Source organism: Serratia sp. S4 (assembly GCF_000347995.1).
In the GTDB taxonomy this organism is placed as follows: domain Bacteria; phylum Pseudomonadota; class Gammaproteobacteria; order Enterobacterales; family Enterobacteriaceae; genus Serratia; species Serratia quinivorans.
This window is the reverse complement of record NZ_KB661120.1, coordinates 3,449,334-3,507,004: the sequence shown is the minus strand read 5'-3', so window position 1 is coordinate 3,507,004 and position 57,671 is coordinate 3,449,334. Positions and strand designations below refer to the sequence as shown.

At 54.0% G+C, this 57,671-nt stretch carries 52 protein-coding genes and 2 tRNA genes (2 of these 54 cut by a window edge); 33 read left to right on the top strand and 21 right to left on the bottom strand.

From position 1 onward, the window contains the following. From SERS4_RS0117120 to SERS4_RS0117115, 3 genes are all read right to left on the bottom strand, one after another. On the bottom strand, positions 1–3,004 hold the 5' portion of the coding sequence (locus SERS4_RS0117120) for an NACHT domain-containing NTPase (protein ID WP_017893420.1). 1,067 nt of this gene lie to the left of the window's left edge; 3,004 of the gene's 4,071 nt are visible here — the first part of the coding sequence; its start codon is at positions 3,002–3,004; its stop codon lies beyond the left edge, outside the window. A 324-nt stretch (positions 3,005–3,328) separates the two neighbouring features. Further along, complete coding sequence (locus tag SERS4_RS27410; protein WP_256378006.1) at positions 3,329–3,463, bottom strand: hypothetical protein; 135 nt, start codon at positions 3,461–3,463, stop codon at positions 3,329–3,331. A 200-nt stretch (positions 3,464–3,663) separates the two neighbouring features. After that, positions 3,664–3,739 (bottom strand) — tRNA-Asn (locus SERS4_RS0117115). A gap of 90 nt (positions 3,740–3,829) precedes the next feature. Between SERS4_RS0117115 and SERS4_RS27060 the strand changes: the two genes are divergently transcribed. The 6 genes from SERS4_RS27060 to SERS4_RS0117085 all read left to right on the top strand — a co-directional run bounded on the left by SERS4_RS27060 (position 3,830) and on the right by SERS4_RS0117085 (position 9,284). Then, the gene (locus SERS4_RS27060) at positions 3,830–4,048 is read left to right on the top strand and encodes a hypothetical protein (RefSeq protein ID WP_156816658.1); all 219 of its coding nucleotides are present in this window, start codon (positions 3,830–3,832) and stop codon (positions 4,046–4,048) included. A gap of 170 nt (positions 4,049–4,218) precedes the next feature. Beyond that, positions 4,219–5,337, top strand: coding sequence for a branched-chain amino acid ABC transporter substrate-binding protein (locus SERS4_RS0117110; protein WP_012145919.1), 1,119 nt, complete (start codon positions 4,219–4,221; stop codon positions 5,335–5,337). A gap of 150 nt (positions 5,338–5,487) precedes the next feature. Then, positions 5,488–6,402 (top strand): branched-chain amino acid ABC transporter permease, encoded by a 915-nt coding sequence (locus SERS4_RS0117100; protein ID WP_017893418.1) that lies wholly within the window; start codon positions 5,488–5,490, stop codon positions 6,400–6,402. A gap of 10 nt (positions 6,403–6,412) precedes the next feature. Continuing rightward, entirely contained in the window at positions 6,413–7,699 is a 1,287-nt protein-coding gene (livM, locus tag SERS4_RS0117095) for a high-affinity branched-chain amino acid ABC transporter permease LivM (RefSeq protein WP_012145917.1), read from the top strand. Next, a complete protein-coding gene (locus tag SERS4_RS0117090) occupies positions 7,696–8,571 on the top strand; it encodes an ABC transporter ATP-binding protein (RefSeq protein WP_012145916.1) in 876 nt (291 codons plus the stop codon). Before livM ends, SERS4_RS0117090 begins: the two co-directional genes overlap by 4 nt. Continuing rightward, entirely contained in the window at positions 8,568–9,284 is a 717-nt protein-coding gene (locus SERS4_RS0117085) for an ABC transporter ATP-binding protein (protein WP_017893417.1), read from the top strand. The genes SERS4_RS0117090 and SERS4_RS0117085 overlap by 4 nt, the downstream gene beginning before the upstream one ends. Here the strand turns inward: SERS4_RS0117085 and SERS4_RS0117080 are convergent. Both SERS4_RS0117080 and SERS4_RS0117075 read right to left on the bottom strand, forming a co-directional pair. Continuing rightward, entirely contained in the window at positions 9,281–9,967 is a 687-nt protein-coding gene (locus SERS4_RS0117080) for an aspartyl/asparaginyl beta-hydroxylase domain-containing protein (protein ID WP_017893416.1), read from the bottom strand. The two genes, SERS4_RS0117085 and SERS4_RS0117080, sit on opposite strands and share 4 nt — an antisense overlap. A gap of 47 nt (positions 9,968–10,014) precedes the next feature. Beyond that, positions 10,015–11,046 carry a LacI family DNA-binding transcriptional regulator gene (locus SERS4_RS0117075; protein ID WP_026142451.1) on the bottom strand — a complete coding sequence of 344 codons (1,032 nt, stop codon included), beginning with the start codon at positions 11,044–11,046 and terminating at the stop codon, positions 10,015–10,017. Positions 11,047–11,367: 321 nt separating this feature from the next. Here SERS4_RS0117075 and SERS4_RS0117070 point away from each other — a divergent pair, with 321 nt between their 5' ends. The 4 genes from SERS4_RS0117070 to SERS4_RS0117055 all read left to right on the top strand — a co-directional run bounded on the left by SERS4_RS0117070 (position 11,368) and on the right by SERS4_RS0117055 (position 16,473). Beyond that, positions 11,368–12,546 (top strand): Gfo/Idh/MocA family protein, encoded by a 1,179-nt coding sequence (locus SERS4_RS0117070; RefSeq protein WP_026142450.1) that lies wholly within the window; start codon positions 11,368–11,370, stop codon positions 12,544–12,546. Positions 12,547–12,567: 21 nt separating this feature from the next. Beyond that, on the top strand, positions 12,568–13,509 hold the full coding sequence (locus tag SERS4_RS0117065) for a sugar phosphate isomerase/epimerase (protein ID WP_017893413.1): 942 nt from the start codon (positions 12,568–12,570) through the stop codon (positions 13,507–13,509). Positions 13,510–13,669: 160 nt separating this feature from the next. Beyond that, positions 13,670–14,860 (top strand): sugar transporter, encoded by a 1,191-nt coding sequence (locus SERS4_RS0117060; RefSeq protein WP_017893412.1) that lies wholly within the window; start codon positions 13,670–13,672, stop codon positions 14,858–14,860. Positions 14,861–15,051: 191 nt separating this feature from the next. Continuing rightward, the gene (locus tag SERS4_RS0117055; RefSeq protein ID WP_017893411.1) at positions 15,052–16,473 is read left to right on the top strand and encodes an MFS transporter; all 1,422 of its coding nucleotides are present in this window, start codon (positions 15,052–15,054) and stop codon (positions 16,471–16,473) included. Positions 16,474–16,530: 57 nt separating this feature from the next. Here the strand turns inward: SERS4_RS0117055 and katG are convergent, their stop codons facing one another. After that, positions 16,531–18,729 (bottom strand): catalase/peroxidase HPI, encoded by a 2,199-nt coding sequence (gene katG / locus SERS4_RS0117050; RefSeq protein ID WP_017893410.1) that lies wholly within the window; start codon positions 18,727–18,729, stop codon positions 16,531–16,533. Positions 18,730–19,343: 614 nt separating this feature from the next. Here katG and SERS4_RS0117045 point away from each other — a divergent pair. The 6 genes from SERS4_RS0117045 to SERS4_RS0117020 all read left to right on the top strand — a co-directional run bounded on the left by SERS4_RS0117045 (position 19,344) and on the right by SERS4_RS0117020 (position 26,369). After that, positions 19,344–20,237, top strand: coding sequence for a LysR family transcriptional regulator (locus tag SERS4_RS0117045; RefSeq protein ID WP_017893409.1), 894 nt, complete (start codon positions 19,344–19,346; stop codon positions 20,235–20,237). 209 nt (positions 20,238–20,446) lie between these two features. Continuing rightward, positions 20,447–21,385, top strand: coding sequence for an ornithine carbamoyltransferase (argF, locus tag SERS4_RS0117040; RefSeq protein WP_017893408.1), 939 nt, complete (start codon positions 20,447–20,449; stop codon positions 21,383–21,385). A 108-nt stretch (positions 21,386–21,493) separates the two neighbouring features. After that, complete coding sequence (locus SERS4_RS0117035) at positions 21,494–22,942, top strand: APC family permease (protein WP_017893407.1); 1,449 nt, start codon at positions 21,494–21,496, stop codon at positions 22,940–22,942. 95 nt (positions 22,943–23,037) lie between these two features. Continuing rightward, positions 23,038–23,889, top strand: a complete 852-nt coding sequence (locus SERS4_RS0117030) for a dimethylarginine dimethylaminohydrolase family protein (protein WP_012145904.1) — start codon at positions 23,038–23,040, stop codon at positions 23,887–23,889. A gap of 72 nt (positions 23,890–23,961) precedes the next feature. Further along, complete coding sequence (gene arcC / locus SERS4_RS0117025) at positions 23,962–24,888, top strand: carbamate kinase (RefSeq protein WP_026142448.1); 927 nt, start codon at positions 23,962–23,964, stop codon at positions 24,886–24,888. A 101-nt stretch (positions 24,889–24,989) separates the two neighbouring features. Then, a complete protein-coding gene (locus tag SERS4_RS0117020; protein WP_017893405.1) occupies positions 24,990–26,369 on the top strand; it encodes a sodium:solute symporter in 1,380 nt (459 codons plus the stop codon). Between the two features lie 8 nt (positions 26,370–26,377). Here SERS4_RS0117020 and SERS4_RS0117015 read toward each other — a convergent pair whose 3' ends face one another. Continuing rightward, a complete protein-coding gene (locus SERS4_RS0117015) occupies positions 26,378–26,938 on the bottom strand; it encodes a TetR/AcrR family transcriptional regulator (protein ID WP_026142447.1) in 561 nt (186 codons plus the stop codon). 184 nt (positions 26,939–27,122) lie between these two features. On the opposite strand from SERS4_RS0117015, the gene SERS4_RS0117010 reads away from it, so the two are divergent. From SERS4_RS0117010 to SERS4_RS0117000, 3 genes are all read left to right on the top strand, one after another. Continuing rightward, positions 27,123–27,905, top strand: a complete 783-nt coding sequence (locus SERS4_RS0117010; RefSeq protein WP_017893403.1) for an SDR family oxidoreductase — start codon at positions 27,123–27,125, stop codon at positions 27,903–27,905. Between the two features lie 57 nt (positions 27,906–27,962). Beyond that, on the top strand, positions 27,963–28,982 hold the full coding sequence (locus tag SERS4_RS0117005) for an NADP-dependent oxidoreductase (protein ID WP_017893402.1): 1,020 nt from the start codon (positions 27,963–27,965) through the stop codon (positions 28,980–28,982). Between the two features lie 95 nt (positions 28,983–29,077). Beyond that, positions 29,078–29,977, top strand: coding sequence for a LysR family transcriptional regulator (locus SERS4_RS0117000; protein ID WP_017893401.1), 900 nt, complete (start codon positions 29,078–29,080; stop codon positions 29,975–29,977). Here SERS4_RS0117000 and SERS4_RS0116995 read toward each other — a convergent pair. From SERS4_RS0116995 to SERS4_RS0116985, 3 genes are all read right to left on the bottom strand, one after another. Beyond that, the gene (locus SERS4_RS0116995; RefSeq protein ID WP_017893400.1) at positions 29,952–30,758 is read right to left on the bottom strand and encodes a substrate-binding domain-containing protein; all 807 of its coding nucleotides are present in this window, start codon (positions 30,756–30,758) and stop codon (positions 29,952–29,954) included. The genes SERS4_RS0117000 and SERS4_RS0116995 overlap by 26 nt on opposite strands. A 15-nt stretch (positions 30,759–30,773) precedes the next feature. Beyond that, positions 30,774–32,069: an MFS transporter gene (locus tag SERS4_RS0116990; RefSeq protein WP_026142446.1), complete on the bottom strand. Its 1,296-nt coding sequence runs from the start codon at positions 32,067–32,069 to the stop codon at positions 30,774–30,776. Between the two features lie 304 nt (positions 32,070–32,373). After that, positions 32,374–33,297, bottom strand: a complete 924-nt coding sequence (locus tag SERS4_RS0116985; RefSeq protein WP_017893398.1) for a LysR family transcriptional regulator — start codon at positions 33,295–33,297, stop codon at positions 32,374–32,376. A 101-nt stretch (positions 33,298–33,398) separates the two neighbouring features. Between SERS4_RS0116985 and SERS4_RS0116980 the strand changes: the two genes are divergently transcribed. Further along, positions 33,399–34,010: an NAD(P)H oxidoreductase gene (locus SERS4_RS0116980; RefSeq protein WP_017893397.1), complete on the top strand. Its 612-nt coding sequence runs from the start codon at positions 33,399–33,401 to the stop codon at positions 34,008–34,010. 68 nt (positions 34,011–34,078) lie between these two features. On the opposite strand, the gene SERS4_RS0116975 is transcribed toward SERS4_RS0116980, so the two are convergent. The 8 genes from SERS4_RS0116975 to dpiA all read right to left on the bottom strand — a co-directional run bounded on the left by SERS4_RS0116975 (position 34,079) and on the right by dpiA (position 42,728). Further along, a complete protein-coding gene (locus SERS4_RS0116975; protein ID WP_026142445.1) occupies positions 34,079–35,110 on the bottom strand; it encodes a methionine synthase in 1,032 nt (343 codons plus the stop codon). Between the two features lie 27 nt (positions 35,111–35,137). Beyond that, entirely contained in the window at positions 35,138–36,115 is a 978-nt protein-coding gene (locus SERS4_RS0116970) for a DUF1852 domain-containing protein (RefSeq protein WP_017893395.1), read from the bottom strand. A 283-nt stretch (positions 36,116–36,398) separates the two neighbouring features. Beyond that, positions 36,399–37,289, bottom strand: a complete 891-nt coding sequence (locus tag SERS4_RS0116965) for an oxidoreductase (RefSeq protein WP_017893394.1) — start codon at positions 37,287–37,289, stop codon at positions 36,399–36,401. Positions 37,290–37,309: 20 nt separating this feature from the next. After that, entirely contained in the window at positions 37,310–37,435 is a 126-nt protein-coding gene (locus tag SERS4_RS27405) for a hypothetical protein (protein ID WP_017893393.1), read from the bottom strand. 303 nt (positions 37,436–37,738) lie between these two features. Further along, a complete protein-coding gene (locus tag SERS4_RS0116955; RefSeq protein ID WP_017893392.1) occupies positions 37,739–38,203 on the bottom strand; it encodes a GNAT family N-acetyltransferase in 465 nt (154 codons plus the stop codon). Between the two features lie 245 nt (positions 38,204–38,448). Continuing rightward, positions 38,449–38,524: transfer RNA gene (locus tag SERS4_RS0116950), tRNA-Asn, on the bottom strand. 113 nt (positions 38,525–38,637) lie between these two features. After that, a complete protein-coding gene (locus tag SERS4_RS0116945; RefSeq protein ID WP_017893391.1) occupies positions 38,638–41,727 on the bottom strand; it encodes a beta-galactosidase in 3,090 nt (1,029 codons plus the stop codon). A 314-nt stretch (positions 41,728–42,041) separates the two neighbouring features. After that, positions 42,042–42,728 carry a two-component response regulator DpiA gene (gene dpiA, locus SERS4_RS0116940; RefSeq protein ID WP_017893390.1) on the bottom strand — a complete coding sequence of 229 codons (687 nt, stop codon included), beginning with the start codon at positions 42,726–42,728 and terminating at the stop codon, positions 42,042–42,044. Positions 42,729–43,067: 339 nt separating this feature from the next. Between dpiA and citC the strand changes: the two genes are divergently transcribed. The 9 genes from citC (at position 43,068) to SERS4_RS0116895 (ending at position 51,942) form a co-directional block, all read left to right on the top strand. Further along, the gene (citC, locus tag SERS4_RS0116935) at positions 43,068–44,141 is read left to right on the top strand and encodes a [citrate (pro-3S)-lyase] ligase (protein ID WP_017893389.1); all 1,074 of its coding nucleotides are present in this window, start codon (positions 43,068–43,070) and stop codon (positions 44,139–44,141) included. After that, on the top strand, positions 44,138–44,446 hold the full coding sequence (gene citD / locus SERS4_RS0116930; RefSeq protein ID WP_017893388.1) for a citrate lyase acyl carrier protein: 309 nt from the start codon (positions 44,138–44,140) through the stop codon (positions 44,444–44,446). Before citC ends, citD begins: the two co-directional genes overlap by 4 nt. Continuing rightward, positions 44,430–45,350 (top strand): citrate (pro-3S)-lyase subunit beta, encoded by a 921-nt coding sequence (citE, locus tag SERS4_RS0116925; RefSeq protein ID WP_017893387.1) that lies wholly within the window; start codon positions 44,430–44,432, stop codon positions 45,348–45,350. The genes citD and citE overlap by 17 nt, the downstream gene beginning before the upstream one ends. Further along, positions 45,350–46,855, top strand: a complete 1,506-nt coding sequence (gene citF, locus SERS4_RS0116920; protein ID WP_017893386.1) for a citrate lyase subunit alpha — start codon at positions 45,350–45,352, stop codon at positions 46,853–46,855. Before citE ends, citF begins: the two co-directional genes overlap by 1 nt. A gap of 4 nt (positions 46,856–46,859) precedes the next feature. Then, complete coding sequence (gene citX, locus SERS4_RS0116915) at positions 46,860–47,408, top strand: citrate lyase holo-[acyl-carrier protein] synthase (RefSeq protein ID WP_017893385.1); 549 nt, start codon at positions 46,860–46,862, stop codon at positions 47,406–47,408. Next, a complete protein-coding gene (gene citG / locus SERS4_RS0116910; protein WP_017893384.1) occupies positions 47,386–48,270 on the top strand; it encodes a triphosphoribosyl-dephospho-CoA synthase CitG in 885 nt (294 codons plus the stop codon). The genes citX and citG overlap by 23 nt, the downstream gene beginning before the upstream one ends. Before the next feature lie 29 nt (positions 48,271–48,299). Continuing rightward, entirely contained in the window at positions 48,300–49,763 is a 1,464-nt protein-coding gene (locus SERS4_RS0116905; protein ID WP_017893383.1) for an anion permease, read from the top strand. A gap of 150 nt (positions 49,764–49,913) precedes the next feature. Then, positions 49,914–51,143 carry a bifunctional glucose-1-phosphatase/inositol phosphatase gene (agp, locus tag SERS4_RS0116900; protein WP_012145882.1) on the top strand — a complete coding sequence of 410 codons (1,230 nt, stop codon included), beginning with the start codon at positions 49,914–49,916 and terminating at the stop codon, positions 51,141–51,143. Between the two features lie 103 nt (positions 51,144–51,246). Further along, positions 51,247–51,942, top strand: a complete 696-nt coding sequence (locus SERS4_RS0116895) for a 4'-phosphopantetheinyl transferase (RefSeq protein ID WP_017893382.1) — start codon at positions 51,247–51,249, stop codon at positions 51,940–51,942. A gap of 34 nt (positions 51,943–51,976) precedes the next feature. On the opposite strand, the gene rarD is transcribed toward SERS4_RS0116895, so the two are convergent. Then, positions 51,977–52,861 carry an EamA family transporter RarD gene (gene rarD, locus SERS4_RS0116890; RefSeq protein ID WP_026142443.1) on the bottom strand — a complete coding sequence of 295 codons (885 nt, stop codon included), beginning with the start codon at positions 52,859–52,861 and terminating at the stop codon, positions 51,977–51,979. A gap of 140 nt (positions 52,862–53,001) precedes the next feature. Here rarD and alkB point away from each other — a divergent pair, with 140 nt between their 5' ends. Next, complete coding sequence (gene alkB, locus SERS4_RS0116885) at positions 53,002–53,649, top strand: DNA oxidative demethylase AlkB (protein WP_017893380.1); 648 nt, start codon at positions 53,002–53,004, stop codon at positions 53,647–53,649. Here alkB and SERS4_RS0116880 read toward each other — a convergent pair. After that, complete coding sequence (locus tag SERS4_RS0116880; RefSeq protein ID WP_017893379.1) at positions 53,632–54,567, bottom strand: LysR family transcriptional regulator; 936 nt, start codon at positions 54,565–54,567, stop codon at positions 53,632–53,634. The two genes, alkB and SERS4_RS0116880, sit on opposite strands and share 18 nt — an antisense overlap. 84 nt (positions 54,568–54,651) lie before the next feature. Between SERS4_RS0116880 and SERS4_RS0116875 the strand changes: the two genes are divergently transcribed. Next, complete coding sequence (locus SERS4_RS0116875; RefSeq protein ID WP_017893378.1) at positions 54,652–55,281, top strand: alanyl-tRNA synthetase; 630 nt, start codon at positions 54,652–54,654, stop codon at positions 55,279–55,281. 17 nt (positions 55,282–55,298) lie between these two features. Here the strand turns inward: SERS4_RS0116875 and SERS4_RS0116870 are convergent, their stop codons facing one another. Then, complete coding sequence (locus tag SERS4_RS0116870) at positions 55,299–55,547, bottom strand: hypothetical protein (protein ID WP_012145876.1); 249 nt, start codon at positions 55,545–55,547, stop codon at positions 55,299–55,301. A gap of 175 nt (positions 55,548–55,722) precedes the next feature. Here SERS4_RS0116870 and SERS4_RS0116865 point away from each other — a divergent pair, with 175 nt between their 5' ends. Together SERS4_RS0116865 and SERS4_RS0116860 are read left to right on the top strand one after the other, a co-directional pair. After that, positions 55,723–57,348 (top strand): TIGR04028 family ABC transporter substrate-binding protein, encoded by a 1,626-nt coding sequence (locus SERS4_RS0116865; protein ID WP_026142441.1) that lies wholly within the window; start codon positions 55,723–55,725, stop codon positions 57,346–57,348. 10 nt (positions 57,349–57,358) lie between these two features. After that, positions 57,359–57,671, top strand: the start of a protein-coding gene (locus SERS4_RS0116860; RefSeq protein WP_017893376.1) for an ABC transporter permease. It continues 632 nt past the right edge of the window; 313 of the gene's 945 nt are visible here — the first part of the coding sequence; it begins with the start codon at positions 57,359–57,361; its stop codon lies beyond the right edge, outside the window.

The following is a 57,671-nucleotide window of genomic DNA, read 5'->3' as shown; positions in this document are numbered from 1 at the left end:
TTGGCTTTTTAAGTTCTGAGGGTTGCGCCATCATCAACTCAGATAACTGCAACAACTCGGCATGACACTCAGGATGCGCTAACAACCACTCTACCAAGTTTTGTAGATGGAGAGCATCATCAGGATTCTCTTTAGCTAGTCTCATAACTAAAGGAATGGCACTGTCGCTTGGAATGCAGGTATCATTTAACAGATAATTAAGAGCACGGATATCTTGCAACTGGTTATGAATACAGAAATTGATAATGTAGTAATAGGTTTTGATGAATAATGCTGTTTTGTTAAGTATCACATCCATTTTCCACGATAATGAATACCCACTTACAATATTATTGTCTTTGACGTAAATTGTTAAGGCCACATCCAAGGCCAATAGCGTTGTTAATAAACCTTCATTCCATTGTGAAACGTCAGGATGCTTTTTAAATAACTCATCGCTTCCTGCTAGTACCGCATACCACCATTCGTAATACTCCCTCTTCAGTAAAACACTATTCACCTCGTCAATTGTGGGCAGATCTGAACGATTTAAAATTGCTAAAAGACCGGATATCGCATCAGTGACGTTTTCGGCACCTAATATGTCTGCACAGCGCTGTGCTGGCGTCAATTTATCATCAACATCGCTGTATTTCGAATAGTAAATATAGGAAATATATTTGAGCCACCCTAAATGTTGGCCCGACACAATTTCTTGACGACATAACTCGAAATTGTGTCTATCTTCAAAACGAACCTCTTCCCGTTTTTTCTTATTTTCTATTCGGCTGAGGTTCTGCTTTACTCGCCAATCGTCAATTTCGCAGATGATGGAAGTGTCAAACACAGTAAGTAACTGCTCATTTGAATGGCAATACGCAGAAAGAAAATCAAACGTCTCTTGGGGGGGCGTGTCACAACGATAAAGAGTTGCAAACGCCAGTCGATAAATAGATTCGATTTTTTCTGAATCACTCTGGGAATGGGATAAATAGTGGATAAAACGAGCCAGCAAAAGCTCATCAGGGACAAGATGGAAGGTGCTTTCAGTAAATTCATGTAAGAACAAGTATCGAGTATCATAGCGTGTAAATGAGAGAATGGCGGCGTCTATAATATCTTCATATTGCCAGCTACGATTATTTATCTCATGAACGATAGATTTCTGCACATTATCATAACTGCGATAGTGGTGATTATGGGAGTAGCTATAGAACGTTTTTAGGCACAACCATATCTGATCCGCACTATGGTTACTATCCTCGCTCAGTACTTGCAATAAGCCAGCTTCGAGAAAATACACAATTTCATATTGATTTTTAGGTGAGGAATACCAATCTTTACTGTGATCGCTATGGTACCGTTCGAGATACTCAAAGATAGCGAGAAGATCAGCTGTCGGTACAATATCATTCAGTCGCCATAATGTGCCTATCGGTAATCGCTCACTGGTTATATTTAATGTATCAACCAGCAGTTGTGCTATATCCTGTGGTACAAAGTAATCTTGATAGAGCAACTGAATAATATGGTTACGCAACCGGATGCTATCGTGATTTTTGTCTTTTAATTCCGTAAAAAAACGTACCGAAAATTTCTGGCCAGACACTCCAAAATGGATTAATGCCGTTATTGCTTCCTCTTTTTCCGCATAGGAGGAATCCTCCGACTTGGCAATATTAATTAAGTCATCACTCAGTGCGACTATCGGTGTTGTTACCGATAAGGATTCCAAAACGATCATGCGCAGAGAAAATGACGAATGAGGATCGCGGACTATCTGTCGCAACAGAGTTTCCATTTCTACTGTCGCGAAGCCATTCAGATATGAATTGAGACCGTGATTTCTAAACCAGGGATCACGTTCTGAAAGTTTTGACAGCGCCACCAGTAGGTTTTGTTTTTCCGCTATCGGTAATGAAGCTGCATCGCCATAGGTGAGAACGCCGTAGGGATCGGCTTCAATGAATACCTGGGCGTATTGCGGTAAAAAGACCGCTAGCCATGCGTGTAAACCTCTGAGTTCTGAAGACGGATACCCCCCAAATCCCAGCATACTTCTTAAACGTCCCATGGGTAGCCCTTTGTCAACGATCCCGGCTAACCATTTTGCCGCTAAATACTCAGCAATTATCCTGTGGCTGTACTCAACAGTCTCAAGCTCATCTCCGGCAGAAAAAACTCGCCTCGATAACGCCGCTCTAATTATTTCATGTGAGAAGAACGAGATGGTTCTGTAACTGGGGTATTCTGGTCGGATATCGTTCGGAAGCAGAGAAACCCCGGAAACATCACTCAATATGCGCAACGCGCAAATTGATCCAGCAGGATACTCTAATTCGTCGCAGGTATAAATTCCTGAAGTTAGCCGCGTATGCTCTTGGCTATGTTCAGTTAAAAGGAAATGTGTCGCAGAGTGGAAAAGTTCAGACCTTGTACGGGGCCAGTTTCCTTCTTTAACGGCTTCAGCCAGCATTAGCAGATTTTGTGGGTTGTAAAGAAATTCGCTGGCGGCATGTTTTTCTGCTTCAGCCAGAAACGCTTCGGGGTGTTCTACACCATTAGCTTGTAGAATCGCAGTCTGCTCTTCTTTTGAGAGCGACTGCAAATGTAAAACAACATAGCCTCCCGTCTGATCAAAATAGGGTAAAAATGCTGACAAGTCTGATTCGCCTAACCAATCCTGAGAGCGACAAGAAATTCTGACATTTTGTGGCGTTTGGGAAAAAAGCCTACGGACGATGTCATCTACAACGTCACTACTGTTACTGGCACTCCTCTTCTCATCTAATGCATCGATGAATAACGTTTTTTGATTATCAATCGGTACGCCACTTAAGAAGTGACGTACTGTCAGATATTTTGCCTCTTGCAATGCCGCAAACTGTTTGAAGAGGTGCGTTTTTCCAGCGCCAGGATCACCAAGCAGAACAATGTTCGGAAAGTGAGAATAATCACTAAATACCACCGTTTGGGTATCTTTATCCTGTTGAGGATAGATTTGCCTGACTTGCCTGTTTAGCATTCTGTAGGCTCCTGAGTATCTATTTTTGTTCTCCCAAATCTGCATGGCAGGTTTTACTCCAATTTACCATAGACTTTCAGCCGATACAGTAAACCATCTAACCCACCATGGTTGCTATGATGTCACGTTTTGGGTTACATGACAGACTCATAGTGAGCAGAACTGGCTGCCAGGACGTCGAGTGCTGTATTATGCTGCCCTGATACAGTAACTACTTACCGAACAAGGAAATATGATGCCGGTGCCCTATTTATCATTCGCAAATCTTAGGAAAGTGGCCTTCACCAATTTGCATCAGACTCCCTTGCCACATTGAAATATCCTTCAACCTACGCAAATCAATATTATTTCTGGACCTAACGGAATTGGTAAGTCAAAAATTCTTGATATTCTGCGTACCATTTCAGCCTGCTTCAGGGCAAAAACAATCTGCTCTTCGGTGAATCGTGACTTTTTCATAGGCACATCCTCCGTTCAGGGGAGTCATTATCATGCCGGAATTCTGTTTCTGAATGGAACAGGATTTTGGGTCAGGGTCAATTTGGCTGCGAGATCAACTGCGAGCTTCCGCTTTTCGCTCATAGCAGCCATCCACAAAAAAACCAAAAAACCAAAAGCAAAAAGCCCGCTCAGGTTTCCCTGAGCGGGCTTCTCTAATTTGGCTCCTCTGACTGGACTCGAACCAGTGACATACGGATTAACAGTCCGCCGTTCTACCGACTGAACTACAGAGGAATCGTTTGAACGGGGCGAATAATAGCGGGGTGGTGCGGCTTTGTCAAAGCACTAAACTGCAAGAAAAGCGCGTTTGCTGATGGAATGAGCATGTTGCGTTGTTTTTCGGCACTCATCCTGTTCAATCACGCTGTTTATCACCACAAAATCCCCGACTTATTGGTTGCACCGGCCATTGCACGCTTCTGGTGCGCAAGGGGAGAGGGCCTTGGCGAACGGCAGAAAAATTTTGCCGCGAATTTGCCACTTGATCCCCCCGCAGCGCCTCCTGACGGCAGCAAACCTCCGCGTTTTGCCTCTGATATGTAGGATGAATGAACAGAAAATATGTATTGGCCGTCACAATGGCTGGATTTTTGCTTAGCTAAATTCGGGTAATGCGACTGCGCTCTCGCGCAAATTATTTTCCCCGTCTACACATAAAGTGACTGCTCCACGCCCCTGGGCGTTTCGCTAAAACAGTGCTGAGGAATACAACAATGTCATCGAAATTGATTAAAAGTCCGCTCGCTGCTCTGCTTATCGGTTGTTTAGGTTCTGCTTTTTATGCTCAGGCGGATATTGTTATTGGCGTCGCCGGGCCGTTCTCCGGGCCGAATGCGACCTATGGCGATCAGTACTGGCGTGGTGCCTCACAGGCGGCAGCGGATATCAACGCCGCCGGTGGGATTAAAGGGGAAAAAATCAAACTGGTGCAGGGGGATGACGCCTGCGAACCCAAACAGGCGGTTTCGGTCGCCAACCGGTTAGTGGATCAGGACAAGGTCGCGGCGGTGGTCGGGCACTTCTGCTCCTCCTCCACCATGCCGGCCTCCGAGGTGTATGACGAAGCCGGAATTATCGCCATCACCCCCGGATCCACCAACCCGCAGATTACCGAACGCGGCATGACCAACATGTTCCGCATGTGTGGCCGTGATGACCAGCAAGGGGTGATCGCCACCAACTACATGCTCAATACCCTGAAAGCCAAACGCATCGCGGTGATCCACGACAAAGACACCTACGGTCAGGGGTTGGCAGATGCCGCCAGGGCCGAGATGAACAAGCGTGGCGTGAAGGAAGTGCTGTATGAAGGGCTGTCACGCGGTGAAAAAGACTTCAACGCGCTGGTGACCAAGATCGCCTCGGTCAAACCTGACGTGGTCTATTTCGGTGGCTGCCATCCAGAGGCTGGGCCATTGGTGCGCCAGATGCGTGAGCAGGGTGTGACCGCCAAGTTCTTCTCCGGTGACTGCATCGTGACCGAAGAGCTGGTGACCGCCGCCGGTGGGCCGCAGTACACCAACGGCGTGCTGATGACCTTCGGCAACGATCCGCGCCAAATTCCTGAGGGCAAGGCGGTGATCGCCAAGTTCCGCGCCAGCGGTTTTGAGCCGGAAGGCTACACCCTCTACTCCTACGCTTCGATTCAGGCGATCGCCGCAGCCTTCAGCGCTACCGGCGGCAAAGACAGCGCTAAGGCCAGCGAATGGCTGAAATCGCATGATGTGGATACCGTGATGGGCAAAAAGGCCTGGGACAAGAAAGGCGACCTGAAGGTATCGGATTACGTGGTCTATCAATGGGACGATAAAGGCAAATATCACCAACTCTAATCAGCCCGAAGGCTCAGGTTTATCCCACCCGCAGGGTGCTGGATTGACATGATTGACAAGCGGATCCGCGTGTTCGGCGGATCCGCGCCGATACTTCCCTTGGGCCGCGTCTGCACTAGCTTGCGGTCCCACCAGGCGAGACTGCTCATTATGGATGTTTTCTTTCTGCAACAGTTGATCAACGGCCTGACGCTCGGCGCGGTTTACGGCCTGATCGCCATCGGCTACACCATGGTTTACGGCATTATCGGCATGATTAACTTCGCCCACGGCGAGGTGTACATGATCTCCGCCTACCTGTGCGCTATCGGGCTGGCGCTGCTGTCGTTCTTCGGCCTGCAATCCTTTCCGCTGCTGATCCTCGGCACGCTGGTGTTTACCATCGTGGTCACCGGGGTGTATGGCTGGGTGATCGAGCGGATCGCCTACAAACCCTTGCGCAACTCCACTCGTCTGGCACCGCTGATCTCCGCTATCGGCATGTCGCTCATTTTGCAAAACTACGCGCAAATCAGCCAGGGGCCGCGCCAGCAAGGGATCCCGACGCTGCTGGACGGCGTGTTCCGCCTCAACTTTGACGGTGGGGTGATCCAAATCACCTACACCAAGGTGTTTATCCTGGTCGCCTCACTGCTGGGCATGGCCATCCTCACTTACATCATTCAGCACACCCGTCTGGGGCGTATCTGCCGCGCCACCCAGCAGGATCGCAAGATGGCGTCCATTCTGGGCATCAATACCGACCGGGTGATCTCCCTGGTGTTCGTGATTGGTGCCGCCATGGCCGGGCTGGCGGGGGTGTTAATCACCATGAACTACGGCACCTTTGATTTCTACGTCGGCTTTATTATCGGCATCAAGGCCTTTACCGCCGCGGTGCTGGGGGGCATTGGTTCGTTACCCGGCGCGATGCTGGGCGGGCTGCTGCTGGGCGTCGCGGAGGCGCAGTTTGCCGGCATGGTGAACTCCGATTACAAAGACGTATTCTCCTTCGGTTTACTGGTGGTGATCCTGATTTTCCGCCCTCAGGGCCTGCTCGGTCGGCCAATGGTCGCTAAGGTTTGAGGGGAAAACTATGTCGCAATCTATGGTTCACCCAGGGCTGAACGTTAAACGCAGCCTGCTGGATGCGGTGTTGGCCGGGCTGATCGCTTTGATCGTCTTCGGGCCGATCGTCGGTATTGTTCTCAACGGATACAGTTTTAACTTTGAACCGCGCCGCCTGGCGTGGATTATCGCCGCGGTAATGGCCGGGCGGCTGTTGCTGAGCCTGTTCCTGCAAACTGCGCCGGGGCGGAAATTGTTGACGCGTTTTGACGGCGGCAATGACGGGGTGTATGTCCGGCCGATAGGGGCCAAAACCAGTCTGCGATGGATCATCCCGTTAATGGCGGTGATCGCGCTGCTGTTCCCGTTTGTCGCCACCAAGTACCTGCTGACGGTGGCGATCCTGGGGCTGATTTACGTGCTGCTCGGGCTGGGGTTGAACATTGTTGTCGGGCTGGCCGGGCTGCTGGATCTCGGTTATGTGGCGTTCTACGCCATTGGCGCTTATGGCCTGGCGCTGGGTTATCAGTATCTCGGGCTGGGGTTCTGGGCGATGTTGCCGCTGGGGGCGCTGATGGCCGCGCTGGCCGGTGCGCTGCTGGGGTTCCCGGTGCTGCGCATGCACGGTGACTATCTGGCGATCGTCACGCTGGGGTTCGGGGAAATTATCCGCCTGGTGCTGAATAACTGGATGTCGCTGACCGGTGGCCCCAACGGCGTCTCGGTGCCTGCGCCGACGATTTTTGGCCTGGAATTTGGCCGACGGGCGAAGGACGGCGGGGTGCCGATCCACGAATTCCTCGGTATCGCCTATAACCCCAACCTGAAATTTATCTTTATCTATGCGGTGCTGTTCCTGGTGGTGCTGCTGGTGCTGTACATCAAGCACCGGCTGACGCGCATGCCGATCGGCCGCGCCTGGGAGGCACTGCGCGAGGATGAAATCGCCTGTCGCTCGCTCGGGCTGAACCACGTTCTGGTGAAGCTGTCGGCCTTTATGATGGGTGCCTCTACCGCCGGGCTGGCCGGGGTGTTTTTTGCCACTTATCAGGGCTTCGTCAACCCCACCTCATTCACCTTCTTTGAGTCGGCGCTGATCCTGGCGATCGTGGTGCTGGGCGGTATGGGCTCGACCATCGGCGTAGTGCTGGCGGCGTTTGTACTCACGGTGGCACCTGAGCTGTTACGTAGTTTTGCCGAGTACCGGGTGCTGCTGTTTGGCGTGTTGATGGTGGCGATGATGATCTGGCGGCCGCGTGGGCTGGTGCGCATCAGTCGTTCCAGTTTTGCTCCGCGCAAGGGGGTAGAGCCATGAGCGACGCTATCTTGCAGGTTGAGCATCTGATGATGCATTTTGGCGGTATCAAGGCGCTGAATGACGTGAATCTGGCGGTAGAGCGCGGTTCCATCACCGCGCTGATCGGCCCCAACGGTGCCGGTAAAACCACGGTATTCAACTGTCTGACCGGTTTTTATCGCGCCACCGGCGGCGCGATCCTGCTTAATACCCACAAGCGGCCGACCGACGTGATCCAGGTGCTGGGGCAGAAATTCCACGCCGGTGACTGGGTTAACCCGAAACGCCTGGGCTCGCGCGTTTACTACAAAATGTTTGGCGGCACCCATCTGGTCAATCGCGCCGGGCTGGCGCGCACCTTCCAGAACATCCGTTTGTTCCGCGAAATGTCGGTGGTGGAGAACCTGCTGGTGGCGCAGCACATGCTGAGCAACCGCAATCTGATCGCCGGCGTGCTCAATACGCCGGGTTACCGCCGGGCCGAAAACCAGGCGCTGGATCGCGCCTTTTACTGGCTGGAAGTGGTGGAGCTGGTGGACTGTGCCAACCGGCTGGCGGGGGAGATGTCCTACGGCCAACAGCGGCGGCTGGAGATCGCCCGGGCAATGTGCACCACGCCGGAAATGATCTGCCTCGACGAACCCGCCGCCGGGCTAAACCCGGTAGAGACGGCGACGCTGAGCCGCATTATCCGTTTTCTGCGTCAGCACCACGGCATCACGGTGCTGTTGATCGAACACGATATGGGCATGGTGATGGAGATCTCCGATCGGGTGATTGTGCTCGATCACGGTGATGTGATCGCCGAAGGCACGCCGAAAGAAATTCAGCACAACGATACGGTGATCGCCGCTTACCTTGGCGCGGACGAAGAGGAACTGGCGGGATGAGCAATGTGATGTTGGAGTTTCGCGATGTAGACGTGTTTTATGGCCCGATCCAGGCGTTGCAGCAGGTCTCGCTACAGGTGAATGAAGGGGAAACGGTGGCGCTGATTGGTGCCAACGGCGCGGGCAAGTCGACGCTGCTGATGTCCATCTTCGGCCAGCCGCGCATCAGCGGCGGGCAGATCCTGTTTCGTGGCGAGGATATCAGCCAGCGTTCCACCCATTACGTTGCCAGCAGCGGCATCGCTCAGGCTCCCGAGGGGCGGCGTATCTTCCCGGACATGAGCGTGGAGGAAAACCTGCTGATGGGCACTATTACCATTGGCAATCGCTATGTGGATGAGGATTTGCAGCGCATGTTCGAACTGTTCCCGCGCCTGAAGGAACGGCGCAACCAGCGGGCGATGACCATGTCCGGCGGCGAACAGCAGATGCTGGCGATTGCCCGGGCGCTGATGAGCAGGCCCAAACTGCTGTTGCTGGACGAACCGAGCCTGGGGCTGGCGCCGATCATCGTCAAACAGATCTTCAGCATTTTACGGGAGCTGACTCGTGGCGGCATGACGTTGTTTCTGGTGGAGCAGAATGCCAACCACGCGCTCAAACTGTCCGATCGCGGCTATGTGATGGTTAACGGCCAGATCCGCCTGACCGGCAGTGGTTCGGAGTTGTTAAACGATCAGGAGGTGAGGAAAGCCTATCTGGGCGGGGCCTAGAACTGGCGCTGGATCCAGCGCACGTTCAGCCGCACCAGTGCAATAATGCCGCTGGACAACATCCGCAGCCCGGTGGGTAAATCGCGGCGGCGGATATCCAGCAGCAACACGGTGCGCACCTGGTCGCTGTCGTTCCACACCTCGTGTTCGAAGGTATCGTCCCACAGCATAAATTCCCCCTCATTGAGCCGGTATTCCTGCCCGTCGACTTTCAATACGGCGGCGGGCAGACCATCGGCACCCTTGGGCATCGACAGCACTAGATAACCGCGCAGAATGCCACGGAACGGGCCACGGTGCGCCGGCACCTGTTTACCGGGGGCCAGGAAAGACAGCGAGGCGGAAAGCACATCCGGAGAGGAAGCGATCAGGCTGGCCAATAAGGGGCAGCGTGCAAGGTTGCGCGTTATCGGCTGGCCGTAGGCCTGCATGATAAACATGCGCCAGTCACGCGCGTCATTGGCGGAGATCGACGCCTGTTCGCTCATGATTTCGTGAAATCGCGGAATATTGTGCAGATCTTGCGCCAGGGTCAGTGCCTCATCACGGATCTGCGGCCACTGGGCGGTAAAACGCTGTGCGTCGGGGAACAGTTGGGCGCTGTCGAGCACCGGCGCACCGCTGATGCGGCGATCGTAAATACGGCGTAATGCCAACACCGACCAATCATAGATAGCTGACATATGACCTCTATTAGCGTGACCCAAGCTCTCGCCGACCGTTGATATTATTATTGTTTAATATGCGACCGCCGGACGATTAATTCACCGTTATATAAACGTTGGCCGCCCGGTTCGAAAGCCTGCGTCAGGCAATGAATGCCATCGGCAATCAACGACTGCATCGGCTGGCGATAAGTGGTCAATTGGTAACTGGGGGAGGCGGCCAGTTCAATGTCATCAAACCCCACCACGGCAATCGGCGCACAGTCAGGCGTGGCGCGGATGGCGTCGATAACCCCCACTGCCAGAATATCGTTCTCACAAAAAATCGCCTCAACCCGTTGTTCCGCCGGGGTGGTCGCCAGGTAGGCCGCGAAGGCTTCCATGCCGCACTGACGTTGATAATGCGGGGCCTGCAGCACCACGCTGACGTCGCGTTGCTTTTCCACCAGCGCGGCGCGGAAACCGTCAAGGCGGCGTAACTGGGTGGATTCGCTCACCGGCCCAGCCAGATAGCCCATGCGCTGATAATTTTGCGTCAGCAACAGTTCGCCAATTTCACGCCCGGCCTGATAGCCGTTAGTGGCCAACACCTGGATATAGGGGCTTTCGCTATAGCGATACAGCACCACCAGTGGAATATGGTGAATATCCTGTGCCAGCGTGATCAGCCGATCGTTGAGCAGGGTACCGAGAAACAGCAGGCCATCCACCTGCATTTGATCGGCCAGCGTCAGCACCGATTCATAGTCGTGTTCCGAGGTGATATTCAGCAGCAAGGCCATATAGCCGCGGCTTTGCAACTGCCGGGTGACTTCGTCCAGCAGCGTGAAAATATGCGGGTTTTTTAGCTCGTCCGCCACCAGCCCGATGATGCGGGTGCTTTTTTTCGACAGGCTGCGCGCCAGCAGATTAGGGCGATAGCCCAATTCTCTGGCCGCGGTCTGAACGCGCAACCTCGCATGGGGCGAGATTGACGCACCGTCGGTAAAGGCGCGCGATACCGTCCATTTGGACACGCCGGCGCGGGCCGCCACATCACTGGCCGTCGCCTTGCGTGCAGTGGGCGCGGGGATCGCGCCGGGTTTTTTCGCCATCATCTTTGCTCGTGATGAAAAAACGGTATGGGTTCAACAGATTAGCACAGCCTTGCCGGATGCGGGAGTTGCTGCCGTCAGCGGCGGGATCCCTGGTGCAGGACAGAGCGCCATATTGATCCTTTGATCGGTAAATTGTGATCCTGAGCGGCAGTTTTATCATGGCGCATTTGACTTATTTTTAACCCTCTCCAATAGTCCATCGCAAGTGGCATTTGTTTTGCGGTCAAGTTGCCACCCAATTTTGCACCCGGGTGCATTTTAAATTTGCACCCGGGTGCAATGCGGCGGAAATATCAGAAACTGTGAGCTTCGGGAGCAACTATGTTGAATGGTGAAAGAAAAACGCCACGGCCTTTGCGTTGGGCGATGGTCGGCGGCGGGCGGTTGGGGCAGGTGGGTTATAAACACCGTTGCGGTGCATTGCGGGATAATACCGCCTTTGCGCTGGTGGCTGGGGCATTTGATATTGTGCCGGAGCGCGGCCGCGAATTCGGCGTCAATCTGGGGGTGGATGCCGATCGCTGCTATGACGATTACCGCACGCTGTTTGCTCAAGAGGCCAGGCGAGAAGACGGCATAGAAGTGGTGTCGGTGGCCACGCCGAATGGCACCCATTACCAAATTACCCGTGCGGCACTGCTGGCCGGGCTGCACGTGATTTGTGAAAAACCGCTGTTTTTCACCAGCCGGGAAGCCTACGAAATCAAGGCACTGGCGGCGGAAAAAAACCGCATTGTCGGCGTGACCTATGGTTTCTCCGGCCATCCGTTGCTGCTGCAGATGCGTGCCATGATTGCCAATGGGCAGATCGGTGAAGTGCGTATGGTAGATCTGCAATATACCCACGGTTTTAATGCCACCGACGAGGTTGACCGTCTCAGCGATGCGCAGAAATGGCGCATTGATCCCCAAATCTCAGGCCCGAGTTTTGTACTGGGCGATATTTCTACCCACACCTATTACCTGTCCCAACTGGTGATGCCGCAGATGCAAATCAGCGAACTGCTTTGCGATCGACAGAGCTTTATTCCTTCGCGTGCGCCGCTGGAAGACAACGCGCTGGTGATGATGCGCTATGCCAACGGTGCCGTGGGGCGCATGTGGGCCTCATCGGTCAATGCCGGTGCCATGAGCAGCCAGCGTATTCGCATCGTCGGCTCGAAGGCCAGCCTGGAATGGACCGACATCAACCCCAGCGAGTTGAGTTACCAGGTGCAGGGGCAACCCAATCAGACGCTATATCGCGGCATGCCCTATCTGGACGAAACCTGCAACGCCTGGGAGCGGCTGGGGGCGCTGCATACCGAGGGGCTGACCGAGTCCTGGGCCAACATCTACCTGAAATTTGCCCTGGCGATTGATGCCTGCAACCGGGGAGATCGGCAGGCGTTGGATCAACTGGTGTATCCGGACATCGACGCCGGGATCGACGGTGTGCGCTGGATTGAAAACTGCGTGCGCTCAGCCGATCAGGGTGCTCGCTGGGTAGCCTTTGAATAAACCTTTTTGCGGAGACATAACATGAAGCTTTCTTTCTGTACCGATAGTCTGGGCCACCTGCCGTTTGAAGCCATGTTGGATCGATTGGGCGAATTGGGGGTGTTTGGTGTGGAAATGACCACCGGCGGCTGGTCTTCGGCACCGCATCTGGATACCGTGGCGTTATTGCAGGACGCCGGTAAGCGCCGACGGTTACTGGCGGCACTGGAAAGCCGTGGCATGAAAATTGCCGCGCTGAACGTTTCCGGTAATCCGCTGGAGCCGGGTGTACTGGGGGAAAAGCATCGCCACGATACCGACAACACGCTGGCGCTGGCCGCCGGCCTGGGGGTGAAGAAAATCGTCATGATGAGCGGATTACCCCCTGCGGCGCCTGGCGACAGCATCCCCAACTGGATCACCTATACCGTCAGTTGGCCGCCAACGCTGAAAAACTGCCTGGATTATCAGTGGAACGAAGTGGCAATCCCCTACTGGCAACGGCTGGTGGAAAAGGCACAGGCGTTTGGCATCGAGAAATTCGCGCTGGAGAACTTTAGCTCGATGCTGGTGTGGAACCCCGACACCTTGTTCAGGCTGCGTGACGCGGTGGGGCCGATGGTCGGGCTGAATCTTGATCCCAGCCACCTGATTTGGATGGGGGCCGATCCGATTGCCGTAGCCCGCCGTTTGGGGGACGCCATCCACCACGTGCACGGCAAGGACGTAAGGCTGGAAAGGGGCATGGTGGCAGTCAACGGGCTGCTGGAAACCCGGCCGGTGGAGCAGGTGGCTGAGCGTGCCTGGAATTATGTGGCGGTCGGCTGCGGGCAGGATCTGCAGTGGTGGAAAGAGTTTTTCTCGGTGGTACGCATGATGGGCTATAACGACTGGGTGTCGCTGGAGATGGAGGATCTGACCATGTCGGTCGATGCCGGCATCAATACCTCGGTCGAGGCGTTAAAGCACTGTATCAGTCAGTAAATGGCATCTGTTGCTGTCCAGGGTCTGCCATTGTGCAGGCCGTGGATGGCAAAAGGCTGGCGAAAAAAACAGGCTAATAAAAATGTGACGCATGTCGCATTTACCCTTCCGATTGGTTAAAATATCGCTACTTCCCGCACCCGTCCGGATCCCGTTTAACATGGAACAAATTCAGGTCTCTCGCTCAACTGCCTGGTTGCGCGTGGTCATTCTTGCCGTTTCGGCCTTTATCTTCAACACCACCGAGTTCATTCCGGTCGGGTTGCTGAGTGATATCGCCCAAAGCTTCTCGATGCAGACCGAGCAGGTGGGGTTGATCATCACTATTTATGCCTGGATCGTCGCCGCCAGTTCGCTGGTGTGTATGCTGCTGACCAGCCGGATTGAGCGGCGCAAACTGCTGATCGGGGTATTTATCCTGTTTATCGCCAGCCATGTGCTGACCGCCGTGGCATGGAACTTCACCACGCTGGTGATTTCCCGTGCCGGTGTGGCGCTGGCCCATGCGGTATTTTGGTCGATCACCGCCTCGCTGGCGATCCGGGTCGCCCCCGCGGGCAAAAAGGCGCAGGCATTGAGCCTGTTGGCGGGGGGAACCGCGTTGGCGATGGTGCTCGGCCTGCCGCTGGGCCGTATCGTGGGTCAAATCCTCGGCTGGCGCATGACCTTTATTGGTATCGCCGTCTGTGCCACGCTGGCGCTGGTGCTACTGTGGCGTTTGCTGCCGGTGCTGAAAAGCGAGCATTCCGGCTCGCTGGCCAGCGTGCCAATGCTGTTTAAGCGCCCGGCGTTGGTCAGCCTGTATATGCTGACCATCATTGTGGTGACGGCCAATTTTACCGCCTACAGCTATATCGAACCCTTTATTCAGACCGTGGCCGGGCTGTCGGAAAACTTCACCACCCTGATGCTGTTGCTGTTCGGTGCCGCCGGTATCATCGGCAGTCTGCTGTTTAGCCGTTTCAGCGAGCGTTTCCCGTCGGGCTTTTTCATCGGCGCCATCGCCTTATTGATGCTGAGCCTGCTGCTGCTGTTACCGGCCTCCGGTGATGAAAACCACCTGACGGTGCTGTTTGCGGTATGGGGCATGGCAATCATGGCAATTGGTTTGTCGATGCAGGCCAAAGTATTGAACCTGGCCCCGGACGCTACCGACGTGGCGATGTCGATCTATTCCGGGCTGTACAACTTCGGCATCGGTGCCGGCGCACTGCTGGGTAACCAGGTCAGCCAGTATCTGGGTATGGGCAACATCGGCTTTGTCGCTGCCCCGCTGGCGTTGATCGCCCTTGGCTGGTGCCTGCTGAATTTTTACCGTAGTGAACGCCTGCAACACCACCAAATCCGCTAACTTCCTGCGCTCTGATAGTGGGCCACCGGCTCACTATCAGGCATCTCCCCACGGCTTAAATTTTCTCTCAGCAAAACAGATTGCTGCAGTTTTTTATGCTTAATTACCTTTCATAGCCTGCTAATTAAATATTTAACTCCGACGCCGAGCCTATAGCATAGAAAAATAATAATTATGTTATGGCGAGGTTAATGGTGAGTGATGTTTTGGTTGCGGGAAGCGATGCGGTGGCCCAGTCACCGATCCATGAACAGGATTTGTCAGCAAGAATTGATGCGTTGCCGACCTCGGCCGGCCTGTGGAAGTTTATCGCTTTGCTGGCGTTGGGCGGTTTTTTTGAGCTTTATGACCTGTTCCAGACCGGTTATATCAGCACTGGTTTAATTGCCGAGGGGATATTCCATACCGGCGCGCAAGGCGTGTTCGGCGTCTCCGACCAGGCGGCTTTTGCCTCCGCCACCTTCCTTGGCCTGTTTATCGGTGCCAGCCTGCTCAGCCCCTACGCCGACCGTTTTGGCCGCCGCACCACCTTTATGTTTGCGCTGGCCTGGTATGGCGTGTTTTCGCTGTGCCTGGCCTTTCAGCATCAGGCAGAGTGGGTGATCTTCCTGCGTTTTTTGGTGGGAGTCGGATTGGGGATTGAACTGGTCACCATAGATACCTATCTGACCGAGTGGGTGCCTGCGCATCTGCGTACCCGGGCCTTTGCCTTTTCGTTTTTCATTCAATTTCTGTCGGTGCCAACGGTCGCGTTGATGTCGTGGTGGCTGGTACCACAGACCATTTTGGGTCTGAGCGGCTGGCGTTATGTGGTGATCGCCGGTGCCGTGGCTTCGCTGGTGATTTGGCTGGTGCGTAAAGGCTTGCCGGAATCCCCGCGTTGGCTGGCGCAGCAGCGACGTTACCCGGAGGTCAGGCAGGTAATGCTGGCGATGGAGCGTCGTTGCGGTGTTACCCAGGTGACGGAATTCCCGTTGCGTGATGCCGAATCAGCAAGTGAAACGCCCGCGCAGGGAAGCTTTAAAGATATCTGGTCGCCTCGTTACCGGGGCCGCACCCTGATGCTGGTGGTGATGAATTTCTTCCAGGCGATTGGTTTCTTCGGTTTTGGCAACTGGCTGCCAGCCTTACTGGCCGGAAAGGGCGCTTCAATCACCCACAGTCTGCTGTACGCCTTCTTTATTACCCTGGCTTATCCGCTGGGATCATTGCTGTGCAGTCGCTATGCCGACAAGATGGAAAACAAATGGCAGATTGTTCTTTCCTGCCTGGTGACGGTGATTTTCGGCTCACTGTTTGCCATGCAGAATAACCCTCTGTGGCTGATTCTGTGCGGGTTCTTCATTACCTGGTCCAATGCCTGGCTGACCTACAGTTACCACTCCTACCAGTCAGAAGTGTTCCCGACTTATATTCGTGCCCGTGCGGTCGGATTCTGTTATTCGTTCAGCCGATTGTCGACGGTATTCAGCAGCCTGATTATTGGCATGATCCTGCAATACGGCGGTTCGGTAGGGGTGATTGCGTTTATCGTTGCCAGCATGCTGATTGTGATGGTGGTGATCGGGGTGTTTGGTCCAAAAACTCGCGGTATCGATCTGGAAAACATCTAACCGAGCCACCCGGCGTTGCGCATTGAGACAACGCCGGGATCTTCATGCTGTTATAACTTAGGCCAGATCAAAACGATCGAGGTTCATCACCTTATTCCAGGCGGCGACAAAGTCGTATACAAAACTCGCCTGAGCGTCCGAGCTGCCATAGACTTCCGCCAGCGCGCGCAGTTGGGAATGTGAACCGAAGATCAGGTCGGCGCGGGTCGCCGTCCACTTGAGTGCGCCGGTTTGGCTGTCTTGGCCTTCAAACACGCCATCTTCGCCTGCCGCTTTCCAGGTGGTGCCCATATCAAGCAGATTGACGAAGAAGTCGTTGCTCAGTGCCTGCGGCCGTTGGGTCAGCACGCCGTGCTGGCTCTGGCCGACGTTGGCATTTAACACCCGCAGCCCGCCCACCAGTACCGTCATTTCCGGTGCCGTCAGCGTCAGCAATTGTGCTTTGTCGACCAGCAAGGCTTCGGCCGGAATGTTGAACTGGCGCTCCAGGTAGTTACGGAAACCATCGGCAACCGGCTCCATCGCTTCGAAGGAGTCGACGTCGGTCTGTTCCTGCGTGGCATCCATACGGCCCGGAGTGAAGGGCACGCTTACCGGATGACCGGCGTTGGCTGCCGCCTGTTCGACCGCTGCGGCACCGGCCAGCACGATTAAATCTGCCAGCGAGACGCGTTTGTTGCCCGACTGGGCATTATTGAACGCCTGCTGGATCTCTTCCAGCTTGGCCAGCGTTTGCGCCAGTTGCGCCGGTTGGTTGATTGCCCAGTCCTTCTGCGGTGCCAGACGAATGCGCGCACCGTTGGCACCGCCGCGCTTGTCGGACCCGCGGAAAGTGGAGGCTGAAGCCCAGGCGGTGGACACCAGTACCGAGATCGGCAGACCGGAAGTCAGGATGCTGGTTTTGAGATCGGCGATATCCTGATCGTTGATCAACTGATGGTCGACGGCCGGGATCGGATCCTGCCAAATCAGCTCTTCGGCCGGTACTTCAGGGCCGAGATAGCGGGCGCGTGGCCCCATATCGCGGTGGGTCAGCTTGTACCAGGCGCGGGAAAAAGCATCTGCGAGCTGGTCAGGATGTTCATAGAAGCGACGCGAGATCTTTTCGTATGCCGGATCGAAACGCAGCGACAGGTCAGTGGTTAACATGGTTGGGCGCTGTTTCTTCGCCGGATCGAACGCATCGGGAATGGTCTCGCCAACGTCTTTGGCTACCCACTGGTGGGCACCTGCCGGGCTTTGCGTCAGTTCCCACTCGTATTCGAACAGGTGTCTGAAGAAGTCGTGGTTCCACTGGGTCGGCGTGGTGGTCCAGGTGACTTCCAGGCCGCTGGTGATGGCGTCCTTACCTTTACCGGTGCCAAAACTGCTCTGCCAGCCGAGGCCCTGTCGTTCAATACCTGCGGTTTCCGGATCGTCACCCACATGCGAGGCCGGGCCTGCGCCATGAGTTTTACCGAAGGTGTGGCCACCGGCGATCAGCGCCACGGTTTCTTCATCATTCATCGCCATTCGGGCAAAGGTCTCGCGAATATCACGGGCGGCAGCGACCGGATCCGGGTTACCGTCCGGCCCTTCCGGGTTAACGTAAATCAGGCCCATTTGCACCGCTGCCAGCGGATCTTCCAAATCGCGATCGCCCGAGTAGCGGCTGTTCTGGCCGCCGCTCAGCTCCAGCCAGATTTTTTCCGACCCCCAATAGACGTCATCCGGCTCCCAGGTATCGGCGCGGCCGCCCGCATAGCCGAAGGTTTTAAAGCCCATGGATTCGAGTGCGACGTTACCGGTCAGGATAATCAGGTCGGCCCAGGAGATTTTGCGGCCGTATTTCTGTTTGATTGGCCACAGCAGACGTCGGGCCTTATCGAGGCTGACGTTGTCTGGCCAGCTGTTGAGCGGTGCAAAACGTTGCTGGCCTTCACCTGCGCCGCCACGGCCATCGCCGATACGATAAGTGCCGGCGCTGTGCCAGGCCATACGAATGAACAGGCCGCCATAGTGGCCGAAGTCTGCCGGCCACCACTCTTGTGAGTCGGTCATCAGGGCGTGGAGATCTTGTTTAACGGCGGCCAGATCCAGACTGTTAAAGGCTTTGGCGTAATCGAAGTCAGGGTCCATCGGGTCGGAGAGGGAGGAGTGCTGGTGCAGTGGCTTCAGGCTGAGTTGGTTGGGCCACCAGTCCTGATTCGAAGGGCCACGGCGTGGCGTGTTCGGTTTACCGCCACCCGAAAATGGGCATTTGCTTTCAGTTGTCATGATGCGCTCTCTGCTTCTGTAAGTTCGCTCGCCAGGTCCTGTCTGTCAGTACCTGGGGAGCCGGATATCGCGGGCTAATGCTCGCGTCGGGTGTTGCGCTAATGGTTTGTCTAATCAACTGATTTTAAATAATAAGAAATGAGGCTTCGCCAACCGCTGATGGGGCTCGCACTGACACTCAGTTCTAAGCTTAGTCAGTGGATGCAGATAGATAAAATAGGAATGGTTGAATGTTGTAATAGTCTGTGACTATTGAATTGGCATTGATTGATAGGGTTTTTCCGATGGTAAGGCTGGACGGGATTATCGAATAGTCAAACATAGCATTATCATCTGCCAGCCAAATGGAATCATTCGGCCTCTATCTATAGGCTATTCCTCCTATAATTGCTTCACGGGTCTAAACTATCAGCTTTGAATATATGTATTTTTTGACTTGCCGATTAAACAGGATGAAAATAATTTATTAGTCAGTGCCCACCACCATCACTAAATAAATCTATGCATTGATAATAAACATCGAAACCAGGGATTTTGCTTTCAGCCAATTCTGGAACCCAATAAAGAGGAGTTTGAATATTGAGTTAATTATACTCATTATATAAGGAGGGGTCATGCTTGGTAATATTCATAACGTTGATATCCGATTGTTACAGATATTTTTGACCATAGTGCAGTGTAATGGATTCTCGGCCGCTCAGGCACAGCTGAATATGAGCCAGTCCGCCATCAGTACATGTATGTCGACTCTGGAGACGCGTCTGGGCTTTCGCCTCTGTGAACGGGGTAAAAAAGGATTCAGTCTGACAGCGGAAGGGGAACAGGTGCTGTGTTATACACAACAACTGTTCGCCAAATTAGATGCTTTTGTTTTACAGGTTCATAACCTTTCAGGGCGATTACGCGGCGAGTTAATGATCGGGCTGTTGGACAGCACGTTGACGTTGCCCGAAGCAAAAATAGTTGAGGCAATAAGACGTTTTTATCAGCGTAATCATGAGGTAAGTCTGCAGGTTTTTATTAAATCACCAACGGAACTTGAACAGGAAATTATCAGCGGCGAACTGCATGCGGCGATATCTTATATTGGACACAGATTAGAGAACCTTGAGTATATCGATCTCTTCAGTGAAAAAATATCAATCTATTGCGGAAAGCACCATCCGCTGTATTTATCATCAAAGGTAACCTCCGAGGACTTACTGCGCTTCAGTTGGGTGAAGCGTGGCTATCTGATGCCGTCGGATTTGGTGCCTGTAATGCCACCACTAATCACTGCCACGGCCCACCAGATGGAGGCTGTCGCCTTACTGATTTTGGCAGGGACACACATTGGTTATCTGCCGCAACATTATGCTCAGCAGTGGGTTGATAAACAGGAAATGTACTTGCTGAAATCTGAAGAATTAAGCTATGAGGTGACTCACTGCCTTATTCTTCACCGAAATCGCCCGCATAATGAAGCACTCGAAGCCCTGGTGTCTGACATTCTTCTGGAACATGAATAACCCTACTGAAAATAATGCATGCTTATATATCACAACGCTTTCCGGTTAAACATCCATAAATGATAAAGTCAGCTTTGTTTTATATCTATTGTTAGCTATGTATTTCAGTCTTACGCTCAGTGGCACATCAATAAATATTCAGATGGGTACAGTGGCTGGAATACTGCTATCCGTAAATGGGCGTTTTACCAAACATCGAGGGATATGAAATGAGAGATAAATTTCGCGCCAGACACTATCTTGCCATGCAGGATTATACAGCAGAAGAGATCCGTTATTTGGTCGAGCTGGCAGCCGATTTAAAACGCAAATGGACCATGCGTGAGCCACATGAATATTTGCGTGGGCGTACCTATGGCATGATTTTCGAAAAAAAATCTACGCGTACCCGTAATTCCTTCCATGCCGCCGCAACGGCGCTGGGGGCTCAGTCTATCTATCTGCGCCCGGATGAAATGCAACTCAGCCGCGGCGAGCCAATTAAGGATACCGCCCGCATTATTGATCGCTATTTTGATGGTTTGTATATCCGAACTTATGGACAGGAAATTGTTCAGGAGTTTGCGCAATACATGAAAAATCCGGTGATTAACGCGTTAACGGCGCTGGAACATCCTTGCCAGGGGCTGGCCGACCTTCTGACCATTAAAGAAAAATTTGGTGAATGGAAAGGGGTAAAAGTCTGTTATGCCGGCGATGTCTATAACGTCTGTCATTCCCTGATGATTGGCTGCGGCATGATGGGAATGGATATTTACGTTGCTGCCCCTGAAGGGTACGAACCCGTACCGGAAATTCTGGCCTGTGCGCAGCAACACGCGGCGAAAAGCGGTTCCAAAGTCATCGTGACCCGGGATTTCGACGAGGCACTACGTGGAGCTGATGTGGTATATGGCAACACCTGGCACAGCATGGGTGAAAACGAAGCCCAGAAAGAAAAGCGCATTCAAGACTTTATGCCGTACCAGATCAACGCTCAGGCAATGGCGAAAGCGCGTAAAACGGCGGTCTTCATGCATTGCCTGCCGGGTTACCGTGGCGAAGATATGACAGATGAAGTCATTGAAGGGCCACAGTCCGTGGTGTGGGATCAGGGTGAAAACCGCATGCACACCGTGAAGGCCGTTATGGTGGCTACGGCGGTCTAGCATTCCGGCTCAAAGGCGAGGGAGCCAAAATTTTGGCTCCTCCGCGTAATGCCGTCAGATATCACTTCTACTTTTAGTCGCCATCCGTACTTCACTAAGGAGTTTGTTATGAGCCAATCTGTGGAGAGTAAAACACATCTAAAAAAAGCCATTACCTTCAATGGTTTCTTGGGGATGGGTATTGGCTGCGTTTTTGGTGCTTCCTGGTTGGTACTTACCGGCACCTGGCTAAGCACCGCCGGTGGCCCATCCAATGCGGCACTGGCCATTTTGCTCTGCCTTCTCATTGAACTTCCCCTTGCGCTGGCTTATCTGGAAGCCATCTCGGCGGTTCCGCTGGCAGGCGGAGAGGCTGCGTATTCTTACCTTGCCTTCGGTAGTTTTGCCGCGATGATTGCCGGATGGTTCGGCGTGTTGGTGAATATCATTTTATGCGCCTGGGAAGCGCTGGCGATCACTACCATGCTGGGCTACCTGCTGCCTTCCATGAAGAGTGCGGCGATTCTCTATGAGGTCGGCGGGTTTGCGGTCAGTGCTCCATTATTGATTATCGGGCTGTTACTTGTCGCGGGGATCGGCATGATGCAGCACCGGGGGGTAAAACTTTCATCAACGTTACAGACGGTCATTACAGTGACTGTTTTAACCCTGGTTATCGTCTCGCTGATTGCGTGTTCATTCTATATCAACCTTGAAAATCTCAGTCCGTTACAGAGCAAACCGACCTTTGCCGGCGTGGTGGCTCTGCTGGCGCTCCTGCCATTTTCTATTGCCGGATGGGAAACTATAGCCAAGGGGGCGGAAGAAGCCTCTGCCAGCCTAAGCCGTAAAAAAACCGCTCTCGCTTTGATTATCTCTTTGGTCATCGCCACCTTTATGTATCTGATTACCATGCTGGTTCCTTCGGCCATTGTGCCGTGGCAAAGCCTGATGACCATGGATATCCCCTTTGCTCATGCAGCAGAAATAGTGACAGGTACGCCAGTTTGGGGGTTGGTATTAACGGCGGCTGCTTGTTGCGGAGTCGTGGGGGTTTATAACGCCTGTTTTTATGGCGCAACTCGTTTACTCATGTATATGAGCCAGGTGGGTTTAATTCCGGCCGCTTTCTCCCGGTTGCACCCGGTTTACCATACGCCAACGGTAGCCATCCTTTTCGTTTCATTAATAGCCGCTTCTGCCTGTCTGCTGGGTAAAGCCGTGTTTCTCCCACTGGTCACCGTGGCCGCTTTTTCCTATATCGTCTTGTGGGGATCAACGCTGTTTTCCGTGATGCGACTGCGGAAATTGCGCCCTGAGCTTCCGCGCCCACTTCCCACTCCGGGAGGAAAATTCACCCTGGCTGTGGGGGCCATTGTGACTCTGCTTATGGCTGCGGCCATGTTGGTTCCTGGCAGCCCGGCGTCGCTTAAGTGGCCCTATGAGCATCTGCTATTGGGTGTGCTGCTGGTGATTGGCATGATCCTCTATTTGTTGCGGGATAAATCTGTTTCCGGAGAAGAACAGGCCAAATTGATACTGGAAAATATTCCTACCGAAATAGTGAAAAAAGACTGACCACTCAATATAGGCATTCGGATTAATTCTGTACTCATATCGATGAAAATACCCTGAATGTATCTTGTGAAATAAAGATAATTAAGAGGTTGAAAATGGAAAGAAGCTATGTAAAAAATGCAACTAATAGACTGAAGAAGGTTTTATTATGTCCACCAAAACATTTTTCATTCCAGCCTATTAATGTCATTACTGAAGACTGGCTGGAAAAAGGCGAGTCAGCCGATATTAGCGCATTTCGGCGCGAACATGATGCGCTGGTTCAGGCTTATCGTGAAAACGGCGTTGAAGTGGTATTGATGGATCCTGATCCTGACCTTCCTTATCAGGTTTATGCGCGCGATTTCGGTGCCTGTGTCGCGGAAGGCTTCATTATGGGGAGGTTCCGCGAACCTTGCCGGCAGGGGGAAACGGCAACTTATGAGGCCAAGATGAAACAGCTTGGTATCCCCTGCGTTGCACGCTGTACCAGTGGGGCATTTGAGGGCGGTGATTTCTGGATGATAGATGAGCACACTATTGCTCAGGGCGTGGTGGCAAGAACGGACTATGACGGCTACAAGAACATTGAACGCCAGATGTGGGAACTGGGTTACACCATGGTACCTATCTTCTGTAAGCGTGAAAATCTTCACCTGGACATGTGCTTTAATATTGTTGCAGAGAAAGTCGCGGTCGTTTGCAAAGCCGCGCTTCCCGATGAGTTTTTAAATCTGCTTGCCAGAAGAAAATTCACCCTGATTGATGTTCCGCAACAGGGGGTATTCCGCCATCATTGTAATTTGCAGGCATTGGGTGATGACCGGGTGCTGACCTTTAAAAATAATAAAGAGACCAACCAGCAACTTGCTGCTTTGGGAATTAAAACCATTGAAATTGAATTGGAGGAAATTCTCAAAGGTGGCGGTGGGCCTCACTGCATGACTTTCCCATTAGAACGGGCATGAAATAGTCAGCCATCTAAAGGGGAGGGTAGGGCTTCCCCTTTCTTATCTGTCAGGGAACAGGAGAGGATAATTATGAGAATACTTATAGCATTAGGCGGCAATGCGCTATTAAAACGTGGGGAAGCCATGACCGCAGAAAACCAGCGGCGAAATATCGTTATAGCCTGTGAAGCTATTTCCCGTCTGGATGGAAAACACCAGATAATTATCAGCCATGGAAATGGGCCACAGGTAGGATTATTAGCACTGCAGTCTGAGTCCTACGCCGATAAAGTTGAGCCCTATCCCTTTGATGTTTTGGGCGCGGAAAGCCAGGGGATGATTGGTTACATGCTGGAGCAGGAGCTACGCAATCATATGCCCGGCAGGCAGGTTGCCTGTTTGCTGACTCAGGTAGAGGTTGATATCAACGATCCTGCAGTCAAACAACCCAATAAATTTATTGGGCCGGTCTATAACGAAGAACAGGCCAAAAAATTAATGCAGGAAAAAGGCTGGATAATAAAACCGGATGGTAAATATTACCGCCGCGTTGTTCCCAGCCCACAGCCATTGGCGATCGTCGAAATTGAGACATTACGCACGCTGGTAAACAATGATGTGATTGTGATTGCCGGCGGCGGTGGCGGTATCCCGGTCACCACCCTCAGTTCGCAAAGCCGTGGGCTGGAGGCCGTTATAGACAAAGACCGTTGCTGCAGCCTGATGGCTCAGCAGCTGGATGTTGACTTACTGATTATCGCGACCGACGTCAGCAGAGTTTTCACTGATTTTGGCACGGCGGACAGCAAAGCAATTAAAGCCGCTAATCCACACGCACTGCTTGAAATGGATTTTCCGGCAGGTTCAATGTGGCCCAAGATCCAGGCTACGTGTGAGTTTTCTATCAATAGAGGCAGATCGGCAGTGATCGGATCGCTGGAGGACATTGTTGATATGGTCGATGGACGGGCGGGAACCTTGATCAATAAAGATATTGATGGCGTGGCGTTTCACTGACGAGCACCTTAAAGCTCGTTGATTACACATGGGTGTACCAGATATTGGCACCGCGGCTATTCCGGGCTATCAGCCAAAGCGACATGGCAAAGGAGACAATTGTGGTTATTGATCTCTCCCTCATTGGGCTTTACTTGTTATTGGTGTTAGGCGTGGGGTGGCTGGGCTGGAAGCGCGCAAAAACGCGAGATGATTATGCCGTGGCGGGCAGGCGTCTCGCGCCGTTGATGTTCACCGGGACTATGGCCACGACGGTGCTTGGCGGTGCGGCAACCATGGGCAGTATGGGACTCGGCTATCAATATGGTATCTCTGGGTTATGGCTGGCAACCAGCCTGGGAATGGGGCTCATTGGTCTGAGCTTGTTTCTGGTTACCCCGTTGTTGAAACTCAATTTGCACACCGTAACTCAGGTTCTGGCGATCCGTTATCGTCCCCGTGTTCGTTTGTTGGGAGCGGCTATTATGATGGTCTATGACCTAATGGTTGCGGTTACCTCCATTATCGCCATAGGCAGCATTATCGAGGTTTTGTTGGGCATCCCCTTTCTGTATGCCATCTGGATCGGTGGCGGGGTGGTGGTTATTTATGTTTTTCTGGGGGGGATGTGGTCATTAACCATGACTGATATTTTTCAGTTTATTATGATGACGGTCGGAATACTTTTTATCTTAATGCCTGCCAGTATTATTCATGCCGGTGGTTGGCAAAATATGCAGGATATTTTACCCGAGGGTTTCTTCTCTCTGAACAATATTGGCTTACCGAATATCGTTACTTATTTTTTAATCTACTGCCTGGGAATGTTTATCGGGCAGGACATCTGGCAACGCATGTTTACCGCACGAAGTGCCGGCGTTGCTCGCTGGGGAGGCTTCGTCGCCGGGGTTTATTGTATTGTCTGGGGCGTGATGGGTGCAGTTATCGGCATGAGTTGTCGGGTGTTTTTGCCCGATATTGGCAACCCGGATGCCGTATTCATGAGCGCCGTACAGACGGTGCTTCCCGTAGGCCTTCGGGGGATTGTCATTGCTGCTTCACTCGCGGCACTCATGTCTACAGCCAGCGCCTGCATGATGGCGACCTCAACCCTGTTTGTTTATGATATTTATGCCGCTTTATTCAAGAAAGAAAAATGTTCAATTAAAACAGATCGCTGCGCAACCCTGGCCTTTGGTTTCACTATACTGATCATCGCCAGTTTGATTGGCGATGTTATTACTGCGCTGACTGTCGCTTATACCATTCTGGTTGGCGTGCTGTTGGTCCCCCTGATTGGAGCCATTTGTTGGCAAAGGTCTTCAACCACCGGGGCGATATCGGCAATGGTGTCCAGTGCTGTCATCATCATCTATTTTATGGCCAGATACGGAATGCAGGCTAACAGTGTGACCTATTACGGGCTGTTGGCGAATCTGGTGACCTTCGTGACAATAAGCCTGTTATGGCCTGATTTTCGGGCACCAACCCCGCAGAATTAATCGGAAACTCAATTCTCGTGGGCTTCCTTACTGAGAATTCGGGAGCGGCAAACGTCCAAAATCTCATCTGCCAGCGCGGAGTCATCAGGGCAGGCGCGGGACAGCACCAGAGCACCGACAAGATGTGCGATGGTATCGATCAGGTCGGCACGCGTTAAGTCACCTTCGCCATTTTCATTGGCTAACAGAGCCAGCTGACGTTCAATGCCAGCCGCAAACGTCGCCTTAATCGATTCAGATTGGCGCGCCGTATCAGTACCTAGTGCCGACATCACACAACCCTTGCCCATATCATCACGATGCTGGCGGGAGAGATAGTTTTCAACAAATTGTTCCCGGTTCACACCCGCCGTATTTTCTGCGGATTGCGTAAAACCACAGCTCATCGCCTCTGCCATCAAATCAGCCTTGGAAGCAAAGTGCTTATAGAACCCGCCATGAGTTAAACCTGCCGCAGACATCAGCTCTGCTACACCCACGCCGTCATAGCCTCGCTCACGAAACAACGCTGAAGCTGTTTCAACAATACGTATTCGGTTTGCACGAACCTGCTCTTTAGAAACCCTCATTGCTCTGCCTCTTCTCCTAAAACTCATGTCGTAAGTATACATTGATGATGATCGTAATCAAACGGATTGACTTTTTAGATTACGATCATCATCATTGAGATAGTCCCGTTAGCCACACTATCAGGGTTCTACAGACATCGCAGTTTGCGAATTTTATTTACTCATTGATAAAGAAGGGTATTTCATGACCAAACCAACAGTTCTGATTACAGGCGCTTCCACAGGCATTGGCGCCGTATATGCTGAACGGTTCGCACGCCGGGGCCATGGCCTGGTTCTGGTCGCCCGCGACAAGACAAAACTTGATAGCCTCGCCGAGCAGTTGAGACAAGAAAGGGGTATTGCCGTCGACGTTTTGCCTGCTGACCTCACGCAAGCGGATGATTTAGCGGCTGTTGAAGCTCGTTTACGTGATGACACGCGGATAGGCATTCTTATCAATAACGCGGGTATCGCGCAGTCGGGCAGCTTTATAGAGCAGACGTCTGATTCGATTGAGCAGCTTATCGCGCTTAATGTAACGGCTTTAACCCGACTGGCTAATGCTGTGACGCCACGGTTTGTGCTGGCTGGCGAGGGCGCTATCGTCAACATCAGTTCCGTCGTCGGGCTCGCCCCTGAATTTGCAATGTCGGTTTATGGCGCAACCAAAGCCTTTGTTCTGTTCCTGTCTCAGGGCATGAATATTGAGCTGTCGCAGAAGGGGATTTATGTTCAGGCAGTGCTCCCTGCCGGGACTTATACGGAAATTTGGCAACGTGCAGGTATCGACACCAACGCTTTGCCCCAAATGATGGAAGTGGGCGAATTGGTTGATGCAGCCCTGGTTGGTTTTGATCGGCGTGAACTCGTTACCATCCCACCTTTGCAGAATGCCGCACGTTGGGACAACCTCGATGCTGCGCGTCAGACCCTGCTATCGGATATCAAACAAGATGAAGCTGCAGAGCGATATAAAACCATTTAGACAATAAGGGTACTGCTCAGAACAATCGTTCAGCTGCCTGCACGGCAGGGGAAAAAAATGAATAATAAGACGATGAAAGCCTTCACGTTTAAGCGTTACGGTAAATCTCCTGAATTAGGGTTTGATAACGTAGATTATCCTTCGCTCAAGGCTAATGAAGTCTTGGTTAAAGTTTACGCTGCGGGCCTAAATCCAATCGACAATATGATACCAACCGGAATATTTAAGCCGGTTCTGCATTTTAAGCTTCCCGCAACATTGGGTAGCGATCTGTCTGGGGTTGTTATTGCCGTGGGAAGTCGCGTGACTCGTTTTTCCCCAGGCGATGAAATCTTCGCCAGCATCTTCGATACGGGAACGGGGTCTCTTGCCGAATTTGCCGTGGTGCCTGAGAGCGCTGCGGCTATAAAACCGGCAAATCTTGATTTTGTACAGGCGGCTTCGCTCCCTATGGTTAGCCTCACGTCCTGGCAAGCTCTGACAGAGCGTGTCAGGCTACGGCCTGGTCAGAAGGTTTTCATCCCGGCAGGTTCTGGAGGAATAGGCACCTTTGCTATCCAACTGGCGAAGCAATTGGGCGCAACCGTGGGGACGACAACCAGTACGGGCAATATCGAATGGGTGAGGAGCCTGGGGGCTGACGAAGTCGTTGACTATAAAAAAGAAGAGTTCGAAAAAGTATTGGTTGGCTATGATGTGGTACTTGGCACCATCAGGGGAGATACGATTGAAAAATCCACCCAGATCCTTAAGCCTGGAGGAAGTATTGTTTCTCTCGTCGGGCCGTTAGATGTCAAATTTGCGCGGGCTAGAGGGTTAAATTTCTTTCTGACTTTTATCTTCAGGCTTATGAGCCGCAATATTATGCGTCTTTCAAAAAAGCGGGGCTTAACCTATACGTTTCTATTCGTTCGACCAGAAGGTGATCAACTCAGCCAGATAGGTAAACTGGTAGAAACCGAACAAATCAAACCCATGATCGACAAGGTATTCCCCTTTGCTCAAACAAAGGAGGCGCTTGCCTACCTTGCGCAGGGGCATGCAAAGGGAAAAGTGGTTATCAAGATGCAGGATTAATTCCTTATTCTATGCTGCCGTGTTGCCGTTGTCGGATAAGTGGCTATCATCTTTCCTTTAAACCCTTGCCGCTGCCGAAAGGATTGCCTGCCACTATGCCCGTGAATTTTGATCTCAACGATCTCTACGCCTTCCGCGCGTTGGTTGAATACGGCAATTTTCGGCTTGCCGCGGAGTCCATCTGCCTTTCTCAGTCAGCATTGAGCCGCAGGATAGAGAAGCTGGAATCCGCTCTGGGCATTAAGCTGTTCGATAGAACCACCAGACGTGTCACGCTAACCCTTTATGGACAGACTTTCGCCGAGCGTTCAGATCAACTATTGATGAACGTTGAGTTGGTATTAGCAGATATCAATAAAGTCAGTCAGGACAGAACGGGCCTGGTCACCGTCGCCACGGTGCCTTCAGCGGCATACTACTTCATGCCCGACGTGATTCGCCGCTTCCAGGCTCGCTATCCCCGAGTGCGCGTTAAGCTTATCGATAGCAGTGCAGGCAATGTCATCGAAGCGGTTAGCAGTGGCCAGGCTGACTTCGGCATCTGTTTTGCGAGAAACCTGCAACCTAATATCGAATTCCTGCCGTTGATTGGGGATGTTTATGTGGCTGCCTGCAGGCGCGATCACCCTCTGGCCACTAAAAAAAACCTGACCTGGCGCGAGTTTTATCAGCAGGATTATGTGGGGCTGGATAAAACCTCCGGCAACCGCAATCTGCTCGATCAGATGCTGGCGCATATCATCCCTGAGCGTCCCAGCCTCTGCGAAATCCGCCATGTGACGACCCTGCTGGGCATGGTTGAGGCGGGTATCGGCATTGCCGCCGTACCCGCTATGTCTATGCCGGGATCAGATCATTCGGTGCTGACTCACCTGCCGCTGACCGAGCCGGTTGTCAAGCGCACCGTCGGCCTGATCCGGCGCAGCGGACGTATGCAATCCTATCTTGCCGCTGAGTTGGAAAAATTGATTACTGAACAGTATCACTCTGCCTAGCCGGTTGTTCAGCCTTCACGGTTCTCATCCCGGTGGCGCGAATGGTTTTTTGCGCCTGCGAGGAGGACAGGAAATCCAGTAGCGCTTTGCCTTCCTGACGATGTTCGGCTTTGGCAGTGACCGCACCGGCAAAACGGGTAATGTACTGGACATTGTCAGGCAGTTCGCCAATAAAGGTTACGCCCGGGACAGGGAGCAGTTCACTAACCTGCTGGAAACCTAGCGCATATTTTCCTTTTGCCACCTCGGATGCCACCGGAATGCGTTCAACCTTATGCGCTTTCTCCTTCACCTGGTCTTCAATACCCAGTTTTTGGAACAGCTGGCTGCTGACATATCTGCCGCTGGCACTGTCAGAATAGGCAATGGATTTAGCCTGCAGCAGGGTATTACGCAGCTCTGCATCATTTTTGATATTGGGTTTAGGGTCACCTTGTTTGACCACTATGCCAATCGGCGAGTCGGCCAGTTCCACGCGCGAACCCGGCTGGGTCCAGTTATCCTTTTCCAGCTTTTTTAGCGCATCGCCCACCATAATCACCACGTCGGCATTTTCGCCGCGAGCCAGGCGTGCTGGGATCGCCTGGGGCGTATTGCCCATCGAGGGGCCGGACACCAAAATGATTTTGTCGCCACTCTTTGCTTCAAACTCTGGCGCCAGTTTTTCCAGTGCGGCTTTAAAGCCCCCTGAAATCATGACGGTCACTTCTTTAGCTTGTACTCCCGTACTGACAGAGAAAATCACCAACGTGGCGAGCAATGAACGATAGATTTTTTGCATGACGTAATCCCTGATTTAAGCGGCTGTTTGTAAAGATAATGGGCTGCGACGGTACAGATAGAACGTCGCCAGCAATGCACATAACGCAGCAAAACTCATCCAGTAGCCGGGGGATGCCTTATCGCCGGTGTACTCGATCAGCGCGGTAGAAATGACCGGTGTAAATCCGCCAAAGACAGCGGTCGCCAGGCTGTAGGCCAGTGAGAAACCGGCAACCCGGACCTCCGTCGGCATGATCTCGGTTAACGCCGGGATCATGGCACCGTTGTAGAGCCCATAGATGAAGGAGAGCCATAACAGCACCGTGAGCATCATTGAGAAACTGGGAGCTTCAGCAAGCAGGCCAAGTGCCGGATACGCAGTAACCAGTGCCAGCAGGGCCATGGTAATCAGGACAGGTTTACGACCAAAGCGGTCTGACAGAGCGCCCCCAACCGGCAGCCAGAGGAAGTTGGATATCGCTACCAGCAAGGTCACCAGCAGGCTGTCAGAGGCGCTCAGCATCAGCACTTTTTTACCGAACGTCGGTGCATACACGGTGATCAAATAAAACGCGGTGGTGGTCATGGCGACCATCAGCATGCCGGCAATAACCACCTGCCAGTTTGCCAAGAGGGTTTTAAACACCTCGCGCATCGCCAGGTGGTTGCGACGGGCGTTAAACTCCTGGGTCTCTTCCAGTTTGCGGCGCAGGAAAAAGATGAAAGGGACAATCAGGCAACCGAACAGGAAAGGCAGACGCCAACCCCATTCGCGAATGGCGCTTTCTTCCATGACGGCATTCAGGGCGAAACCCATCGCCGCAGCCACCATAATGGCCACTTGCTGGCTGCCAGACTGCCAACTGGTGTAAAAGCCTTTACGGCCAGGGGTGGCAATCTCGGCCAGGTAAACGGATACGCCACCCAGTTCGGCACCGGCTGAGAAGCCTTGCAATAAACGGCCGCCCAGCACCAGCAACGGCGCCCAGATCCCGATCGTCTGATAGGACGGAATGAGTACAATCAGGAAGGTCCCGGCGGCCATGATCGACAGGGTAACAATCAGCCCTTTACGTCTGCCGACTTTATCAATGTACGCACCCAACACGATTGCACCGATAGGACGCATCAAAAAGCCCGCGCCAAAGACCGCGAAGGTCATCATCAACGAGGCAAATTCACTGCTGGCCGGAAAAAAGGTATGGGCGATGTAGGTGGCATAGAACCCGAACAGGAAAAAATCAAACTGCTCCAGAAAGTTGCCAGAGGTAACTCGCAGTATCGCGCTGATTCGGGCCCGGCGGGTCATGGGGGCGTTAGAGGAATGCATCTTAATCTCCAGTTTGTCATTGACGCTTTTACTGCGCCTGTTTCTGCAGACTGGATCAGGTCAATAAAGTAAATAAGCGCAATAAACGCATCAGCTGATGCGTTTGCCGCATGAATCAACGTTAACAATTGAATGCGATAAGCCGTAACGGGTCGTTAACAATAATTCCCCTGCGCCGACTTGTTCGCTGGACGCTAAAACTTCATGCGCGTTTTGTGACAAGCCTCATACAGGGGAAAGGGCGGAAAAATGCTGAGAGGGAGATAGTGAGGTAGTTCATGGGTTGGTAAACTCACTACCGCGATCAGATTTGCTTATCCTGATTACTATTTTCAGCCGATCTCTGAGTCTCTTTCATGTAGTCAATAAAAGCGCGTAATGGGCCGGACATATATTGGCGATTAGGATAATAGAGTTGCAGGGATGGGCGTTCGGGGAGCCAATCGTCCAGAACCTTGGCGAGCTTGCCGCTTTGCAGATGTTCTTTCACCTGTTCGTAATAGAGATAGCCCAGCCCGGCTCCGCACAGAACCGCCTCAAGCGCTGAATCCATATCGTCGAGCATGATATTCCCAACCGGAGCCACTTCAAGTTTCCCTGATGGGTTTTCAAATTCCCAGAGATAAGGGCGGCCGCTCTGGAAACGAAAAATGACGCTTTGGTGATGAATCAGCTCGCACGGATGTGTCGGTGCAGGATGATGCTTAAGGTATTCAGGCGTGGCAACCACCACCAGTTTGATTTTCGGCCCGATAGGGACGGTAATCATGTCTTTTTCTACCCGGTTATTCAGGCGGATCCCGGCATCGAACTCCTGTCGGACAATGTCCACCAGCTTGTCATCGGTGGTGATCTCCACTTTTATGTCCGGATATTTGCGGCTGAACCCGGCGATTATCGGCAACAGAAAGAGACGTGAGGCCAGGCGTGAAGTATTGATTTTCAGAGTGCCCATTGGGGCATCGCGAAAGCAATTCATTTCGTCGAGTATGGTATTGAATTCATCAAACACCGGGCGCAGCCGTTCAAAAAGGGTTAATCCCGCTTCAGTCAGTGCCACGCTGCGAGTGGTGCGATTAAATAAACGGACCTTTAATCTCTGCTCCAGCTGCTTGATGGAATGACTCATGGCGGAGGGGGATAACCCCAGCTCATCACCCGCCTCCCGAAAACTTTTGTAGCGTGCGACGGCAATAAACGAAGCAAAGTCTGAAAAGTTCGGCTGCATTAGTGAATTTTCCTCAATAACCCATCTCAAATACTACGTTTTACACAACTATCCTGCGGCCGTAAAGTAATAGTTCTTTCACGAAATTTAATGGTAATTATATGAAATTAAATAATATTTATTTTATATGGGCCCATCCGCGTCCCGATTCTTTAACCGCGCAGGTGGTGGGTGAGATGCAAAGAGAGGCGGCGCGTCAGGGCTACAATGTTTCCAGCCTTGATCTCTACCGCAGCCATTTTGATCCGCTACTCAGGGTGGAAGATGAGCCGGACTGGGATAATCCGCAGAAAACCTATTCGGAAGAGGTGCATCGGCTTTTCAATGAGCTGGAGGATAAGGACACACTGGTTTTGGTGTTCCCCGTATGGTGGTATGCCTTTCCGGCAATGCTTAAAGGCTACCTGGAACGCGTTTGGAACTATGGTCTGGCCTACGGCGCAGGGAGTGGTCTGACGGATAAAAAGATCCGCTGGCTGGCTTTGGTGGGCGGTTCACAGTCAGGATTCATTAAGTACGGCTGGGAAAAGAACATGACCGATTACATTAATGGCAGCATGGCCTATCTGGGTGTTGAGGATGCAAGGATCGATTTTCTCTATAACACGATTGGCGTAGAGGAGGGGATCACCGACGGTGAGGCCCACTACCAAAAACTGTTCGCTGAAGCGCGTGAGGTTGTCAGTTCTCTGAGAGCAACCAGTGAAGCCTGAGCACTAACGCCTGGCTAAAATACCAAAAGCAGACTTCCGGAGAAGCCTGCTTTTCTAATTTGGCGGGGTTATTTAGCGGCGAGTTCTCTGCGGATGATCTCAGCGCCTGCACTTAAAGCATTGAGCTTGCCTGTGGCTACCCGACGAGACAACGGGGCCATGCCGCAGTTGGTTGAAGGGTAGAGCTTGTCGGCGTCAACAAACTGCAGTGCCTTGCGTAAAGTATTGGCGACTTCCTCCGGTGTTTCTATGGCATTGGTTGCCACGTCAATGGCACCTACCATCACTTTTTTACCGCGGATCAGTTCAAGCAAGTCCATTGGAACATGCGAGTTATGACATTCCAGTGAGATTATATCGATATTGGATGTCTGCAGTTTGGGGAAAGCTTCTTCATATTGACGCCATTCTGACCCCAGAGTCTTTTTCCAATCGGTATTGGCTTTGATGCCATACCCGTAGCAGATATGCACCGCCGTTTCACATTTAAGCCCTTCAATGGCTCTTTCTAAAGCGGCGATCCCCCAATCATTCACTTCATCAAAGAAAACATTAAATGCCGGCTCATCAAACTGGATAATATCGACACCGGCCGCCTCTAACTCTCGGGCTTCCTGGTTGAGAATTTTAGCGAATTCCCAGGCCAGTTTTTCGCGGCTTTTATAGTGGCTATCATAAAGCGTATCTATCATCGTCATTGGGCCTGGCAGGGCCCATTTAATTGGCTGCTTGGTTAGCTGACGTAAAAACCGGGCGTCTTCAACAAACACTGGCTTTTGACGGGCCACCGCACCGACGACAGTGGGTACACTGGCATCATAGCGATTACGAATTCTGACCGTCTGCCGTTTTTCAAAATCAACGCCGCTCAGGTGCTCAATAAAGGTCGTGACAAAGTGTTGGCGCGTTTGCTCGCCATCACTGACAATATCAATGCCTGCCCGTTGCTGATCTTCCAGGGACAAGCGCAGGGCATCTTGTTTACCCTCAATCAGTTCCTCATCCTGCAATTTCCAGGGTGACCAAAGTGTCTCTGGTTGTGCCAGCCAGGAAGGCTTGGGTAAGCTGCCGGCAGTCGAAGTAGGTAATAATATTTTCATAATGGATGACCTTTTATTTTTGGTTAATCAAAGCGCGCAGTGAGCAGACCATTGCTCAAAAATAGTCTTATAGGGTTTGATAAAGTGTTCTTCAGTAAATTTCCCCTGCTCAATGGCCAACTGGCTACGCTCTTCACGGTCATAAACAATTTTTGTTAATGAATGATCCTGGTGATTCAGGGCCGGCTGATAGTATTGTCCGGCTGCAGAGTTTGCATTGTAAATTTCAGGGCGGTAAATCTTTTGGAAAGTCTCCATCGTGCTGATGGTACTGATAAGTTCAAGATCGGTGTAATCACTAAGCAAATCACCAGAAAAATAAAAGGCCAAAGGCGCAACGCTATTTTTTGGCATAAAATAGCGAACCTGCAAGCCCATCTTGCTGAAGTATTTTTCAGTCAAAGAAGAATCGTTTTGCTGGTATTCAATGCCTAATACAGGATGCTGATTCCCAGTCTGGTAATAGGTGTCTTTACTTGAAACACTTAAGCATATTACCGGTGATTTTTTAAAGTTATCTTTGTACTCATTTGAGTTGACGAAATATTTAAATATATTCCCGTGCAAGTTGCCAAAGTCATCTGGAATGCTAAATCCGGCTTGGTTATTATTGTGCTCTAACAGCAACACACTGAAGTCATAATCTCGCACGTAAGAAGAGAAATTATTCCCTACGATACCTTCAGTGCGTTTGTTGGTTTTTTTGTCAATAATGTTGGTTTTTAATATCTCAATGACGGGGAAGCTATTGTCATTGTTTTTAATATTCATCTCAACGGAAATGATTTCAAGTTCGACAGAATAGCGATCGCCTTTGGGGTTATCCCAATGCGCCAGGGTATTGAAACGATTGTCAATCATCACCAGAGTATTGCGCAGGTTTTCCTGACGGTTTTTGCCTCTGGCCAAATTGGCAAAATTGGTCGTAATGCGCGTATTTTCGGAAGGGTTATAGTTTTCATCGAAACTACTGCTCTTGATAGTAAATGTAAAATCTTTGTTCATCGTGATCTTGCACCCTGATTTCTGGTATGAAAACTGAATCTAACTTTTTGATTTACCAGAAACTACTGGGTTTCTCATTCGTCAGTCTTCATGTTGTCAGTAAGTTAACATTGCATCTTTTATGCCAGAGCCACGGAATGAGTGAAAGCGACTTAATTTCATTACCACATGAGGCATATTCATGATCTGGGGTGCGGAGGGGGGAAGTGTCGATAGTGGGGGCAGTGACGGGTCAAAAAGCTTTGAGAAACGCCCCCTACAAATGCCGTTGGTGTTTAGCGCTTCAACCCGGCCCCTCGCTTCCTGCCGCCAACAAAGGAACCAGGATGTCACTAATGGGGGTAGGAATACCCTGCGCATGACCATAACGCTGCACGACGCCGTTGCGTATCTCCCATTCCAGCGGGCGATTCGCCTGGCGATCGGCGAGAATGGAGGTACCCAAGTCCACAGGCGCACGATGAAAACCGTCAACGATCTCCTGGGGAACGTTATCGCTAAGTACCGCACCTTCGGCTCGTGCGACAGACAGACATTCATGCAGATAAGCCAGTGCCAGTTTCGTGATATCCCCGCGTGAGAACATTCCCGCACGGCGGTTTGCAAGAACCATCAGGCCCGCGACCGCATTTTGCAATAGTTTGCGCCAGGCGATCGAGAGGAAATCGGATGACAACTCAACGCTGCAGCGGCTACCGCTGAGCGCATCAACGACCCGTTTTACCTGCGGCACATCCGGGAGTGTCAAACGCGGTTTAGCCCGCAGGCGGACAGAGGAATCTGGTTCGCGCTGTGCCGGGAACCATACGACCGAAGGCAGTACCGTTGCTCCGTTAACATAGGGTTCCAACAGAGTTTTCTGTTCGACGCCGTTTTGCAGCGCACACACGACAGTGTTTTCATTGCATAACGCGGCAAGCCAATGGGCGCTCTCAGCCACCTGGGTCGTTTTCACCGCCACAAAGACCAGATCGAAGGGTTGGGTGCTGGTCGGCGGCCTGCTCAATACCGGACCAGGAACCACCACTTCACCTTCATCGTAACGAAGAATTAATTGTGGGTGCGCGGTGCGCCCGCAAAGTAGTGGCGTGCGGCCGACTTCGTGCAATGCAGCAGCGATAGTGGTACCAATCGCACCGGGACCAATCAGAGCAATAGTAGGGAAGTCAGGCATTTCAAGTCCTCCTGTTATCGTCAATCCATCAACAGCGTGCCGGTAGCACTCACCGTGCTCGCCAGTATTTTGCTGAACGTGAGTATTTCACCGAGAAACAGATAACCCAGGACTGCGGCAAACAGCAAGCTGATTTCGTGTCGCACCGATAGCCAGAACGAGCATAAAAAAGCTCAAAGCGAGATTGTGTTCAAAGAGTTTTAACAGTCTGCTTTGTGCCAAAAGCGGACGTTACTTGTATCGTCGTTTGTTAGTTTATGGGGGGAGCTTATCCTGAGGCGCCTGTTAAACAAGTTGTGATTAACAGGCCGTTCTTAATTGCGAAAATGCAGAATGTAGTAGAAATCCTGACTCAAATGAGTTTTATGAGGCGCAGAATGACGAGGTCTTTGAAAAATTGATTATTTTCGGATTTTGGTAAGAACTCTTCCTAAATTTCCTGAAATGATTTAGTTTAAATTTTGAGACATATTGATTCCGGTAATATGAAAGCCATTCTTATGATAAATTGCTTTGGCTGAGGCATTCTCCGGAGCTACCCTAAGTCCGACTTCATTGATGTCCATTACTTTTAGCAATTTTTTCATTACGCACAAAGCCAAACTGCCGAATCCACGGCTGCGCCAATTAGGATAAATGTAGAAATCACATATCCATGCTGATGGCCTGGTGATCGACAACCACAGGTAGCCAATAACCTGCTCTGGTTCATCAAGCTGTTGAATACACCACAGCTGATTAGCTGGGGTCGCAACACCTTTAGTCAACACTGTATCAATAGATTCTATGGCTTTGAGTAGTGCTTTTTCGGAGAGATATCCCCGATTTTTTTGAAGATCCTGCGCATATTCATTGATGAAAAGAGAACGATAATTTTCGAATTCTTCCTCATTCATATCCCTGAGAGTAATCATACTATCTTCCTGATTAGGTAGTTATGTGTTGAAGATATCACCTAGAAACTGTTTTTCAAGCCTCTCTGTTAAGGAATATTTTCTCTGCAAGTATTAATCACCACTGAGAATGTTGATATTTGAGAATAGCTAGTAAAACAGAACTAACTGATTATTGCTAAGGTCTGCTCCTCGCTCGTAGCAGCCATCCACCAAAACAAAAGCAAAAAGCCCGCTCAGGTTTCCCTGAGCGGGCTTCTCTAATATGGCTCCTCTGACTGGACTCGAACCAGTGACATACGGATTAACAGTCCGCCGTTCTACCGACTGAACTACAGAGGAATCGTTTGAACGGCCGGAATCATAACGGGGTGTTGGCAGCATGTCAAAGGTGGATTACGCATTCTGTGACTGTTTGCTTACAGAATGCGCAACCCGTTGAGCTTTTGGCAGATTTAGCTCCGTTCTGCACGTTTTAGACGCAATTGATAATGGTAATGGCTGCGGTTGAGCAGGTAGTCCTGATTAACGCTCGGGCTCCAGGAGTCGTCACCGCCCACCCCCATGTGAAAACCGTCCAGGCTGAGCCAGGTGCCGGCTTCCGGTTGTAGCAGGTGCTGGTGGCTGCATTCCATCAACTGGCGCAGGCCGTAGCGGCTGAGCGAGAAGTGGAACCGTCCGTCGATGTACCAGCCACCGTACTGCAGGCTGCGGGTCTCGCAGCGCAGCCCGTTCTCGCCGGGGAAGATATACGGCGTGTGCAACGCTTCCAGCGGCTGCTGCCAACGCCCAAATTGCGCGGCGAGGCGGCGGTCCGGGTAGTTCTCATGCGGGCCCAGCCCCAACCATTGCGCCTGTGGATGAATTTCTTTCAATTGGCAGCTCAGGCCAATACGTGCCGGTGGCGGCAGACTGGCGGCAATATCGACGTCGACGCTGATGTTGACGGCGCCCTCGCTGTCGAACAGCCACTGTTTGCGGCTGCGCAGCAGCGTTTGCCCATCGGCTTCGAACAGGTGTTCACTCACCACCCGCACGCCGTCGCTCAATTGATCGGCCTGCAACAGCGTGCAACGCTCCTCCAGCCGATACATACCCGCCAGCTTCCAGCGTTCTACCCAGGCGTTGGGATCGATGCGCTCGACTTCGCTGATGCCGATGTCGTTATCCAGCGGCGCACGGATAAAGTTATCGCGCAGTGGCGTCAGCAGTTGAGGGTGGTCATGTTGCCACCATTGGCTCAGGCAGCCGTCGTGGCGTGTAAACTGCCAGCGTTGATGGCCATGGGTGATGTCGATAGTTTGCTCATTTTGGCTCAGCTGTGGCACTGACCCGTCCGCTGTCGCTGGTGCAAAATGCAGCGTTCGTGGTACCAACCATTGGTCCCAGGCGCAGCGATGGTTGGCCTCGGACCAGTCGGTGGCCTGCGGTTGTACCACTTCGATATTCAGCCACAGTTCGCCGGGTTGATGGAGCATCGGCAAGCGTTCGAGTAGTGGGAAGCTGGCGCTGCTCTGCGGTAGCAGGCTGAGATCGAAGCTGCCGCTGGCGCGCTCTATGCCATCGAGTTCCAGCCGCCAGTTCAGTCGTTCATTGTCGGTTTGGCGGAACAGATACTCGCTGTTGACGGTCAGCGTCAGCGTTTCGGCGTCGAAGGTAAACTGGAAAAATTGTTGGGCGCGCTGCGCTTCAAACAGCGCGGGATGCGGAGTGCGATCGGGGAATACCAGCCCGTTAAGGCAGAATTGTCGATCGTTCGGCGTGTCGCCAAAGTCGCAACCATAAGCCCAGTATGGGTTGCCGTTTTCATCACTGCGGGTCAGTGCCTGATCGACCCAGTCCCAGACGAAGCCACCCTGCAGGCGCGGATACTGACGGAAGGCCTGCCAATAGCGGTCAAAACCCCCGAAGCTGTTGCCCATCGCATGAGCGTATTCACACAGGATCAGCGGGCGATGCTCATCCGGCAGGCCGATCCACTTTTTGATTGACCACTTGGGCACGGCGGGGAACGGCTGATCCTGATCCACCCGCGCATACATCGGGCAGATAATATCGGTGGCGGCGCTGTTGGCACCTCCGCCTTCGTACTGAACCGGGCGGGTAGGATCCTGAGTTTTCACCCAGCGATACAGCGCGTCGTGGTTGCAGCCGTGGCCGGATTCGTTACCCAGCGACCAGATAATAATACAAGGGTGGTTGCGGTCACGCTGCACCATGCGGGTTACGCGTTCGCTCATTGCCGGCAACCACAGCGGATCGTCAGACAGGCGGTTCATCGGCTGCATGCCGTGGGTTTCAATATTGGCTTCATCCACCACATACAGCCCGTAGCGATCGCATAGCCGGTACCACAATGGATGGTTCGGGTAGTGTGAGCAGCGCACCGCGTTGAAGTTGTGTTGCTTCATCAGCAGGATGTCATGGCGCATGGTGGCCTCGTCCATCACCTGGCCGTGCTGCGGATGATGTTCGTGGCGGTTGGTACCGCGGATCAACAAGGGCTGGCCGTTAAGCTTCAGCAGTCCATTGCTGATTTCCACCTGGCGGAAGCCGACGTCATAGGCCTCCACCTCAATAATTTTTCCTTCCGGCGACAGCAGGGTGACGGTTGCGCGGTACAGCGTGGGTGTTTCCGCGCTCCACAACGCCGGTTGTTCCACCGGGAGGCACAGGGTAGTGCGATCCTCATAGGCACCGCGTTCGTCGATAATTTCACTGCCGAATGCCTGAGTTTTTTCCCCAACCAGCTGGCCATCACGCCATAGCTGCAACTGTACCCGGTGCTGCGCGGGCTGGTTGATGTGAACTTCCGCCACCAGTTCGCCACGGCGGAAACTGTCATACAGCGGGGTGGTGATGCGGATATCGCTCAGATGCGTGGCGGGTTTATGCAGCAGGCTGACGTCGCGGAAAATACCGCTCATGCGCCACATATCCTGATCTTCCAGATAGCTGCCATCGCACCAGCGCAGCACCATCACCGCCAGTCGGTTCTCACCGGCCTGCAACCAGGGGCTGAGATCAAACTCGGCGGGCAGGCGGCTGTCCTGTGAATAACCGACCCAGTGGCCGTTGCACCACAGATAAAACGCCGAGTTGACGCCGTCAAAAATGATGCGCGTCTGGCCTTCCGCCAGCCAGGCAGGGTCGACGGTAAACTGCCGCGAATAGCAGCCGGTCGGGTTTTCCTCTGGTACCTGTGGCGGATTGACCGGGATCGGGTAGCGGACGTTGGTGTAGATCGGCGCGTCATAAGCGGCAAGTTGCCAGTTGGACGGCACCGCAAGAGTATCTGCGTCGGTCAGGTCCTGTTGTAACCAACCGTCGGGTACCGCCTGGGGCTTATCGAAATAGCTGAACTGCCAGTCGCCGTTCAATATTTGCCGGCTCTCGCTGCTCTTGTCATCACGGGCGGCATTCAGGTTGCGCCAGCTCGAGAAAGGCGGATGTGCAGCCAGCCGCTGATAATGGGTACAGGCCGGATTTTGCCAGTCCCGGCGGGCGAGGAGGTCTTTCAGGGAAGGATAGGGCAGGCTACTCATCGGCGATCGTCCTGTCGGCAGATTATAGAGGCATCATGCCGAATAAGATGCTGATGAGTACCAAAAAAGTAAAGCGGTTATACCCGTCATCTTTCAAGCCGCAGCGTTGTTACCTGCACTCAGTTATGTGGCCCGTCCATGGGCCACACCCCTTCGGGGCCGCTGCAAGCAGCGTTCAAATCTGCTCCTGGCAGATTTGTCACCCCAGTAACTTACTCGAGTAAGCGCCTGGGGATGAGCGAGCTGGGCGCCTAGCTGCGACTTGAAAGCTATAGGGTATACATTCAAGCTTGCAGGGGCGATCAAATAACCGCTTATTCTGGCAGGTTGGGGCGATAAATCCGCTGCGGACGGCCCACTTTGCCGTAAATGATTTCTGCACGCAGCTGCTGGGCGGCGGTACAAAACTCCAGATAGCGGCGTGCGGTGGTCCGGCTTAGCCCCATTTTTTGCGCAACGCTTTCAGCGGTGTGGCTGCTGGAGGCGTGATCGAACAAGGCGCGGACTTTTACCAGCGTCAGTTCATCAATGCCCGCTGGTAGCGCCGCCTGCTGTTCACCGCGTGCGTAGGTGTTGAACATCTGATCGATGCGGTGCTGGCTAAGTCGCGCTTTGTCTTTCAGCGCCAGACGCCGCTGGCTAAAGCGCAGCAGCGTGTGGGCCAGACGATCATAGGCCAAGGGTTTGATCAGGTAATCGAACACCCCGTAACGCAGCGCTTCGGCCACGGTATCCATATCGCTGGCGGCGGTGATAAACACGATGCCGCCGGCATAACCACTCAGGGTCAGCTCACGCAGCAGCTCAATGCCCTGGCCGTCGGGCAGGAAGTTATCCAGCAGGATCAGATCCGGTTTGAAGCGCTCGGTCATCATACGGGCTTGCGCCAGAGTACCGGCCAGCCAGATTTGCCGACAACCACCGTTCTGCCGGATAAACTCCGCATGCATCTCCGCCAGCGGCGTCTCATCTTCGACGATCAGTATATTCAACCATTCCATAGTGAATCTCGTCTCCCCATCGTCTTTCAATATGCAATCAACATGCTAATAAAATGTAAGTTAATTGCCGCGTAAAATAAAGATTATCTCAATAATAAACACCATAAAAATAATTAAGTAAATAAAGAACATTAAATAACTTATTAACCAGAGGTGGTTTGTGAAACAGGTCAATAATTGGCTATTTTTTTCTGATTACTATTGTTTAATCAAATGCAGGTCATGATTTTAACGGTTTTATCTTTATGGTTTTTAAGGTTTTAATTCCCCGTTGAAATGTTGATTGATGTTCGTTTTCTGTTTTGTTTGTTATTTATTAGTTAACCCAGAGAGTGTGATATGTTGGGCGATGCCATATTTGACCGAGTGAAAAGATCAGATCATAAAAGTATTGCGCAGATTAATGCCTTCCTGCGGAGTAACGATCTGAATATTGATACGACGGTTGAAATATTTATTACCGTTACGCAAAACGATAAGTTGGTCGCCTGCGGCGGCATAGCAGACAATATTATCAAGTGCGTCGCTATCAGCCCACAAATGCGCGGCGAAGGCTTGGCACTGCAACTGGCGACCGAACTGGTGAATCTGGCGTATGAACGCCACCACACCCAGCTATTTATCTATACCAAAATCCAAAATGAGTCGCTGTTCCGCCAGTGTGGTTTTTATCCGATAGCCCAGGTGCCGGGCATCGTGGTGCTGATGGAAAACAGCCCGTGCCGCCTGAAGCGCTATGCCGCCCAACTGGCGGGCCGGCGGCAGCCGGGCAAGCGTATTGGCAGCATTGTGATGAATGCCAACCCCTTTACCCGCGGTCATCAATATCTGGTGCGCCAGGCGGCCGAAAAGTGCGACTGGCTGCACCTGTTTTTGGTCAAGGAAAACACCTCGCGCTTCAGCTATGAAGACCGGCGGCGACTGGTGCTGGCAGGTACGGCAGACATTGCCAATCTGACGGTGCATGAAGGCTCGCAATACGTCATTTCCCGCGCCACTTTCCCTTGTTACTTCATTAAAGATCAGGGCATTGCCGACGACTGCTACACCGAGATCGATCTGAAGATCTTTCGTCAGTATCTGGCACCCGCGCTGGGCATCACCCACCGTTTTGTCGGCAACGAACCGTTCTGCGAGGTCACCGCGAAGTACAACCGCGATATGCGTTATTGGCTGGAAACCCCGGCGTTATCCAGCCCGCCAATCGCGCTGGTAGAAATTGAGCGTTTGCAATATCAGGGCACGGCAATCTCCGCCTCCTGGGTGCGCAAGCTGTTGGCCGCGGGTGATTTTCACGCCGCCGCGCCGCTGGTGCCACCGGACACCCTGTATTACCTGCAAGATTTGCAAACGCAGCGCCGGGCCAAACCGGCGGCCACCCCCTTTGAATCCGCACAATCAGGTGAAAGATGAAAATTATCCGAGAAGCAATGGCCGGCACGCTGGAATCCAGCGATGTCATGGTGCGCATCGCCCCCGCCGAGGGGTCGGAACACGACCTGCTGATCGCCAGCAGCGTGGAAAAACAGTTTGGCGAAGCCATCCGCCAGACGCTGTTGCAGGTGCTGCAGCACTACCAGGTGGAGCCGGTGCAGGTGATGGTGGACGACAAAGGGGCGCTCGACTGCGTACTGCGGGCCCGGCTGGAAACCGCACTGATGCGTGCCAGCGACAATGGCCAACTGCCTTGGGGAGCGCCTAATGAAAACGCTGAATAAACACCGCCTGCGTCGCAGCATGCTGTTCGTGCCCGGTGCCAATGCGGCGATGGTAAGCAACGCCTTTATTTATCAGGCCGATGCGCTGATGTTCGATCTGGAAGACTCGGTGATCCTACGTGAGAAAGACGCGGCGCGGCGGCTGGTTTACCACGCACTGCAACATCCGCTGTATCAGGAAGTGGAAACCATTGTGCGGGTTAACGCGCTGGATTCCGCCTACGGCCTGGCAGATCTGCAGGCGGTGGTGCGGGGCGGTGCGGACATTGTGCGCCTGCCGAAAACCGACAGTGCGCAGGACGTGGTGGATATGGATCGCGAGATTGCCGCCATCGAAGCCGACTGCGGACGCCCGGTCGGCAGCACCGGCCTGCTGGCGGCGATTGAGTCGGCGGCGGGTATTACCCAGGCGGTGGCGATTGCCCATGCCTCACCACGGCTGATCGGCATTGCGCTGGGAGCGGAAGACTACGTGCGCAACCTGCGTACCGAGCGTTCTCCGGAAGGCATCGAACTGTTGTTCGCACGTTGTTCATTGCTGCAGGCGGCTCGGGCTGCTGGCATTCAGGCGTTCGACACGGTTTATTCCGACGCCAATAACGAAGCCGGTTTCCTGCAGGAGGCGGCGCTGATCAAACAGCTCGGCTTCGACGGCAAATCCCTGATTAACCCCCGGCAGATCGAACTGCTGCACAACCTGTATGCACCCACCGCCAAAGAGGTGGCCCATGCCCAGCGGGTGGTGGATGCCGCGGCGGCGGCGGAGCAGGAAGGGCGCGGCGTGGTGTCGCTCAACGGCAAGATGGTCGACAGCCCGGTGATTGAACGCGCACGGTTGGTGCTGCAGCGTGCAGCGCTTTCCGGCATCCGCGAAGCCTCGGTTCAGCATGGAGAGGAAGCATAATGAAACGCCAACAACGATTGATGACCCTGAATAATTTGGCGGATTTGCGCTGCTATCAGGCGTCCTCCAAGGCTAACCAGCAGGCGAGCAAACCCCGTGATATCAAACGCTGCGACACGCTGGAACAGGCGGTGCGCCGCAGCGGGTTGCAGGACGGCATGACCATTTCTTTCCACCATGCGTTTCGCGGTGGCGATCTGGCGCTGAATCAGGTGATGGAAACGCTGGCGGCGATGGGGTTCCGTAACCTGACGCTGGCTTCCAGCTCGCTCAGCGAATGCCATGCGCCGCTGGTCGGCCATATCCGCAACGGGGTGGTGAGCCGTATTTATACCTCCGGCGTGCGCGGCCCGCTGGCGGACGCCATCTCACGCGGCCTGTTGGCCGAACCGGTACAAATCCACTCCCACGGCGGTCGGGTCAACCTGATCGAATCCGGCGAATTGAGCATCGACGTTGCCTTCCTCGGGGTACCGGCCTGCGATGAGTTCGGTAATGCCAATGGCTACAGCGGCGAAGCCTGCTGCGGTTCGCTGGGTTACGCCAAAGTGGATGCCGACGCGGCGGGCACCGTGGTGGTGCTGACCGAGGCGATTGTGCCTTATCCGCATCATCCGGCCAGCCTGGCGCAGGATCGGGTGGATCTGATCGTTCAACTTGAGCGAGTGGGCGACGCCGACAAGATTGGTGCCGACGCCACGCGCATGACCTCCAACCCGCGTGAACTGCTGATTGCCCGCCGGGCCGCCGAAGTGATCGCCGGTTCCGGCTACTTTACCGAAGGTTTCTCGCTGCAAACCGGTACCGGCGGCGCTTCACTGGCGGTGACGCGTTTTCTGGAAGACAAAATGCGCGCGCGCGGCATTCGCGCCGGTTTCGCATTAGGCGGCATCACCTCAACCATGGTGGATTTGCATGAAAAAGGGCTGATTACCCGCTTGCTGGACGTGCAGAGCTTTGACCGTGCGGCGGCGATGTCGCTGGCGCGTAACCCCAATCACATAGAAATCAGTGCCAATCAATACGCCAACTTCAGCTCGAAGGGGGCTTCAGTCGACAGGCTTGACGTGGTGGTGCTGAGCGCGTTGGAAATCGACATCGGTTTTAACGTTAACGTGCTGACCGGTTCCGATGGTCTGCTGCGCGGAGCTTCCGGTGGCCACTGTGACACCGCAGCCGCGGCGCGGCTGGCGATCATCGTGGCACCGCTGGTGCGCGGGCGTATCCCAACGCTGGTCGAGCAGGTCACCACCTGTGTCACGCCCGGCTCCAGCATCGACATTCTGGTTACCGATCATGGTATTGCCGTCAATTCCGCGCGGCCGGAATTGGCGCAGCGGCTGCAAGAAGCCGGTTTGCCGGTGGTCAGCATCGACTGGCTGCGCCAGCGCGCGCTGCTGCTGACCGGTGAACCTGAGCCGATCGTCTTTACCGACAAGGTGGTGGCGGTAGTGCGCTATCGCGACGGTTCGGTGATCGACGTGGTGCATCAGGTGGCGGAGTAATCCTATGGCTAGCCTTTCTCCCGAACTGGCCGCCAACCGCGCAGTCAGCCTGCCGGAATTGCTCACCAGCCGTGAATGCCGTCAGGCTCGGCAACAGGCGTGGCTGGCGCAGCATCAGTCCACGTTGTTGGTGTTGACGCTGGTGGTGCCCGGCGCGGTAAAAGACAGCGCGCTGACGCGCAATATCTTCAACCTGGGCTGGCAGGCGCTGCAACGGATGTGGGGCGAGCAGGGCTGGCACTGCCTGCAGGCCGAAACGCTGGCGCTGTCGACCGGCTGCGAGGGTTTTGTGGCGTTGCAGGCAGACGCACAGCGGGTGAAAGACTGCGCCATGCAGTTGGAAGTGCAGCAGCCGATTGGCCGACTGTGGGATATCGACGTGCTGGACTCACAGGGGCGCATTTTGTCGCGCCGCGATCTGGGGTTGGCGGAGCGTCGCTGTCTGCTGTGCAGCCAACCGGCCAAACTCTGCGCCCGTCAACGGCAGCACGGCAGTGAACAGCTACTGCAGGAAATGGAAAGGATGCTCAATGATGCACTCGCTACCCGCTGAGCCGGTCAGCTATGTGCCGCAAACGAAGATCGGTGACTTCGCCCACGCCGCCTACCGCGCGCTGTTGGTGGAAGTGAATCTGACCCCCAAACCGGGGCTGGTGGATCGTCACAACAACGGGGCTCATCGGGATATGAACCTCGGGCATTTCTACCGTAGCGCCCGCGCCATTGGCATCTGGCTGCCGCGCTTTGTCCGCCAGGGCCGCGACGATGCCTTCCGCCCGGTGGCCGAGCAGCTATTGCGGCTGCGGCCGCTGGGGCTGGCCTGCGAAAACCACATGTTCCAGGCCACCGGCGGCGTCAACACCCATAAAGGCAGCGTGTTTTCTCTCGGTCTGTTGTGTGCAGCCTTCGGCCGTCGTTACCAGCGACAACACCCTATTAACGCCAAAACCTTGTGCACCGAGGTGGCGGCAATGTGTCACGGGCTGGTAGCGCGTGAGCTGCAACAGCACAACGCGTTACAGACCGCCGGTCAGCGACTGTTTGCCGAACATGGCCTGAGCGGCGCTCGCGGCGAGGCCGAGTCCGGCTTCGAGCGGGTGATCAACGGCGCGCTGCCCCTGTATCGACAACGGCTGAACGCCGGCTGTGATGAGCAGACGGCGCTGATGGACAGCCTGCTGTGGCTGATGGCTCACAACGACGACACCAACGTCGCGTCACGCGGCGGCATCGAAGGCTTGCGCTGGTTGCAGCAACGCGCCGCAGAGTTGTTGGCTAAGGGCGGGGCGCAGGGCGAGCAGGGCATTGATCGCCTGCGGCAGTTCGACGCCGAATGCATCACGCGCAATCTCAGCCCCGGCGGTAGCGCCGACCTGTTAATCGTCACCTGGCTGCTGGCGCAGATAACGAACTAAAAACAATAACCCGTCTTCAGGAGAATTTTATGTCCGAAACCAAGGAAAAAGTCTGGAAAACGTTGGCACCGCTGCTGGTGTTGGCGATCCTGCTCTGGATACCCGCCCCGGAAGGGATGCCGCCGCAGGCCTGGCGTTACTTTGCTATTTTTGTGGCGATGATTGTCGGCATGATCCTGGAGCCGATCCCGGCGACGGCGATCAGCTTTATCGCCGTGACCCTCAGCGTGCTGAGTGCCAACTGGGTGCTGTTCGGTGCGCAGGAACTGGCGGAACCGGGCTTTAAGGCCGGTAAGGAAGCGTTGAAATGGGGGCTGGCCGGGTTCTCCAGCACCACCGTCTGGTTGGTGTTCGGGGCCTTTATCTTCGCGCTAGGCTACGAGGCTACCGGGCTGGGGCGGCGTATCGCACTGTTCCTGGTGAAATTTATGGGTAAACGTACCCTGACGCTGGGCTATGCGGTGGTGATCATCGATATCTTGCTGGCGCCGTTTACCCCGTCCAATACCGCGCGTACCGGCGGTACCGTGTTCCCGGTGGTGAAAAACCTGCCGCCGCTGTTTGACTCGTTCCCCAATGATCCGTCCTCACGCCGTATTGGCGGCTACCTGATGTGGATGATGGTAGTGGGGACCAGCATCAGCTCCTCAATGTTCGTCACCGGTGCCGCGCCCAACGTGCTGGGGATCGAGTTCGTCAGCAAGATCGCCGGCGTGCATATCAGTTGGATGCAGTGGTTCCTGGCCTTCTTGCCAGTTGGGCTGTTGCTGTTGATTATCGCGCCGTTGATCTCCTATTACCTGTACAAACCGGGCGTGACCCACAGCAGTGAAGTGGCGACCTGGGCCAATACCGCGCTGAACGAGATGGGCAAGCTGACGCGTCAGGAAATCAAGCTGATTGGTCTGGTGCTGCTTAGCCTGTGTCTGTGGGTGTTTGGCGGTAAGGTGGTGAATGCCACCACGGTCTGCCTGCTGGCGGTTTCCCTGATGCTGGCGTTGAATGTGGTGTCGTGGAAGGCGATCACCCAATATTCCAGCGCCTGGAATACGCTGGTTAACCTGGCGACGCTGGTGGTGATGGCCAACGGCCTGACGCGCTCCGGCTTTATCGACTGGTTCGCCGAGACCATGAGCACCCATCTGGACGGTTTCTCGCCGAATATGACGGTGGCGGCGCTGGTACTGGTGTTCTACTTTGCCCACTATCTGTTCGCCAGCCTTTCGGCGCACACCGCTACCATGCTGCCGGTGATCCTGGCTGTCGGCAAGGGGTTACCGGGGGTGCCGATGGAGGAACTCTCGATGTTATTGGTGCTGTCGATCGGCATCATGGGCGTGCTGACGCCTTACGCCACCGGCCCAGGGGTGATCATCTACGGCTGCGGCTATGTGAAATCGAAGGATTACTGGCGCATGGGCGGCATTCTCGGCGTGGTGTATATCGCCGCGCTGCTGATGATCGGTTGGCCAATCATGCGTTTGTGGCTGTAAGTTTTTGAGTTAATGGCGGCCATCTGCGGATGGCCGCTGGGCAGACCTTTCCTTGTGATATCCATCACACACTTTCCCCGTTAACCTCTCCATCATAGCGAGGCAAACGCTAACACACTAAAAATAATCATATTCCTGGAGCCTCTGCGGATGAAAAGAAAAGCCTTATTGCTGTGCTTGCCGTTATTAATCACCGGGACTGCCCTGGCAGAAACCAACGACTATCAATTGGATCAGGTGCTGGTGATGAGTCGCCATAACCTGCGTGCGCCGCTGGCCAATAACGGCAGCGTGCTGGCACAGTCCACGCCTAAAGCCTGGCCGGCCTGGGACACGCCGGGTGGCCTGCTGACCACCAAGGGCGGGGTACTGGAAGTCTATATGGGCCACTATTTTAACGCCTGGCTCAAGCAAACCGGCGTTCTGCCGCAGGAAGGCTGCCCAACGGCCGGCAGCGTTTATGTTTATGCCAACAGCCTGCAGCGCACGGTGGCAACCGCGCAGTTCTTTACCAACGGCGCTTTCCCCGGTTGCGATATCAGCGTGCATCATCAGGACAAAATGGGGGAGATGGACCCAACCTTTAACCCGATCATCACCGACAACAGCGACGCTTTCAATCAGCAGGCGCTGGGGGCGATGAACAAAGAGCTGGCCTCGCTGAAGCTGGATGCGGCCTATAAACAACTGGCGAAAATCATCGATTACAAAGACTCCAACAGTTGTAAGACCGACAAACGCTGCGATCTAACCAAAGAAGCCAGCAAAATGAGCGCAGTGCCGGGCAAAGAGCCGGGCGTCGCCGGCCCGTTACGGGTGGGGAACTCGCTGGTGGATGCCTTTATGCTGCAATATTACGAAGGTTTCCCGATGAAGGACGTGGCCTGGGGCAAAATCACCACGCCGCAGCAGTGGAAGCAGTTGGCGCAGTTGAAAGACGGCTATCAGGATTCGCTATTCACTTCGCCGGTGGTGGCGCAGAACGTGGCCAAACCGCTGCTGACCTACATCAACGGCGCATTGATTGGCGAGCGCAAGCCGGACTCCCCGAAAGTGACGGTGTTGGTCGGCCACGACTCCAACATTGCTTCGCTGCTGTCGGCGATGGAGTTCCAGCCATATCAACTGCCGCATCAATACGAGAAAACGCCGATTGGCGGCAAGCTGGTGTTCCAACGCTGGCACGACAAGAAAAACGATCGTGACCTGCTGAAGATTGAGTACGTGTATCAATCCACCGACCAGTTGCGCAATGCCAGCCCGTTGACGCTGAAAACCCCGCCGCAGCGCGTGACGCTGGCGCTGAAAGGCTGCCCGGTGGATAAGCAGGGCTACTGCGCCTGGAGCGACTTCGAAAAAACCATGAAAGACATTTTGTAATCCCGCCATTCCTCTCTCCCGGTTGCGGGGGAGAGGAATAATCATTGTTGCCCATGGGTTCGGCGTCTAAAATTACCGTTTACACACCCAACATGGACGACAAGTGTTCTCTTCTTTTATCCCCAGCATTGAATGGCTGAACCTGGATGATTACCCAGGGCGGGTTGCCCGTTGCCGCTTTTCTTTGGCGAACTATCAGGATGGCTGTTTCGACGCCATTGGCATGAGCATCCCCGAACATCTGGCCCGTGCCGTGCCGAAGCGGCGGGCGGAGTATCTGGCCGGGCGTTACCTGGCGCGGGAGTTGCTGGCTCCGCTGGGGTTTGCTGATTTCACTGTGTTACGCGGGGAAGATCGTGCGCCGCAATGGCCGCAGGGCATCGCAGGGGCAATCAGCCATAATGCGGATACCGCGCTCTGCGCCGTACACCGGGAGAACGCTCTGGGTGGCGTGGGGCTGGACGTTGAAACGTTAATCCCCACGGCACGGGCGGAGGAGCTATGGGGGGCTATCATCAGCGAGACGGAGTGTGAATACCTGCGCGCCCAACCGCAGGCATTCAACTGGCTGCTGACGCTGGTGTTTTCCGCCAAAGAAAGCCTGTTCAAAGCCTTGTACCCACAGGTACGTAGCTATTTTGATTTTCTCGATGCACGCCTGGTGGCGGTTGATATACAGCAACAAACCTTTGCATTCGAACTGCTAAAACATCTCACGCCGCATTGCCACGCTGGCCGCCGTTTTGGCGGTCGTTATTGGCAACAAGGTGACGATGTCACAACTTTTATCTGTTTATAATCAATGAAATGAAAAAGTTGCACTGTCACATTAATCACAAGGCCCGCCGCCGTCGAACCAGGTGACGGGCGCCCTCCGATACCAGTAACAGCACCGCCAGCCAGATCGGAATATAGGTCAGCCATTCATCCCGGCCGATGCTTTCGCCAAGTAGCAGCGCCACGATCACCAGTAGCACCGGCTCTACGTAGCTCAGCAGGCCGAACAGGCTGAACGGCAGCAGGCGGCTGGCCAGGATATAACACACCAGCGCGGCGGCGCTGATCACCCCGAGTAACGGAACTTGCCAATAGAGCGCCGGGCTGATGCTCAGCGCCGCCAGCGGCCCGTTGCCACCGAAGGCGAACCAGGCGGCCACCGGTAACATCAATGTCAATTCACACCACAGCCCACCGAGGTTGTCGGTGCCGAAACGGCGGCGCAAAATAAAGTAAACCGGATAGCCCAGCGCCACCACCAGCGTGGTCCAGGAGACGCCGCCCACCTGATACAGCTCATTACCAACGCCGATAATGGCGCAGGTAACCGCCAGTTTTTGCAGCAACGAAAGCCTGTCGCGGAAGATCAAACGCCCCGCCAGCACCATGGTCAGCGGCAGCAGGAAATAGCCCAGTGACACCTCCAGCGCTTTGCCGTGCAGCGGCGCCCACAGGAACAACCACAGTTGAACCCCCAGCAGCGCAGAGCTCAGCGGCAGAAACAGCAGGCGGCGCGGTCGTTGTTTTATCCAGCACAGCGTCTCGCTGACCTTGCGCCAGTCGGCGGAAAACAGCATAAACAGCGTCAAAAACGGCACGGTCAGCAGGGTGCGCCAGCCAAACACTTGCTCACCGTCGAGCGGCGTCAGAGTGGAAGTGTAGTAATACATCACGCCGAACAATATTGAGGCGATAACGGAAAGCGCTATTCCTTTAATCACGGGCTGTCCTGAAAAGTTATTGATTTTATTGCCGCCCACTCTAGTGAAGTTTGGTGCTGACAACAATGCCGCGTATCACACTGGACAATCGGCAGTGGCGAGTTAAAATAAATACTGTTTATTAATACAGGTGTTATGCGATGACCCTCGATCTTTTTGAAGACTCCGTACCGCCGCCGTGGCGGGAACAGATTGCTCCCGGCGCGGTAGTGATGCACGGTTTTGTGCGCGATCACGGCCCGGAGTTGCTGGCGGCAGTGAATGGGGTGATCGCTCAGGTGCCGTGGCGGCATATGACCACGCCGGGCGGTCACGTGATGTCGGTGGCGATGAGCTGGTGCGGCAACGGCTGGAGCAGCGACAGCCGCGGCTACCGTTACTCAGAGCGCGACTCGCGCAGCGGCAAACGCTGGCCGCCGATCCCGACGATCCTGATGGCGCTGGCGGATGAGGCGGCGCAGCAGGCGGGTTTTGCCCCTTTCGTGCCGGATTCCTGTCTGATGAACCGCTACGATCCGGGCAGCAAGCTCTCGTTGCATCAGGATAAGGACGAGCATGATTTTGGCTCACCGATCGTTTCCGTCTCACTGGGACTGCCGGCGGTGTTCCAGTTCGGCGGCATGCAACGCAGCGATCGCGCCCAGCGCATACCCTTGGCACACGGCGATGTGGTGGTGTGGGGCGGCCCGTCGCGCCTGTGCTTCCACGGGATTATGCCAATTAAAGAGGGTTACCATTCGCTGGTGGGGCCACACCGCATTAACATCACGCTACGTAAGGCGCTTTAACTGTGGCTCTTTTGCCAAACAGGCAACCAGATAGTCGATAAACACCCGCAGCTTGGGCGGCAAGTGCTGGTTGGGGCCATACAGCAGCCACAGGCCGCCATGGTAACTGCTGAGAAAGTCCCATTCCGGTAACACTTGCACGACTTCGCCGCTGTCCAGCGCCTGTCGGGCAGTAAAGTACGGCAGGCTGCCAATGCCAATGTGCTGTTTTACCGCATCCAGTCGCACGCCGGTGTGGTTGGCGGCATAACGCCCGTGCACGTTTACCGTCACCGATTTACCCTCTCGCCGGAATTTCCAGCGGGCGTCGTTGGGCGTTTCCCCCAGATAAATGCAGCTGTGTTGCGCCAAATCCTGCGGATGCTGCGGCGTGCCGTGCTGCGCCAGATAACCGGGGGTGGCGCACAGCAGGTGTTCGATAGTCATCAATTGGCGGCCAATCAAGCCGGGAGAAGGGCGCTCGGTAATACGCAGCGCCAGATCGACCCGATCGTCAATCAGATCCATATAGCGATCTTCCAGCCGCAGGCGAACGTCTACCTTGGGGTAACGGCGTAAAAACTCCGGTATGTGCGGGTGCAACACAAAGCGGCCCACCGCCTTGGGGACGCTGACGCTGACCAGCCCTTCAGGTTCCACCGCCCCACGGCCGCTGAACGCCATCACCGAGTGCGCGGCGTCCAACATGCTGCGACAGCGCAGAAACACCTCTTCACCTTGTTCACTCAGGCGCAGCTTACGCGTGGTGCGGTGCAGCAGTTGCAATGCCAACGCCTGTTCGAGTTTGGCCACGCTGCGGCTGGCAGCAGAAGGGGAAGTGCCCAGCCGACGGGCAGCGGCGGAAAAACTGCCACTTTCCACCACCTGAACAAAAACGGCCATTTCGGCCAGCAGCGAATGAGAGAGATTTGTGCTCACAGCGCAAAGGTCCATTGTATCTTTGATGGATTATGCTTTGATTATGGCATGAATATAATGGAGCCACTAACCAGGAGAAAAACCATGACCGAACGGCTTTATTATTATAGCGATGACTTACAGGGCGAAGCACAGGTGCTGGCCTGTACTCCGGTTGAAGACGGCGGATACGCGATAGAGCTGAACGCCACGCTGTTCCACCCGCAAGGCGGCGGGCAACCGGCAGACGGCGGCCTGCTCGGTACTACCCCGGTGCTGCGTGTGGCACAACAGGGCGAAAAAGTGCTGCACTTTACCGCCGAGCCGCTGCCCGAAGGGCCGGTGAGCGTAACGGTTGATGGCGAACTGCGCCGCTTGCATACCCGTTGGCATTCCGCCGGACATCTGATTGGCTGGTTGGGTGAAACGCGCGGCTGGCAGCCGGTCAAGGCGCACCACTGGCCGGGTGAAGGACGTATTACCTTCGTGCCGGACGCAGAACCTCAAACCCTGGATCAGGATTTCCTGCATGCGGAGTTGGCGCGGCTGATTGCGGCGGATTTCCCTCGCAAACAACTGACGGTTGACGGCCTGCGTCAGGTAGGTTTTGGTGAATTGCCTACATATGGTTGCGGCGGTACCCATGTCCCTTCCCTGGCTGAACTGGGTAGGGTAAATATTACCGCGCTCAAGATGAAAAAAGGGCAGTTGATCGTGCAGTATGAGCTGGGCTGAGGTTTGATCCGGACCGATTATTTCGTCGGCCCGGCCTGTCGCAGCATGGTGCAGAAAGCACACTGGCATCCCGCCTGCGGCAGCGCTGCGCAGGTGCCGATGTTGACCGCTTGCGCGTCCAGCGCGTGAAATCCGTAAAACAGATTCTCCAGGCTGTTTTCCGCTGAGCGCGTCTGTTCCGGCTGCGTCTCGGGCACTTTGGACTGAAACGCGGCGGCGCGTCCGGCCAATAGGCCAAGGAACAACAGCGAGAGCTGAATTTTCATTTTGGTCTTCCTAGTTTAATTTCTGATACGTTATAACAAAACACCCATTCTGCCAACCACCGATGCCTTGTGCATTTTCCGCCATTGGTTAGCGAAATTAGTTCGTTCAACTCCCCGCCATTTTGGTTTGTTATCTAACCCATAACATTCCGAAATAAAGAAGGCGTGGCACTCTATGTTTAATTTCTCTTTCAATAGATTAACCAGTGGGATAACAGTGGCATTGGGACTGGCGGCGGCGATGAATCCGGCGCTGGCGTCGGTGCAGGGCGGCACGCTTGTCTACCTGGAGCAGCAGGCGCACACCAACCTTTATCCGCCTTCCGGCGGTTTCTACCCCAACGGCGGTATCCTCAATCAAATCACCGACAAACTGACCTACCAGAACCCGCAAACGCTGGAGATTGAGCCGTGGATTGCCGAGTCCTGGAGCAGCAACGCCGATAAAACCGAATACACCTTCAAACTGCGGCCTGGCGTGACTTTCTCCGACGGTACACCGCTGGATGCCAATGCAGTGGCGAAAAACTTCGATACCTATGGCCTGGGCAATAAAGAGAAACGTCTGCCGGTGTCCGAGGTCATCAATAACTACGACCACAGCGAAGTGATTGACCCGTTAACCGTCAAGTTTTACTTCAAGCACTCGTCTCCCGGCTTCCTGCAGGGCACCGCCACCATTGGTTCTGGCCTGGTTTCGCTCAGCACCCTGAACCGCAGCTATGACCAACTCGGTGACGCGCGCCATATCATCGGTTCCGGCCCGTTTGTGGTCAGCGCCGAGACGCTGGGGCGTGAGGTCAGCCTGAGCGTTCGCAAGGATTATCACTGGGGCCCGGCCAAATTGGCTCAGCAAGGGCGCGCTAATCTGGACGGCATCAAGGTGATTGTCACCGGCGAAGACAGCGTGCGCATCGGCGCACTGCAGGCTGGACAAGCGGACTTTATTCGCCAGATCCAGGCCTACGACGAGAAGCAGACGCAGGAACAGGGCTTCACGATTTACGCGGCCCCCACGCGTGGTGTCAACGATAGCGTCGCCTTCCGGCCGGACAATCCGCTGGTAAGCGACCTGCGCGTGCGTCAGGCACTGCTGCACGCCACCGACAGCAAGCAGATTGTCGATACGCTGTTCTCGGTTAACTACCCGCAGGCCAAATCGGTGATTGCTTCTTCCGCCGCCGGTTTCGTCGATTTGTCCGCCAAGCTGAAATTCGACCCGGAGCTGGCCAACCGTCTGCTGGATGAGGCGGGCTGGAAAAAGGGCGGTGACGGCCTGCGTGAGAAGGACGGCAAAAAATTGCTGCTGAATGTCTATGAATCGCTGCCGCAGCCGCAGAACAAGGCGGTGCTGCAGCTGGTTTCGCAGCAGTGGGGCAAGGTCGGCGCGCGCTTGAACATTCTGGCGGGCGACGCCGGCAGCAAGGTGGCGGATAACCTCGATCCGCAGAAAACCCCGGCGGCGGTGGTGGAAGTGGGACGGGCGGATCCGGACGTGATTAAGAGCCAGTTCTACCCGACCAATCGCGATGCGCTGTTGCAGCAGGGCGGGACGGGCAAAAACAGCGCATTCAAAGATGACAAGCTGAACGCGCTGCTGCTGGGCATCGCCTCTGAGGTGGACCCGCAAAAACGCCTGCAGATTGCCGGTGAGGCGCAGAATTACCTGCTTGATCAGGCCTATGTGATCCCGTTCTTCGAGGAGCCGCAGGTGTTTGCCGGTGCACCTTATCTGAAGGGGGTTAGTTTCGAAGCGGTCGGTCGCCCGAGTTTCTACGGCGCCTGGTTAGAGAAACACTGAGGAGGCGATGATGAGCCGATATCTGGCGCGGCGCATCGGGCAGGCGCTGCTGGTGCTGTGGGCGACCTTTAGCCTGTCGTTTCTCCTGCTGCAGGTGCTGCCCGGCGATGCCATTCTGATTAAGTTCCAGAACCCGGACATGGGGCTAAGCCCGGCGCAGATCGCCGATATGCGCGCAGCCTATGGCGCTGATGTGTCGCTGTGGCAGCAGTATCTGCATGCGCTGGGTAACGTGCTGCGTGGGGATCTGGGGTATTCCATTCAGGCCGGGGTGCCGGTCACCGAACTGTTGGCCACCAACCTGCCCGCCACGCTGCAATTGG

Bases quoted from the DNA above. Each gene is read 5' to 3' on its own strand.
- citC (WP_017893389.1), top strand. From the start codon at position 43,068: ATGTTGGGCGATGCCATATTTGACCGAGTGAAAAGATCAGATCATAAA.
- argF (WP_017893408.1), top strand. From the start codon at position 20,447: ATGAGAGATAAATTTCGCGCCAGACACTATCTTGCCATGCAGGATTAT.
- SERS4_RS0116945 (WP_017893391.1), bottom strand. From the start codon at position 41,727: ATGAGTAGCCTGCCCTATCCTTCCCTGAAAGACCTCCTCGCCCGCCGG.
- agp (WP_012145882.1), top strand. From the start codon at position 49,914: ATGAAAAGAAAAGCCTTATTGCTGTGCTTGCCGTTATTAATCACCGGG.
- SERS4_RS0116965 (WP_017893394.1), bottom strand. From the start codon at position 37,289: ATGCCTGACTTCCCTACTATTGCTCTGATTGGTCCCGGTGCGATTGGT.
- SERS4_RS0117075 (WP_026142451.1), bottom strand. From the start codon at position 11,046: ATGATGGCGAAAAAACCCGGCGCGATCCCCGCGCCCACTGCACGCAAG.
- SERS4_RS0117060 (WP_017893412.1), top strand. From the start codon at position 13,670: ATGGAACAAATTCAGGTCTCTCGCTCAACTGCCTGGTTGCGCGTGGTC.
- SERS4_RS0117080 (WP_017893416.1), bottom strand. From the start codon at position 9,967: ATGTCAGCTATCTATGATTGGTCGGTGTTGGCATTACGCCGTATTTAC.
- SERS4_RS0116995 (WP_017893400.1), bottom strand. From the start codon at position 30,758: ATGCAAAAAATCTATCGTTCATTGCTCGCCACGTTGGTGATTTTCTCT.
- SERS4_RS0117065 (WP_017893413.1), top strand. From the start codon at position 12,568: ATGAAGCTTTCTTTCTGTACCGATAGTCTGGGCCACCTGCCGTTTGAA.
- SERS4_RS0117035 (WP_017893407.1), top strand. From the start codon at position 21,494: ATGAGCCAATCTGTGGAGAGTAAAACACATCTAAAAAAAGCCATTACC.
- SERS4_RS0116865 (WP_026142441.1), top strand. From the start codon at position 55,723: ATGTTTAATTTCTCTTTCAATAGATTAACCAGTGGGATAACAGTGGCA.
- SERS4_RS27410 (WP_256378006.1), bottom strand. From the start codon at position 3,463: ATGAAAAAGTCACGATTCACCGAAGAGCAGATTGTTTTTGCCCTGAAG.
- SERS4_RS0117010 (WP_017893403.1), top strand. From the start codon at position 27,123: ATGACCAAACCAACAGTTCTGATTACAGGCGCTTCCACAGGCATTGGC.
- SERS4_RS0116875 (WP_017893378.1), top strand. From the start codon at position 54,652: ATGACCGAACGGCTTTATTATTATAGCGATGACTTACAGGGCGAAGCA.
- SERS4_RS0117090 (WP_012145916.1), top strand. From the start codon at position 7,696: ATGAGCGACGCTATCTTGCAGGTTGAGCATCTGATGATGCATTTTGGC.
- alkB (WP_017893380.1), top strand. From the start codon at position 53,002: ATGACCCTCGATCTTTTTGAAGACTCCGTACCGCCGCCGTGGCGGGAA.
- SERS4_RS27060 (WP_156816658.1), top strand. From the start codon at position 3,830: ATGTTGCGTTGTTTTTCGGCACTCATCCTGTTCAATCACGCTGTTTAT.
- livM (WP_012145917.1), top strand. From the start codon at position 6,413: ATGTCGCAATCTATGGTTCACCCAGGGCTGAACGTTAAACGCAGCCTG.
- SERS4_RS0116955 (WP_017893392.1), bottom strand. From the start codon at position 38,203: ATGATTACTCTCAGGGATATGAATGAGGAAGAATTCGAAAATTATCGT.
- citX (WP_017893385.1), top strand. From the start codon at position 46,860: ATGGCTAGCCTTTCTCCCGAACTGGCCGCCAACCGCGCAGTCAGCCTG.
- SERS4_RS0117070 (WP_026142450.1), top strand. From the start codon at position 11,368: ATGTTGAATGGTGAAAGAAAAACGCCACGGCCTTTGCGTTGGGCGATG.
- SERS4_RS0116905 (WP_017893383.1), top strand. From the start codon at position 48,300: ATGTCCGAAACCAAGGAAAAAGTCTGGAAAACGTTGGCACCGCTGCTG.
- citF (WP_017893386.1), top strand. From the start codon at position 45,350: ATGAAACGCCAACAACGATTGATGACCCTGAATAATTTGGCGGATTTG.
- SERS4_RS0117045 (WP_017893409.1), top strand. From the start codon at position 19,344: ATGCTTGGTAATATTCATAACGTTGATATCCGATTGTTACAGATATTT.
- SERS4_RS0117110 (WP_012145919.1), top strand. From the start codon at position 4,219: ATGTCATCGAAATTGATTAAAAGTCCGCTCGCTGCTCTGCTTATCGGT.
- citD (WP_017893388.1), top strand. From the start codon at position 44,138: ATGAAAATTATCCGAGAAGCAATGGCCGGCACGCTGGAATCCAGCGAT.
- SERS4_RS0116975 (WP_026142445.1), bottom strand. From the start codon at position 35,110: ATGAAAATATTATTACCTACTTCGACTGCCGGCAGCTTACCCAAGCCT.
- SERS4_RS0116990 (WP_026142446.1), bottom strand. From the start codon at position 32,069: ATGCATTCCTCTAACGCCCCCATGACCCGCCGGGCCCGAATCAGCGCG.
- SERS4_RS0117000 (WP_017893401.1), top strand. From the start codon at position 29,078: ATGCCCGTGAATTTTGATCTCAACGATCTCTACGCCTTCCGCGCGTTG.
- SERS4_RS0116970 (WP_017893395.1), bottom strand. From the start codon at position 36,115: ATGAACAAAGATTTTACATTTACTATCAAGAGCAGTAGTTTCGATGAA.
- SERS4_RS0117005 (WP_017893402.1), top strand. From the start codon at position 27,963: ATGAATAATAAGACGATGAAAGCCTTCACGTTTAAGCGTTACGGTAAA.
- SERS4_RS0117055 (WP_017893411.1), top strand. From the start codon at position 15,052: ATGGTGAGTGATGTTTTGGTTGCGGGAAGCGATGCGGTGGCCCAGTCA.
- citG (WP_017893384.1), top strand. From the start codon at position 47,386: ATGATGCACTCGCTACCCGCTGAGCCGGTCAGCTATGTGCCGCAAACG.
- SERS4_RS0117015 (WP_026142447.1), bottom strand. From the start codon at position 26,938: ATGAGGGTTTCTAAAGAGCAGGTTCGTGCAAACCGAATACGTATTGTT.
- SERS4_RS0117085 (WP_017893417.1), top strand. From the start codon at position 8,568: ATGAGCAATGTGATGTTGGAGTTTCGCGATGTAGACGTGTTTTATGGC.
- arcC (WP_026142448.1), top strand. From the start codon at position 23,962: ATGAGAATACTTATAGCATTAGGCGGCAATGCGCTATTAAAACGTGGG.
- SERS4_RS0116980 (WP_017893397.1), top strand. From the start codon at position 33,399: ATGAAATTAAATAATATTTATTTTATATGGGCCCATCCGCGTCCCGAT.
- SERS4_RS0117100 (WP_017893418.1), top strand. From the start codon at position 5,488: ATGGATGTTTTCTTTCTGCAACAGTTGATCAACGGCCTGACGCTCGGC.
- dpiA (WP_017893390.1), bottom strand. From the start codon at position 42,728: ATGGAATGGTTGAATATACTGATCGTCGAAGATGAGACGCCGCTGGCG.
- citE (WP_017893387.1), top strand. From the start codon at position 44,430: ATGAAAACGCTGAATAAACACCGCCTGCGTCGCAGCATGCTGTTCGTG.
- SERS4_RS0116985 (WP_017893398.1), bottom strand. From the start codon at position 33,297: ATGCAGCCGAACTTTTCAGACTTTGCTTCGTTTATTGCCGTCGCACGC.
- SERS4_RS0116870 (WP_012145876.1), bottom strand. From the start codon at position 55,547: ATGAAAATTCAGCTCTCGCTGTTGTTCCTTGGCCTATTGGCCGGACGC.
- katG (WP_017893410.1), bottom strand. From the start codon at position 18,729: ATGACAACTGAAAGCAAATGCCCATTTTCGGGTGGCGGTAAACCGAAC.
- SERS4_RS0117030 (WP_012145904.1), top strand. From the start codon at position 23,038: ATGGAAAGAAGCTATGTAAAAAATGCAACTAATAGACTGAAGAAGGTT.